53 protein-coding genes and 2 pseudogenes (1 of these 55 only partly in view) are annotated in these 56,463 nt (G+C 63.7%); 23 read left to right on the top strand and 32 right to left on the bottom strand.

From position 1 onward, the window contains the following. Positions 1–958: the 5' portion of a bile acid:sodium symporter family protein gene (locus CKW22_RS15920; protein WP_033698311.1), read on the bottom strand. The gene continues 35 nt to the left of window position 1, outside the view; only the first 958 of its 993 coding nucleotides appear in the window; it begins with the start codon at positions 956–958; its stop codon lies beyond the left edge, outside the window. 109 nt (positions 959–1,067) lie between these two features. Between CKW22_RS15920 and ampC the strand changes: the two genes are divergently transcribed. Together ampC and CKW22_RS15910 are read left to right on the top strand one after the other, a co-directional pair. Next, positions 1,068–2,216, top strand: coding sequence for a class C beta-lactamase (ampC, locus tag CKW22_RS15915; protein ID WP_033698312.1), 1,149 nt, complete (start codon positions 1,068–1,070; stop codon positions 2,214–2,216). A 297-nt stretch (positions 2,217–2,513) separates the two neighbouring features. Further along, positions 2,514–2,846: a hypothetical protein gene (locus CKW22_RS15910; protein ID WP_033698313.1), complete on the top strand. Its 333-nt coding sequence runs from the start codon at positions 2,514–2,516 to the stop codon at positions 2,844–2,846. A 46-nt stretch (positions 2,847–2,892) separates the two neighbouring features. Here the strand turns inward: CKW22_RS15910 and CKW22_RS15905 are convergent, their stop codons facing one another. The 6 genes from CKW22_RS15905 to CKW22_RS15880 form a co-directional block, all read right to left on the bottom strand. Beyond that, positions 2,893–3,204, bottom strand: a complete 312-nt coding sequence (locus CKW22_RS15905) for a hypothetical protein (RefSeq protein WP_047583027.1) — start codon at positions 3,202–3,204, stop codon at positions 2,893–2,895. Between the two features lie 138 nt (positions 3,205–3,342). Beyond that, positions 3,343–3,531, bottom strand: coding sequence for a hypothetical protein (locus CKW22_RS15900; RefSeq protein ID WP_033698317.1), 189 nt, complete (start codon positions 3,529–3,531; stop codon positions 3,343–3,345). A gap of 138 nt (positions 3,532–3,669) precedes the next feature. Continuing rightward, entirely contained in the window at positions 3,670–3,990 is a 321-nt protein-coding gene (locus CKW22_RS15895) for a YbjQ family protein (protein WP_008098148.1), read from the bottom strand. 55 nt (positions 3,991–4,045) lie between these two features. Beyond that, the gene (locus CKW22_RS15890) at positions 4,046–4,933 is read right to left on the bottom strand and encodes an EamA family transporter (protein ID WP_047583026.1); all 888 of its coding nucleotides are present in this window, start codon (positions 4,931–4,933) and stop codon (positions 4,046–4,048) included. Positions 4,934–5,118: 185 nt separating this feature from the next. Then, the gene (locus CKW22_RS15885; protein ID WP_033698323.1) at positions 5,119–5,874 is read right to left on the bottom strand and encodes a class II aldolase/adducin family protein; all 756 of its coding nucleotides are present in this window, start codon (positions 5,872–5,874) and stop codon (positions 5,119–5,121) included. A gap of 39 nt (positions 5,875–5,913) precedes the next feature. Then, on the bottom strand, positions 5,914–6,957 hold the full coding sequence (locus CKW22_RS15880) for an ABC transporter substrate-binding protein (protein WP_095064408.1): 1,044 nt from the start codon (positions 6,955–6,957) through the stop codon (positions 5,914–5,916). Positions 6,958–7,133: 176 nt separating this feature from the next. Here CKW22_RS15880 and CKW22_RS15875 point away from each other — a divergent pair, with 176 nt between their 5' ends. The 4 genes from CKW22_RS15875 (at position 7,134) to CKW22_RS15860 (ending at position 12,111) form a co-directional block, all read left to right on the top strand. Further along, on the top strand, positions 7,134–9,086 hold the full coding sequence (locus CKW22_RS15875; protein WP_033698327.1) for an FAD-dependent oxidoreductase: 1,953 nt from the start codon (positions 7,134–7,136) through the stop codon (positions 9,084–9,086). A 39-nt stretch (positions 9,087–9,125) separates the two neighbouring features. Then, a complete protein-coding gene (locus CKW22_RS15870; protein WP_033698328.1) occupies positions 9,126–9,728 on the top strand; it encodes a helix-turn-helix domain-containing protein in 603 nt (200 codons plus the stop codon). Between the two features lie 38 nt (positions 9,729–9,766). After that, complete coding sequence (locus CKW22_RS15865; RefSeq protein ID WP_033698330.1) at positions 9,767–10,822, top strand: GlxA family transcriptional regulator; 1,056 nt, start codon at positions 9,767–9,769, stop codon at positions 10,820–10,822. A gap of 83 nt (positions 10,823–10,905) precedes the next feature. Then, positions 10,906–12,111: an NAD(P)/FAD-dependent oxidoreductase gene (locus CKW22_RS15860; protein ID WP_095064407.1), complete on the top strand. Its 1,206-nt coding sequence runs from the start codon at positions 10,906–10,908 to the stop codon at positions 12,109–12,111. A 44-nt stretch (positions 12,112–12,155) separates the two neighbouring features. On the opposite strand, the gene CKW22_RS15855 is transcribed toward CKW22_RS15860, so the two are convergent. Next, positions 12,156–12,767, bottom strand: a complete 612-nt coding sequence (locus CKW22_RS15855; RefSeq protein WP_033698333.1) for an FMN-dependent NADH-azoreductase — start codon at positions 12,765–12,767, stop codon at positions 12,156–12,158. A 131-nt stretch (positions 12,768–12,898) separates the two neighbouring features. Here CKW22_RS15855 and CKW22_RS15850 point away from each other — a divergent pair, with 131 nt between their 5' ends. Continuing rightward, positions 12,899–13,801: a LysR substrate-binding domain-containing protein gene (locus CKW22_RS15850; RefSeq protein ID WP_033698334.1), complete on the top strand. Its 903-nt coding sequence runs from the start codon at positions 12,899–12,901 to the stop codon at positions 13,799–13,801. Continuing rightward, entirely contained in the window at positions 13,794–14,153 is a 360-nt protein-coding gene (locus tag CKW22_RS15845; protein WP_033698336.1) for an MmcQ/YjbR family DNA-binding protein, read from the top strand. Before CKW22_RS15850 ends, CKW22_RS15845 begins: the two co-directional genes overlap by 8 nt. 8 nt (positions 14,154–14,161) lie before the next feature. On the opposite strand, the gene CKW22_RS15840 is transcribed toward CKW22_RS15845, so the two are convergent. Beyond that, entirely contained in the window at positions 14,162–14,566 is a 405-nt protein-coding gene (locus CKW22_RS15840; protein WP_033698338.1) for a DUF1294 domain-containing protein, read from the bottom strand. A gap of 1 nt (position 14,567) precedes the next feature. Further along, the gene (locus tag CKW22_RS15835; protein ID WP_033700098.1) at positions 14,568–15,398 is read right to left on the bottom strand and encodes an undecaprenyl-diphosphate phosphatase; all 831 of its coding nucleotides are present in this window, start codon (positions 15,396–15,398) and stop codon (positions 14,568–14,570) included. 298 nt (positions 15,399–15,696) lie between these two features. On the opposite strand from CKW22_RS15835, the gene mcpP reads away from it, so the two are divergent. The 11 genes from mcpP (at position 15,697) to CKW22_RS15780 (ending at position 27,455) form a co-directional block, all read left to right on the top strand. Beyond that, positions 15,697–17,331: a methyl-accepting chemotaxis protein McpP gene (gene mcpP, locus CKW22_RS15830; RefSeq protein WP_095064406.1), complete on the top strand. Its 1,635-nt coding sequence runs from the start codon at positions 15,697–15,699 to the stop codon at positions 17,329–17,331. A gap of 108 nt (positions 17,332–17,439) precedes the next feature. Beyond that, on the top strand, positions 17,440–18,006 hold the full coding sequence (pnuC, locus tag CKW22_RS15825) for a nicotinamide riboside transporter PnuC (protein WP_033698341.1): 567 nt from the start codon (positions 17,440–17,442) through the stop codon (positions 18,004–18,006). After that, on the top strand, positions 18,003–18,554 hold the full coding sequence (locus CKW22_RS15820; protein WP_033698344.1) for an AAA family ATPase: 552 nt from the start codon (positions 18,003–18,005) through the stop codon (positions 18,552–18,554). The genes pnuC and CKW22_RS15820 overlap by 4 nt, the downstream gene beginning before the upstream one ends. 298 nt (positions 18,555–18,852) lie before the next feature. Continuing rightward, entirely contained in the window at positions 18,853–19,290 is a 438-nt protein-coding gene (locus tag CKW22_RS15815) for a hypothetical protein (RefSeq protein ID WP_033698346.1), read from the top strand. A gap of 1 nt (position 19,291) precedes the next feature. After that, a complete protein-coding gene (locus CKW22_RS15810; RefSeq protein ID WP_033698348.1) occupies positions 19,292–19,864 on the top strand; it encodes a hypothetical protein in 573 nt (190 codons plus the stop codon). Between the two features lie 51 nt (positions 19,865–19,915). Continuing rightward, positions 19,916–21,415 carry a hypothetical protein gene (locus tag CKW22_RS15805; protein ID WP_033698350.1) on the top strand — a complete coding sequence of 500 codons (1,500 nt, stop codon included), beginning with the start codon at positions 19,916–19,918 and terminating at the stop codon, positions 21,413–21,415. Positions 21,416–21,479: 64 nt separating this feature from the next. Beyond that, the gene (locus tag CKW22_RS15800; protein ID WP_033698351.1) at positions 21,480–22,160 is read left to right on the top strand and encodes a C39 family peptidase; all 681 of its coding nucleotides are present in this window, start codon (positions 21,480–21,482) and stop codon (positions 22,158–22,160) included. A 45-nt stretch (positions 22,161–22,205) separates the two neighbouring features. Next, positions 22,206–22,964 (top strand): hypothetical protein, encoded by a 759-nt coding sequence (locus CKW22_RS15795; RefSeq protein ID WP_033698352.1) that lies wholly within the window; start codon positions 22,206–22,208, stop codon positions 22,962–22,964. Between the two features lie 46 nt (positions 22,965–23,010). Continuing rightward, positions 23,011–24,291: a hypothetical protein gene (locus tag CKW22_RS15790; protein WP_033698353.1), complete on the top strand. Its 1,281-nt coding sequence runs from the start codon at positions 23,011–23,013 to the stop codon at positions 24,289–24,291. A gap of 137 nt (positions 24,292–24,428) precedes the next feature. Continuing rightward, a complete protein-coding gene (locus CKW22_RS15785; RefSeq protein WP_095064405.1) occupies positions 24,429–26,630 on the top strand; it encodes an LTA synthase family protein in 2,202 nt (733 codons plus the stop codon). Positions 26,631–26,726: 96 nt separating this feature from the next. Then, positions 26,727–27,455 carry a thioredoxin family protein gene (locus CKW22_RS15780; protein ID WP_095064404.1) on the top strand — a complete coding sequence of 243 codons (729 nt, stop codon included), beginning with the start codon at positions 26,727–26,729 and terminating at the stop codon, positions 27,453–27,455. Between the two features lie 32 nt (positions 27,456–27,487). Here the strand turns inward: CKW22_RS15780 and ureG are convergent, their stop codons facing one another. The 18 genes from ureG to CKW22_RS15690 form a co-directional block, all read right to left on the bottom strand. After that, positions 27,488–28,111, bottom strand: a complete 624-nt coding sequence (ureG, locus tag CKW22_RS15775; protein WP_095064403.1) for an urease accessory protein UreG — start codon at positions 28,109–28,111, stop codon at positions 27,488–27,490. Positions 28,112–28,122: 11 nt separating this feature from the next. Beyond that, the gene (locus CKW22_RS15770; RefSeq protein ID WP_095064402.1) at positions 28,123–28,797 is read right to left on the bottom strand and encodes an urease accessory protein UreF; all 675 of its coding nucleotides are present in this window, start codon (positions 28,795–28,797) and stop codon (positions 28,123–28,125) included. Continuing rightward, the gene (locus tag CKW22_RS15765) at positions 28,797–29,342 is read right to left on the bottom strand and encodes a HupE/UreJ family protein (protein WP_033698361.1); all 546 of its coding nucleotides are present in this window, start codon (positions 29,340–29,342) and stop codon (positions 28,797–28,799) included. The genes CKW22_RS15770 and CKW22_RS15765 overlap by 1 nt, the downstream gene beginning before the upstream one ends. Before the next feature lie 18 nt (positions 29,343–29,360). Beyond that, a complete protein-coding gene (gene ureE, locus CKW22_RS15760; protein WP_095064401.1) occupies positions 29,361–29,858 on the bottom strand; it encodes an urease accessory protein UreE in 498 nt (165 codons plus the stop codon). A 10-nt stretch (positions 29,859–29,868) separates the two neighbouring features. Continuing rightward, positions 29,869–31,572, bottom strand: a complete 1,704-nt coding sequence (gene ureC / locus CKW22_RS15755) for an urease subunit alpha (protein WP_033698365.1) — start codon at positions 31,570–31,572, stop codon at positions 29,869–29,871. Next, positions 31,569–31,886, bottom strand: a complete 318-nt coding sequence (locus CKW22_RS15750) for an urease subunit beta (RefSeq protein ID WP_033698367.1) — start codon at positions 31,884–31,886, stop codon at positions 31,569–31,571. Before CKW22_RS15750 ends, ureC begins: the two co-directional genes overlap by 4 nt. Before the next feature lie 19 nt (positions 31,887–31,905). After that, positions 31,906–32,208 carry an urease subunit gamma gene (locus CKW22_RS15745; protein ID WP_033698369.1) on the bottom strand — a complete coding sequence of 101 codons (303 nt, stop codon included), beginning with the start codon at positions 32,206–32,208 and terminating at the stop codon, positions 31,906–31,908. 10 nt (positions 32,209–32,218) lie between these two features. Next, positions 32,219–33,052, bottom strand: a complete 834-nt coding sequence (locus CKW22_RS15740; protein WP_095064400.1) for an urease accessory protein UreD — start codon at positions 33,050–33,052, stop codon at positions 32,219–32,221. A 242-nt stretch (positions 33,053–33,294) separates the two neighbouring features. Beyond that, complete coding sequence (xerC, locus tag CKW22_RS15735) at positions 33,295–34,209, bottom strand: tyrosine recombinase XerC (RefSeq protein WP_033698373.1); 915 nt, start codon at positions 34,207–34,209, stop codon at positions 33,295–33,297. Positions 34,210–34,407: 198 nt separating this feature from the next. Beyond that, a complete protein-coding gene (locus tag CKW22_RS15730) occupies positions 34,408–36,669 on the bottom strand; it encodes an ATP-dependent DNA helicase (protein ID WP_095064399.1) in 2,262 nt (753 codons plus the stop codon). Beyond that, positions 36,666–38,315 (bottom strand): VRR-NUC domain-containing protein, encoded by a 1,650-nt coding sequence (locus tag CKW22_RS15725; RefSeq protein WP_033698377.1) that lies wholly within the window; start codon positions 38,313–38,315, stop codon positions 36,666–36,668. Before CKW22_RS15725 ends, CKW22_RS15730 begins: the two co-directional genes overlap by 4 nt. 143 nt (positions 38,316–38,458) lie before the next feature. Next, the gene (locus CKW22_RS15720) at positions 38,459–39,766 is read right to left on the bottom strand and encodes an MFS transporter (protein ID WP_050506068.1); all 1,308 of its coding nucleotides are present in this window, start codon (positions 39,764–39,766) and stop codon (positions 38,459–38,461) included. A 99-nt stretch (positions 39,767–39,865) separates the two neighbouring features. Continuing rightward, on the bottom strand, positions 39,866–41,083 hold the full coding sequence (locus tag CKW22_RS15715) for a fumarylacetoacetate hydrolase family protein (protein ID WP_033700101.1): 1,218 nt from the start codon (positions 41,081–41,083) through the stop codon (positions 39,866–39,868). Positions 41,084–41,109: 26 nt separating this feature from the next. Beyond that, complete coding sequence (locus CKW22_RS15710; protein ID WP_033698379.1) at positions 41,110–42,180, bottom strand: Ldh family oxidoreductase; 1,071 nt, start codon at positions 42,178–42,180, stop codon at positions 41,110–41,112. A gap of 16 nt (positions 42,181–42,196) precedes the next feature. Continuing rightward, positions 42,197–43,777, bottom strand: coding sequence for an aldehyde dehydrogenase (NADP(+)) (locus CKW22_RS15705; RefSeq protein WP_095064398.1), 1,581 nt, complete (start codon positions 43,775–43,777; stop codon positions 42,197–42,199). Between the two features lie 35 nt (positions 43,778–43,812). Then, entirely contained in the window at positions 43,813–45,354 is a 1,542-nt protein-coding gene (locus CKW22_RS15700) for a UxaA family hydrolase (RefSeq protein ID WP_033698382.1), read from the bottom strand. Between the two features lie 164 nt (positions 45,355–45,518). Further along, on the bottom strand, positions 45,519–46,484 hold the full coding sequence (locus CKW22_RS15695) for a LysR family transcriptional regulator (RefSeq protein WP_095064397.1): 966 nt from the start codon (positions 46,482–46,484) through the stop codon (positions 45,519–45,521). 34 nt (positions 46,485–46,518) lie between these two features. Beyond that, entirely contained in the window at positions 46,519–47,466 is a 948-nt protein-coding gene (locus tag CKW22_RS15690) for a LysR family transcriptional regulator (protein WP_095064396.1), read from the bottom strand. A 101-nt stretch (positions 47,467–47,567) separates the two neighbouring features. Here CKW22_RS15690 and CKW22_RS15685 point away from each other — a divergent pair, with 101 nt between their 5' ends. Beyond that, a complete protein-coding gene (locus tag CKW22_RS15685) occupies positions 47,568–48,881 on the top strand; it encodes an L-fuconate dehydratase (protein WP_033698389.1) in 1,314 nt (437 codons plus the stop codon). A 66-nt stretch (positions 48,882–48,947) separates the two neighbouring features. Further along, entirely contained in the window at positions 48,948–50,249 is a 1,302-nt protein-coding gene (locus CKW22_RS15680) for an MFS transporter (RefSeq protein WP_095064395.1), read from the top strand. 61 nt (positions 50,250–50,310) lie between these two features. Here CKW22_RS15680 and CKW22_RS15675 read toward each other — a convergent pair whose 3' ends face one another. The 3 genes from CKW22_RS15675 to CKW22_RS15665 form a co-directional block, all read right to left on the bottom strand. Further along, positions 50,311–51,666, bottom strand: a complete 1,356-nt coding sequence (locus CKW22_RS15675; protein ID WP_095064394.1) for an aminotransferase class I/II-fold pyridoxal phosphate-dependent enzyme — start codon at positions 51,664–51,666, stop codon at positions 50,311–50,313. Beyond that, a complete protein-coding gene (locus CKW22_RS15670) occupies positions 51,666–53,048 on the bottom strand; it encodes a hypothetical protein (protein ID WP_095064393.1) in 1,383 nt (460 codons plus the stop codon). The genes CKW22_RS15675 and CKW22_RS15670 overlap by 1 nt, the downstream gene beginning before the upstream one ends. 513 nt (positions 53,049–53,561) lie before the next feature. Then, entirely contained in the window at positions 53,562–54,587 is a 1,026-nt protein-coding gene (locus CKW22_RS15665; RefSeq protein ID WP_033698394.1) for a zinc-dependent alcohol dehydrogenase family protein, read from the bottom strand. A gap of 204 nt (positions 54,588–54,791) precedes the next feature. On the opposite strand from CKW22_RS15665, the gene CKW22_RS15660 reads away from it, so the two are divergent. Beyond that, a complete protein-coding gene (locus CKW22_RS15660) occupies positions 54,792–55,706 on the top strand; it encodes a LysR family transcriptional regulator (RefSeq protein WP_033698396.1) in 915 nt (304 codons plus the stop codon). Between the two features lie 338 nt (positions 55,707–56,044). Next, positions 56,045–56,259 (top strand): annotated as a pseudogene (locus CKW22_RS15655) (transposase); the annotation flags it as partial. 28 nt (positions 56,260–56,287) lie between these two features. Here CKW22_RS15655 and CKW22_RS15650 read toward each other — a convergent pair. Beyond that, a pseudogene (locus CKW22_RS15650) lies at positions 56,288–56,463 on the bottom strand (IS630 family transposase); the annotation flags it as partial.

Here is a 56,463-nt window from a genome sequence, read left to right as displayed (position 1 = left end):
CACGGCTGGCATAACGCTGCGCCAGCACCGCGCAGACCATCAGCTGGATCTGATGAAACAGCATCAGCGGCAGGATCATCGCGCCAATGCCACTGCCCACGAACAGCACCTGAGCCATCGGCACCCCAGTGGCCAGGCTCTTCTTCGAGCCGGCGAACAGGATGGTGATGCGGTCCTCCAGGTCGAAGCCAAGCAGTTTGCCAAGCAAGCGGGTACCGTACAGCACCACCGCCAACAAGATCCCGCACACCACAAACAGCCCCGCCAAGTGTTGTGGCGACACCGTGTGCCACAGGCCGGTAACCACCGCCTCACTGAAGGCGGTGTAGACCACCAGCAGGATCGAGCCCTGGTCCACGACCTTGAGCCAGCGCGCGTTGCGCTTGACCCACGCGCCAATCCAGCGGCGGGCGATCTGCCCGGCTACGAAGGGCACCAGCAGCTGCAGGGTAATCTTCAGCACCGCATCCAGCCCCGAGCCGGTATCACCGCTGGCGCCCAGCAGCATCATCACCAGCAGTGGCGTGAGGAAGATACCCAGCAGGCTGGAAGCCGCCGCGCTGCAAATGGCTGCCGGCACGTTACCGCGGGCCAGCGAGGTGAAGGCAATGGCCGACTGTACCGTGGCTGGCAACGCACACAGATACAGCACGCCCAGGTACAGCTCGTTGCCCACCAGCGGCACGAACAACGGCTTGAACGCCAGCCCCAGCAAGGGGAACAGCACGAACGTGCAGGAGAACACCAGCAAGTGCAGGCGCCAGTGCCCGGCGCCGGCGATGATCGCTTCGCGCGACAGCTTGGCACCGTGCAGGAAGAACAGCAGGCCGATAGCCAGGTTGGTCAGCCAGCCGAAATACACCGCCCCGTCGCCCGAGCAGGGCAGCACAGTGGCGATGAGCACCACCCCGAGCAAGGCCAGGGTGAAGTTGTCGAATAACATGCGCAAATACTTCATAACAGTTTCCGTCTTGTCGTTATGCAACGGCAGACGATAAGGTCTCGGTTTATTTTTCGCTAACGCCGGAACCCCCACCGGTATCGCTCAACGGACAAAGGACTACTTGATGCCACGCTATCGCCTTGCGCCCTTCCCTCTCGCGGCTGCACTGGCCATGGGTGCAATCACCGCGCAGGCGGCCGATCCGCTGCAGGCCCAGGTAGACGAGATCATCCAGCCGCTCATGCAGGAACACCAAATCGCCGGTATGGCGGTAGCGCTGTACGCCGATGGCCAGGCGCACTACTTCAACTATGGCGTGGCCAATAAGGCGGATAACTCGCCGGTTAGCGCCGATACCCTGTTTGAGGTCGGCTCGCTGAGCAAGACTTACACCGCTACGCTTGCGGCGCTGGCCAGCGCCGAAGGCAAGCTTGACCTACAGGCCCCTGCCCAGCGCTACCAGCCCGCCCTCGCCGGCACACCGCTGGGCGAAGCCAGCGTGCTGGAATTCGGTGCCTACAGCGCCGACTGCCTGCCATTGCAGTTCCCCGACGCGGTGCACACAGACCAACAGGTGCTGGCCTTCTTCCGCCACTGGCAACCCGTTGCCAAACACGGCACCCAGCGCTGCTACTCGAACCCCAGCCTGGGGTTGTTCGGTGACCTGGCGGCGCGCGCGCAGCAGCGCCCATTCGCCGAGCTGATGACCGAGGGGCTTCTCCCGCAAATGGGCCTCAAGCACACCTACCTGCACGTACCGGCCGATGCACAGCGGCTTTATGCGCAAGGGTACGACGCGCATGACCAGCCGGTACGCGTCAGCTCGGGGCCCTTTGCCGATGCGGCCTATGGCATCAAGACCAACGCCACCGACTTGCTGCGCTACGTGCGCCTGCACATGCAGCCGGCCGAGCTTGCGCCAACCCTGCAAAAGGCTGCCGCCATTACCCAGGCCGGCTACTTCCAGGTCGGTAGCATGACCCAAGGCCTGGGCTGGGAGCGTTACCCCTACCCGGCGTCACTCGACACCCTGGTCAATGGCAACAGCTCCAAGTTCGCCCTTGCGCCACAGGCCACCCGCCGCCTCAACCCCGAGCTCCCGGCCGTGCCTGACGCCTGGTACAACAAGACCGGCGCCACCAACGGTTTCGGTGCCTATGTGGCGTTCATTCCGGCGCAAGGCAAAGCCATCGTACTGCTTGCCAACCGCAACTATCCCAACGAGGCACGCGTGCGCGCCGCGTACCGGATTCTCTCGTCCCTCGACCACTGACAGGCCCTTCCGGCAGGATTGTCGGACAAGATGTAGTGAGAAAAAATATTCACTACAAAACGGTTGACGCCGTTCATCGCCCTTGGGCATGATGAGGCTGTCTCCCCGATCGGGAGCGGTGGCAAGGGTGTTCCAGACGGCCTGCGCGGTAACGCAGGCCGTCCGTGGAGAGGGAACTGTCCAAAAGGCAGCGTGTGAAAGCCCCTGTTGCGATGCTGCTGTAGCAGCGTTGGTAGTGCGCTACACCGTGGTAGCGCCAACTGTGAAAATCACCTACGAATGGGTAATGGGGGCTTTATGATGAACTTGAACAACAATCCCACAATCGACCAATTGGCCCAGCTGTTCGCCGTGCGCAAAGACAGCCTCGACGACCATCTGCTGTGGGTCAGCCAGACCGGTGAGGTGCGTCTCGACCGCCTGCCGCCGAACACCATCGAAGATGAATTCGAAGAGCACCTGCCAAGCATGCGTGCACGCTTCAAGGTCTACCGGCGTGGCCAGGGCTACGTCGGCAAGAAGGCCGCCGCCGACACCGAGTTCGTTGGCCGCGTCCTGCAGACCCTGCAACAAGAATGGCCCGCCGCCCGTGAGCGGGGGGCAGTCAAGGTGATCGAACCGCTCAACTGAGTGGCCTCACCCGCCATGGAGCCCGGCCCGCAAAGGCCGGGCTTTTTCATGCCCGCCGACGCGTGCGCGCCATCGCTGGCAAGGGCAATGCGCCGGTGGCCAGCGCGCGGGCCCGCTCGACGCCCCAGACCAACGCCCGGGTCATGGTCTCACCCGGGCGCGCTGGGTAATACTCTTCCAGCAATGCCCGGCCATTCCCAGCGTAGATACCGAGAAACAGCTGGGTAGCGCCCAGGCGCGACAGGCGCACCTGCACGTCGAGCGTGGTGCCGTCACTGAGCGCTTCATCGTGGCTGCGGCTGTGCAGCTGAGCGTCCGCCCACTGCCAATAGGTCTCTTCCCTGACTCGCATGAGCATTCAATCTCCCTTTGCTGAAATGCCGCGCCAGAAAACCACATCCACGGCTATCCGGCGAGTGCAACCCGGCGATGCCATGAGCAGCGTCAACGAATATCAACAAAAACCCCGCCGTTCGGCGGGGTTGCTGGAGCGGGATCACTTTTTCAGCGGAACCCGCGGCATGAAGCGGCCCTTTTTGCTGCGCTGCAGATGTGCAGGCTGAAGCTGTTCCGAATCATCCAGCGTCATGTGGGCGAAACCCAGGCGGAATGCCGACTGGCCGCAACGCACCTGGCTGTTGATCGGGAATGCGTCGTTCAGGTCTTCGAAAAAGGATTCGCTCATGCCCTGTCTCCCTCCAGTGAGGTCGCGTCGGCAAGCAGATACGTTGCCTAGGTGAACGCGCCCGGTAAAAGTGAGACTAGCTGGTCATTTGCGGACCGCCCAGACTAAAACCCTGGAACCGACCAGTGGCACAATGCCTTATTTCAACCTGACGGCCGTGCCGGTGGCGAATACCACGACCATGCCACCCTGCACCGACGGCATGCTGATTTCGAAGTCCACGCCCACCACTGCATCGGCGTGCAACTGCCGTGCCCGCGCCTTCAACTCCTCGGTGGCCTGCTCGCGGGCCTCGCGCAGGGCGCTTTCCAGGGTTTGCGAACGGCCACCGAAGAAGTCGCGAAAACGGGCAAAGAAATCGCGCACGAAGTTGATGCCCTGCACCGATTCGGAGCTGACGACGCCCAGGTACTCGGCAATAGGACGGCCTTCGAGCTGGCTGGTGGTAGAGATGATCATGACGGTGCTCCGTTGGCCTGGCGAAAAGGGCCGATTCTAACAGAGCACCCGGCCCTCAGTGCGCACTAGCCGCCCGCAACCGTTGGCCGATCTTGGCGCCAAACACGTTCACCAGCAGCCCAAGCATCACCAGCAGCGCCCCCCAGCCCTGCAGCTCGGTCAGGCGCTCGCCGAGCAACCACGCCGAAGCACTCAGGCCGATAACCGGCACCAGCAACGAGAACGGTGCCACTTTGCCGGCCGGGTGGCGCGACAACAATGTGCTCCACAGGCTATAGCCGAGCATGGTGGCGACAAATGCCAGGTACGCCAACGCCAGTACCGAGCTCCAGCCAATGTTGGCCAGCGCATGGCCGATGCGCTCAGGCCCTTCCAGCCACCACGACAACGCCAGAAACGGCAGCGGTGGAATCAACCCACCCCAGATCACCAGCGCCACCAGGTCGACCGAGCCGAAACGCCGCGTGATGATGTTGCCCACGCCCCACATCGCGCCCGCGCAGAGGGTCAGCACCAGCGCCAGCATCGGCACATGGCCACCATCCTCGCTGCCGATCAGCGCCAAGCCGCTGGCGGCCACCAGCAGCCCCAGCAGGCTGGCGAGGCGCAGTCGCTCGCCCAGAAACAGCGCGGCAAACCCTAGCGTGAAGAATGCCTGGGATTGCAGGATCAACGACGCCAACCCAGGCGGCATGCCGCTGTACATGGCCTGGAAAAGGAAGGCGAACTGCCCCAGGGAAATCGTCACGCCATAAGCGATCAGCCAGCGCCACGGCAGCTTCGGCCGCTTGACCAGCAACACTGCCGGGAAGGCCACCAACAAGAAGCGCAATGCCCCCAGCAGCATCGGCGGCAGGCCATCCAGGCCTACCTTGATGACCACGAAGTTGACTCCCCACGCAACAATCACCACCAGGGCGATCAGCAGGTCCTTGAGCGGCATTGCGACATCCTTCTTCAGGCTTTCTAGACATATTTCGTTACAGCATAAGGCTATTCCTTTTCGAGGGACCAGCACAGTTGGGAAGCAGGGTTGCGCAACAGTGGGTAGCGCTTTGCGCACCGTTCCGACCGGTCCGGCGCCCCGGCAAGGCCGCGCCTACAGGAACCGCGCTGGCCCGCCAGGCCTCAGTCCCGGTAACCTGGCGCCACCCGCTCGAGCATCCGCAGCAATGCCCCCCATGCCAGCGCCACTGCATCCGGGTCCGACAACTCCCCCTGTTTCAGCCCCTGCATCGGTGCATTGAACTGCCGCTCGGTCCGTTCACACACGGCGGCAGGCGGCAGTATCAGCTGCCCGGCACTTTGCGCCGCCAACTGGATCTCGCAGGCCTTTTCCAGGTAGTACATGCGCAAGAACGCTTCGGCAACGCTGCGGCCGGTCGTCAGCAGCCCATGGTTACGCAGGATCATCACCGGCCTGTCCCCCAGGTCGGCGACCAACCGCTGCTGCTCATCCAGGTCCAGGGCAATACCTTCATAATCGTGGTAAGCCACCTTGCCATGGAACTCCATGGACATCTGGTTCACCGGCAGCAGGCCGCACGCCAGCGCCGCCACCGCGCAACCGGCACGCGTGTGGGTGTGCAGCACGCAGTGGGCGTCTTCACGGGCTGCGTGGATAGCACTGTGGATGACGAACCCGGCCGGGTTGACCGGGTGCGTGGTCGGCGCTACAGGCTGCCCATGCAGGTCGATTTTTACCAGGTTGGAGGCCGTGATCTCGTCGAACAGCAAACCGTACGGGTTGATCAGAAAGTGGTGCTCCGGCCCCGGCACACGCAGGGATATATGGGTGAAGATCAGGTCGCTCATGCGAAAGTGGGCGACCAGGCGATAACAGGCAGCCAGCTCCTGGCGCAGGGTCTGTTCGGTAAGAGTCATTTATCGTTGGTCCTGTAGAGGGGCCGCATTGAACGTCAGCTACTTGCTGGCCCAGGCATTGAATCGCTGTTCCAGTTCTTCACCATGGTCGACCCAGAATTCCACATTCATCGCCAAAGCCCCTTCCAGGTTTTGCGGCGACGTCGGCACCCAGCTGGCCAAGGACGGCGCGAGCTTGGCCGCTGCCTGAGTATTGGTCGGCCCGTAAGGGATCTGCTCGACGTAACGCACCTGGGTATCGGCTTGGTTGGCATAGGCGATCAGCCGTTTGGCCTGGTCGACATGCCGCGAACCCTTGATGATCGCCCAATAGTCCATACCATACAGGCTGCCCGGCCACACCAGTGCCAGCGGGCTGCCCTGCTGGGCCGCCACGGCGATGCGCCCGCTGTAGGTAGACGTCATCACCACGTCGCCGGCAGCCAGCCACTGCGCCGGCTGGGCACCGGCGTCCCACCACTGCACATAGGGCTTGAGCTCACTGAGCTTGGCAAAGGCGCGGTCGACACCGGCCGGCGTTGACAGCACCGTGTAGACATCCTCGACCTTGACCCCGTCGGCCAACAAGGCGAACTCCAGGTTGTACACCGCACGCTTGCGCAGGCCGCGCTTGCCCGGGTACTTCTGCACGTCCCAGAAGTCGGCCCACGAGGCCGGGGCCTGGGCCAGCTTGTTGCGATCATAGGCGATCGCCACGCTCCACACCAAAGCGGCAGACCCACAGTCCTGGGCGGCGTCCGGGATCAACTCGGCGGCATGGCCCAGGCGCTGCCAGTCGAGGTGCTCGTAGATGCCCTCATCGCAACCGCGCATCAGGTCGGGCCCTTCGATCTGCACCACGTCCCAGTCGACGTTGCCGGTATCGGCCATCACTTGGATGCGGGCCATTTCGCCGTTGTACTCGCTCTGGATCAACTGGCTGCCGTCCTTGGCGCTGAACGGTTTGAAGATCGCCTCATCCTGGGCTTTCTGACCGGCGCCGCCATAGCCGACTACAACCATTTGCGGCGCCGCTTGCGCACTGCCTAGCCCCAAGGCCAGAAGCGCTGCGCAAAGGCCGGTACTGCGAGGGAATGCATGCATCGAGGTTTCCTCCTGCCGGTGCCCGTGGGGCCCGATTTCTTGTTGTTGTGAGGTCACGCCCTCCTCGGAGGGTGATGAAAACCTAGCTGCGCCCAAGTAAAAAAACAAGTTGATTTTTTACTGTCGCTACACTTTCATAACCAAAACAAGAACAACACCACACCGGAGCCGCCTGTATGCAAACCGCCTTCCCCCACCTGTTCGAAGCCTTGCAGATTCGCGGCAAACGCCTGAAAAACCGCATCATGTCCACGGGACATGACACCTGCCTGCCCACCGACAACCTGGTCAACGACAAACTCATCGCCTACCAGCGTGCCCGGGCTGCAGGCGGCGTCGGCCTGATCGTGCTGCAGGTGGCCGGTGTGCACGACAGCGCCCGCTACACCTCGCACGTGCTGATGGCCACCGACGATACCTGCATCGAAGGCTACCGGCGCCTGGCAGAAGCCTGCCATGAGCACGGTACGGTGGTGCTCTCGCAGCTGTTCCACCCTGGGCGGGAGATCATGGAGTCTGCCGATGGCTTGCTGGCGGTCGCCTACTCAGCCTCGTCGGTGCCCAATGAACGCTTCCGGGTGATGCCGCGCGCGCTGGACCAGGCGATGATCGATGAAATCGTCCAGGGCTATGCCAGCGCGGCGCGGCGCCTGTACCAGGCGGGGCTGGATGGCGTCGAGGTAGTGGCCAGCCATGGCTACCTGCCCGCGCAGTTTCTCAACCCGCGGGTCAACCTGCGTACCGATGGCTACAACGGCGACCTGGCGCAGCGCCTGAGGTTTTTGCGCGAAGTGCTGGCGGCCGTGCGTGCTGCCACCGACGAGCAGTTCATCGTCGGCCTGCGCATCAGCGCCGACGAACGTGACAGCGAAGGCCTGAGCGAGGACGAGTCGCTGGCCGCCGCCGAGGCGCTGCAAGGCCAGCTCGACTACCTGCACATCGTCGCCGGTACCTCAGCGTCGCTGGGCGGTGCGGTGCATATCGTCCCCCCCATGGCCATCGAGCCTGCGTACCTGGCACGCGAGGCCGGCACGTTCAAACAGCGCCTGGACATTCCGCTGTTCGTCACCGGGCGCATCAACCAGCCGCAGGAGGCAGAGCTGATCCTGGCGCGTGGCCAGGCCGACGTGTGTGGCATGACCCGTGCGCTGATCTGCGACCCGCTGATGCCGACCAAGACCGAGCACGGCCAGGTCGAAGACGTGCGCGCCTGCATTGCCTGCAACCAGGCCTGCATCGGTCACTTCCATCGCGGCCTAGCGATCTCGTGTATCCAGCACCCGGAAACCGGCCGCGAACTGCAATACGGCCACCTGACGCCAACCCCTTCGCCCAAACGGATCCTGGTGGCAGGCGGCGGCCCGGCCGGCATGAAGGCAGCAGCCGTCGCCGCCGCGCGCGGGCACCACGTCACACTCTTTGAAGCCGGCCCGCAACTGGGCGGCCAGGTGTTGCTGGCACAACTGCTGCCCCGGCGCAGCGAGTTCGGCGGCGCCAGCACCAACCTGCAACGGGAAATGGCCTTGGCAGGCGTGGAGGTGGTGCGCAACACGCGAGTCGACCGCGCACTGGTCGAGCGCGAGCGCCCTGACCTGGTGATCGCCGCCACCGGCGCCACGCCCTACTGGCCGGCGTTCGAGCGCGCCGGTGACCTGCAGGTGGTGGATGCTTGGCAAGTGTTGCGCAACGAGGTCAAACCCGGGCGCTCGGTATTGGTCATCGACTGGCGTTGCGACTGGATAGGCCCTGGCATCGCCGAGCGCCTGGTGCGCGAGGGGCATCAGGTGCAACTGGCGGTCAACGGCACCCATTGTGGCGAGAACCTGCCCTTGTACGTACGCGATCAACTGGCCGGCGAACTGCATCGCCTGAGCATCCCCATCACCCCCTACGCCCGCCTCTACGGCTGCGACGACAACACCGTGTACCTGCAGCACACGGCCAGCGGCGAACCGATGATCTTTGAAGGCATCGACACCCTGGTGCTGTGCCTGGGCCACCAGCCCAATGACACCTTGGCGGCGGAACTGGACGGCCTGGTGGAAGTGCGGCGCATCGGCGACTGTCTGGCGCCGCGTACTGCAGAAGAGGCGATTCACGATGGCCTGACGGTTGCCTGGGCGCTCTGAGGCTGTACATACTGCCGCTTTCCAGATGGACCGATGCGCATGAGCCAACCCTCGCAGCCCCCCTGCGCCACCGAAGACGGCGGCGCCGCCCCGCAGTTCCTGGGCACCCGCATCCGCGGCCTGCGCAAGCGCCGCGGCATGACCCTGGCGGAACTGGCCGCACAGAGCGAACTGACGGCTGGCTACATCAGCCAGCTGGAGCGCAACCTGTCTTACCCGTCGATCCCGGCACTGTTCAACATCGCCCGTAGCCTGGGGGTGACGATCCAGTGGTTTTTTGCCAGCGAGGCCAGTACCGCACCCGAGGACCAGGGCTACGTGGTACGCCGTAACAGCCGCCTCAGCGTGCACTACGAAGACGGCATCGTCGACCAACTGCTCACGCCGCAACCCAACCGCCAGTTGGAAATCCTTCATTCGCGCTTTCCACCGGGCACCTATAGCCAGCAGAGTTACAGCCATGACGGTGAAGAGGCTGGCTATCTGCTCAGCGGCAGTTTTGAATTGTGGGTAGGCGAGCGGCACTTTCAGCTGGGTGAAGGCGACAGTTTCAGCTTCTCCAGCCAGGAACCCCATCGTTATGGCAACCCCGGTGACGTCGATGCCGTGGTGATCTGGGTCATCACCCCGCCGACGTTCTGAAGCCGCCACGCGGCCCCTTTCGATCAGGTCATCTGCCTATGACTGAACACGCCCAGCAGCTCGAGCCTGCGTTGCAACCGGTCGACCACCCGCGCGCCGTGGTCTTCGTCGCCTACCCGCAAATGGGCCTGCTCGACCTCACGGGTGCCCAGACGGTGTTCTGGGCTGCTACCAAAGCCATGGCTGCACAGGGCCGGCCGGGCTATCGACTGCACACTGCCAGCCTCGACGGCGGCCTGCAGCCAACCGCCGAAGGCCTGGTGGTGGCGACTGAAACACTGGACGACGTGATGGCGCAGGCCGTCGACACCCTGGTAGTACCGGGCGCACCGGATATCATCCGCACCCTCCCCGACCACGCCGCATTGGTCGCCTGGCTGCGCCGCGTCGCGGTAAAGGCCAGGCGCACGGCCTCGGTGTGCAGCGGTACCTTTCTGCTGGCAAGCGCAGGCTTGCTCGACGGGCGCCGCGCCGCCACCCACTGGGCGATGTGCGAGGTGCTGCGCCGCGACTTCCCTGCGGTGCAGGTGGACCATGAATCGATCTTCGTTCAGCAAGGCACGGTGTGGACCTCTGCCGGCGTCAGCGCCGGCATCGACCTGGCCCTGGCTCTGGTCGAGCAGGACTGCGGCCGCGAAGTCGCGATGCAAGTGGCCCGCGAGCTGGTGGTATTTCTCAAGCGGCCCGGCGGCCAGGCGCAGTTCAGTGAACTGCTCAAGCTGCAGGGGCGCGATTGCAGCGAATTCGAAGCACTGCACCTGTGGCTGAACGCGCACCTCGGCGACCCACGCCTGACCGTCGAGCACCTGGCCGAGCAGGCGCACATGAGCGTGCGCAACTTCACCCGGGTGTACAAGCTCAAGACCGGCCGCACCCCGGCCAAGGCCATTGAAGTGTTCCGCCTGGAAGCCGCCCGCCGCCTGCTGGAAAGCGCCGACAGCCACATCGAGCAGATTGCCCGGCAATGCGGCTTTGGCAGCGAAGAGCGCATGCGCCTGGCGTTCCAGCGCCACCTTGCAGTCACCCCGCGGGACTACCGCGCGCGCTTTGCGCGCAACCTGTCGTTGGCCGAAATCCAGGGTTCTTTGGCCTAGGGTGTAGCGCTTCGTCACTCGTAACATCGTTGTCCACAAAGACGGGCTACTTTTGTTTACCCGGACATTCCAGGAGCACAACGATGAAAAATATCCTGATCATTGGCGCGGGCTTTGCTGGCCTGTGGAGCGCCCTCAGCGCCGTACGCCAGCTGGAGCTTAACGCGCGCAAGGATGTCGAGGTAACGCTGCTGGCGCCGCAGGCCGAACTGCATGTGCGCCCGCGCTTCTACGAACCTGACGTGCACACCATGGCCGCTCCACTGCAGGCGCTGTTCGAAGCGGTCAACGTGCGTTTCGTGCAAGGCACCGCCTTTCACATCGACGAAGCAGCCCGGCGCGTGCGCTATCGCACGCAAAGCGGTACCGAGTGCGAACTGGGCTATGACCGCCTGATCATGGCCTGCGGCAGTGTGCTCAACCGGCCAGACATGGTCGGCATCGAGCATGTTTTCGATGTCGACAAGATTGACAGCGCCGCACGGCTGGAGACGCACCTCAAGTCCCTGGCCAACCTGCCAGACACGCCTGCCCGCAACACCGTGGTGGTCGCCGGTGGTGGCTTCACCGGTATCGAGACTGCCACCGAGCTGCCGGCGCGCTTGCGCAGCATTCTCGGTGAACAGGCAACACTGCGGGTGGTGGTGATCGACCGTGGCGCCAGGGTCGGCGCAGCCCTGGGTGACGGCATCCGCCCTGCGATCGAGCAGGCCTGCGAGGCATTGGGGGTGGAATGGATCTGTGGCGCCACGGTGGCCTCGGTGGACCCCGACGGCGTTCTGCTGGACAACGGGCAACGCATCGATGCCAGCACAGTGATCTGGACCGTCGGCTTCAAGGCCAACCCGTTGACCGAGCAGATCAGCGGCGAACGTGACCGCCAAGGCCGGTTGCACGTGGACGGCAACCTCAAGGTAAAGGGCAACGACGCGGTCTATGCGGCGGGCGACGTGGCCTACGCAGCTTGCGACGAGGTGGGCAACCATGCGGTGATGTCGTGCCAGCATGCCATCCCACTGGGCCGCTACGCCGGAAACAATGCGGTTGCCGAGTTGATTGGCGTGGCACCGATGACCTACAGCCAACCCAAGTACGTCACCTGCCTCGACCTGGGCGCCTGGGGCGCGGTGTACACCGAAGGGTGGGACCGCCAGGTATCGCCCCCGGAAGACAAGGCCGAGGCCAAGCTGCTGAAGTCGCAGATCAACACGGTCTGGATCTACCCGCCCGCTGCCAATGATCGTGCGGCAGCCTTGGCGGCGGCTGACCCGACGATACCGGTAGCCTGATGGCCTCAAATCGCCGGCAAGCCGGCGATTTGAGGCTGGTGCAATCAAGCGGCGGCAAACAGCTCGTTGGCAATCTGCGCCTGTGCCGCGTCGATGGCCTGGCTGCGGTGCTCTGGGCCGTAGGCCAGGCCGTGGGCGCGAACGATCTCCAGGTCGGTGACGCCGATGAAGCCCAGGAACACTTTGAGGAAGTCCTCATGGCCAGCACCGGTCGGCTGGCCAGCGTGCAGGCCACCGGCGGTGGACACCAGCACCACCTTCTTGTCACCGCACAGGCCTTCAGGGCCAGCTTCGGTGTAACGGAAGGTCTTGCCGGCGACGGCAACCCGGTCAATCCAGGCCTTGAGCTGGGTCGGCACGGTGAAGTTGTACATCGGCGCACCGATCACCACGGCGTCGGCGGCGAGGAATTCTTCCAGGGTTTCAGCGCTCAGCTTGGCTTCGAAGGCCTGGGCCGCATCGCGCATGTCTTCGGGGGTGCCCGCGGCTACCAGGGTTGCGGCGGAGAAATGGGCGATGGCATCGGCAGCCAGGTCACGGTAGACCACTTCCAGGCTCGGGTTGCTGGCCTTCCAGGCTTCGACTACTTCGCGGCTCAGCTGGCGGGAGGCGGAATTGTCGCCCAGGATGCTCGAATCGATGTGCAACAGTTTCATGGGACTCTCCTGTAATGAAGACCGCGGCGTGGGCGATCATGATGGGGAGAATCCTACCGGGATGACTAATAGCTGATAAGCAGGCAAAAATGCGTTAGTTTGTCCCACTGATGGAACAGTGAGAGATTCCCATGCAAGACCTCAATGACCTCTTCTATTTCGCCCGCGTCGTCGAGGCCGGTGGCTTTGCGGCGGCCGGGCGCCAGCTGGGCATCCCCAAGTCGCGCCTGTCGCGGCGTATCGCCGAACTTGAAGAACGCCTGGGTACACGCCTGCTGCAGCGCACCACGCGGCAACTGAAACTGACCGCCGTCGGCGAGCGCTACCTGCACCATTGCCAGGCCATGCTGTTGGAAGCCGAAGCTGCCGACGAGGCCGTGGCCAGCATGAGCAGCGAGCCGCGCGGGCGCTTGCGAGTCTCCTGCCCGGTGGCACTGGCCCACGCCTTTTTGCCAGACGTGATCAGCCGCTTTCTCGAACAGTACCCGCTGGTGCAACTGGACATGGTGCTGCTCAACCGCCGAGTCGATCTGATTTCCGAGGGTATCGACGTCGCCCTGCGTGTGCGCGACCTGGGCGATGAGGACCCGGCCCTGGTCACGCGCCGGCTACGCCAGGCCCAGATGCAACTGGTCGCCGCGCCGGGCTTTGCCGATCACATTCGCGAGCCTGGCGAGCTGGCCTCGTTGCCAGTGCTGGGTGCTGCCGAGGCCGACCGGCTGGTGCACTTCCGCCTGTTCGGGCCCAATGGCCGCCAACAGGAAATCGCCCTGGAACCGCGCCTGGCCATCGACGACTTCGTGGTGCGCAACGCCGCGGTACGCGCCGGGCTGGGCTTCACTGCGCTGCCCAGCATGTTCTGCGAAGAGGAACTGGAACGTGGCGAGCTGGTGCGCTTGCTGCCGGACTGGCAACTGCCGGGTGGCTATCTGCAGGCGGTGTACCCACACCGGCGCGGTGTATTGCCCGCAGTGCGCGTGTGGATCGATCATCTGGCGGCGTCGTTCGAGGCCTGTGGAGAGCGTTATGTCTGAGCGAAAAATGACTGAAGCGCAGGTGGCAGCCTTCTGCCTGAGCCTGCCGGGTGCTCGAGAAGACTATAAATGGGGCGGTATCCGGGTGTTTTCGGTGGCAGGCAACAAGATGTTCGCCGTGCTCGACCTGGCGGGTGCAGGGTTGTCGTTCAAGGTCGCCGATGAGCTGTTTCTAGGCTATTGCGACCGCCCTGGCGTGCGACCCGCGCCGTATCTGGCGCGGGCGCGATGGATCAGCATGGCGCCCCCTTACCCCATGGGGCGCGACGAGCTGTGCGACCTGCTGCAGCGCTCGCACCAGTTGGTGGTGCGGCGGCTGGCGAAGCGCCTGCAGGTGGGGCTGCTGCTCTGATCGAGGCGTCAGAGCCAAGATGACAGGTGGCGCCCGAGGAACAGGTAATCGAGCCAGAACACCTGATGCAGCAGCACAATCCCCCAGAACATCAACTGATACGACACTTTGCGCGTCTTGTGCCGAAACAGCTGCTGGGCAACCAGTGCGCCGGGCCAGCCACCGCACAGTTCGCTGGCATGCAGCACGTTCTCTGGCGTGCGCCACGTTTGGGTGCGGGCCTGCTGCTTGTCCTGCCAGTACAGCAGCAGGCTGATCAGGCTCACCGCCGGGTACAGCGCCAAGGGCAGCCAGGACTGATCGTTCCAGGCCATCTGCGCCGCACCCAGGCCCGGTAGCAGGCACAGCACGCCCAACACCAGCAACTTCAGGCGCACGTTGCGTACGCCCTCCTCGTTTTGCGCCCTGGCCATGTCAGCTGTGCGCCGTCGACCAGTCGACCCAGCCAAACTGCCAGGTCGCCAGAATCAGCAGGCCAAAGGCAATGCGGTACCAGGCGAACGCCGCATAGCTGTGGTTGGCGATGAACTTGAGCAGCGCACGCACGGCGATCATGGCGAAGATGAACGAGGTCACGAAACCGATGGCGAACACCGGCAAATCACTTGGCTGGAACAGGTCGCGGTACTTGTAGCCCGAGTACACCGCCGCGCCGACCATGGTCGGCATCGCCAGAAAGAATGAGAACTCGGTAGCCGCCTTGCGCGACAGCCCGAACAGCAAACCACCGATGATGGTCGAACCGGAGCGCGAGGTGCCGGGGATCATGGCCAGGCATTGGACAAAGCCAATCTTCAAGGCATGGCTCCAGCGCATTTCGTCAACGTGGTCAACCTCCACGCGGTGCGCGCGGCGCTCGGCCCAGAGCATGATCACACCGCCCACTACCAAGGCCGCTGCCACCGTGATCGGGTTGAACAGGTATTCGTGGATCAGGTCGGCGAACAGCACGCCCAATACCACCGCCGGCATGAACGCCAGCAGCAGGTTGCCGGTGAAGCGCCGGGCCGAGGGCTGGCTGGTGAGGCCGAACACCACGTCCAGAATCTTGCGGCGAAACTCCCACACCACGGCCAGGATCGCGGCAAGCTGGATGATGATGTTGAAGGCGATGGCACGTTCGCCATCAAAGCCGATCAGGTCGGCGACAATGATCTGGTGCCCGGTACTGGAGATCGGCAAGAACTCCGTCAACCCTTCGACCACGCCTAAGATGATTGCCTGTATGGCAGTCCAAAAATCCATCATTCCCCCGATGGAGCGCTGCTGCTTGCAGGCCCCTTGTTCTTGATTTGCTTGAAGTTGCCGCACGCGGCCCGGCTGTTTTACAGCGACTGTTGGGCGCAATGCCAGTGGAAAAGTTCACGCTGCCTAAAGGTTTCATCTTGCGCGGCCGAAATCCTATCAGAGCGGCTTTGCAATGGCTTGCGCCGCCTGTTGCAGAGTACGCCTAGACTAGCACTTAGCCATTAGTCGGGTGGGGGCCTGCCGCAAAGCATGCTTGGATGCACCTGAAGAACAAGAACAAGGCGGGAGTGCCTGGATGAAAACCCTGAGATCGATGTCGATCAGCCGTCGTCTATGGCTGATCCTGCTGGTGGCGGTTGCCATGCTGGTGGTACTGGGCCTGCTGATGCTGCGCCAGATCCACGGCGACCTGTACCAGGCCAAGGCGGAAAAGACCCGCCATGTGGTGCAGACTGCAGCCGGTGTACTGGCCTACTACCAGGGCCTGGAAGCGGCCGGCAGCTTGAGCCGCGATGCTGCCCAGCAACAGGCGTTGCAGGTGGTGCGCGCGCTGCGTTACGACCACGACGACTATTTCTGGATCAACGACCTGGGCCCGAAGATGATCATGCATCCGGCCAACCCCAAGCTCGACGGCCAGGACCTGTCTGCCATTCGCGACCCCGACGGCTTTGCCGTGTTCAACGAAATGGTCAGCCTGGCCCGCAGCCAGGGCGCCGGCCCGGTCAATTATCGCTGGCCCAAACCCGGCGCCAGCGAGCCGGTAGCGAAAACCTCTTATATCCAGTTGTTCAAGCCGTGGGGCTGGGTCATCGGCTCGGGTGTGTACATCGATGACGTGCAGGCCGAATTTGCCCGGCAATTGCGCGATGCCTCACTGGCGGGCCTGGGCATCGCCATGCTGATGGCACTGCTGGTCATGCTGATTGCCCGCAGTATCGCCCGCCCGTTGCAAGAGGCCGTGCAGGCCATGGGCAACATCGCCAGCGGCGAAAGCGACCTGACCCGGCGCCTGGACACCCACGGTCGCGATGAAATCACCCACCTGGGCGAGCACTTCAACCGCTTCAACGGCAAGCTGCAGGGCGTGGTCGGTCAATTGCAGGGCGCCGCCCACGACCTGGCCCGGTCCGCCGGCCACGTCGGTGACAACGCCGGCGCCGCGCAGCAGCACAGTGCCCAGCAGTCACAACAGATGGACCAGGTTGCCACGGCCGTCAACGAAGTGACCTATGCCGTGCAAGACGTGGCCAAGACGGCCGAGCAGGCTGCGGGCGAAATGCGCGCGGCGCAGCAACAGGTGGAGCATGGCCAGCAGGCCATTCACGGCAGCCTCGAACAGATCGATCGCCTGTCGCTGACCATCGATCAGGCAGTCCAGGTGATTCGTGACCTGGCCGGGCACAGCACGCGCATTGGTGGCGTGCTCGACGTGATCCGCTCGATTGCCGAACAGACCAATCTGCTGGCCCTGAACGCGGCCATCGAAGCAGCCCGCGCCGGCGAGCAAGGCCGAGGTTTTGCCGTGGTCGCCGACGAGGTGCGCCTGCTGGCCCAGCGCACGGCCCAGTCCACGGCTGAAATCCACACCATGATCGAGCACCTGCAAGGCCAGTCGGACGCTGCGGTCAGGGCGATCGACACCAGCAGCGAGGCCTCGCGCCAGACTGTCGAGCAGGCCCGTGAGGCCGGTGCCAGCCTGGATGCCATCAGCCAGGCGCTGCATAACCTGACTGCGCTCAATGCGTCCATTGCCAGTGCAACCTTGCAACAGTCGCATGTGGTCGAAGAGATCAACCGCAATGTGCTGGACACTGCGGGCTTGTCCCAGCAGACCGCCGAAGCGGCGCGCCAGTCGAGTGATGCCGGGGCGGCGCTGGGGCGGTTGAGCGAGGAGTTGGAGCAACTGTTGCGGCAGTTCCGCGTATAGAGAGGCCTTGCCCTTGAGGGTGCCGCGTTGTAAGTGCGCTGCACCTACTCCTGGGACAATCGACAAGCTACAATCGCGCCCCTCTTCTCGCCTCGCCAAGGATCGCCGATGTCCGGCCTTGAACTCATCGCCGCCGTACTCGGCGTTACCGCCGTCTGGCTCACCGTCAAGCAGAACGCCTGGTGCTGGCCAATCGGCCTGGTCATGGTACTGATCTATGGCTGGCTGTTCTTCGAGGTAAAACTGTATTCGGGGATGTTGCTGCAGGTGGCCTACGCCATATTGCAGCTGTACGGCTGGTGGCAGTGGAAGCGCCCAGGCCGCTCGCAGGACGCCCGCCAGGTCTCGCGCCTGCAAACCCAGGCGCTCTTCACGGGCCTGGCGGTCGGCGCGCTGCTCAGCGCCGCCCTGGGTGCCGCCATGGCTAACTGGACCGACGCCGCCCTGCCCTGGCTGGACGCCACGCTGACCGGTTTCAGCCTGGTCGCGCAGCTATGGATGGCCCAGAAGCGCCTGCAGTGCTGGGCTTTGTGGGTGGTGGTGGACATCGTCTATGTCGGCCAGTACCTGCATCAGCAGCTGTACTTCACCGCTGGCTTCTTCGCGGTGCTTACCCTGATCGCCGTGCGTGGCTGGCTGGAATGGCGGCGTGACCCGGCACTGGTGCAAGCATGAAGGTGCTGGTGCTGTGCGGGCCGGAATCCAGTGGCAAGAGCTGGCTCAGTGGTGTGCTCCAGGCGCATTTCGGTGGGCGGGTGGTGGCCGAATACGTGCGCCATTTCATCGATCAGGAAGGCCGTGATACCTGTTACGCCGACATCCCCGCCATCGCCCGCGGCCAGCTTGAATGGGAAGACCGCGCCCGCGCGCAAGCCCCAGAGCTGTTGATCCTCGACACCCACCTGCTCAGCAACATGCTCTGGAGCCGCGCCCTGTTCGACGACTGCCCGGCCTGGCTGGAACAGGCCTTGCTTGCTAGGCATTACGATCTGCACCTGTTACTGAGCCCGCAAGGGGTGGACTGGGTTGCCGATGGCCAGCGTTGTCACCCTGACCTGGCCGATCGCCAGCGCTTTTTCGACGACAGCCTGCACTGGCTGCAGCGCCACCGGCACACTTTTCAGGTGATTGATGGCAATTGGCCGCAACGCCAGTTGCAGGCGCTGCAAACGGTGGCTACGCTGCTTGATAGCGATACGCCAGCCTGCCCGACCGAGTGTTAAGCCCCTGACACACCCAGGTGGGTGATAGTCCCCGCAAATGCGGGGGTTTCCCCCGTTTCGGGGGCAGTGTCAAGTCCGTGAAACACCCTTGCAAAAATCCCTCCAAGCCATGCCCATGCTGGCTCCAGCCCCTTCGGCCTGAATAATCTGTATCAGCCCTGATACAGAAAATGCGAAACACTCCCAGCGTGTTGAGCTAACTCATTGATTCAAAATCAAATTCAAAACACGGCACAGCTTCTGCTCTCTTCTTCGCATCGCTGAATCGGACCAGCACGCCAAAGAAGGAATTGCCGTCGTGGGGATACTTGATAAAGGCGTCCATCGCCTCCTGCTAATCGCATGCGTTGTGGGGTCAGGGCTGACCCAGCCTGCCCAGGCTGAAAACGGGATCATCATCATTACCCGCGATGTGCAGACGCGCAACGCAGTCATCCCACCGATGATTCCCGACCCCACCCCGACCACCGTCAATGCCAACCCCTCCGCGCAGATCCTCAGACAGACCCACGAACTGAGCGACGGTGACTTCGCCAGCATCAGCAGCGGTGCTGGCATCAGTGCCCTGGTCAATCAACAGACCAACAACCTGGGCGGCAATCTTACCAACCAGACACAACTGCCCAACCTCGCTGGGGGGCGTGGCTCAGGTTCCGGCAACGGCATCTCGAACATGGTCAATTCAAGCGTCCAGCGCGGCCTGGCCCCGCTGCAAATCTTGACCGGAGGCAAATGAGATGAGGCCTACGCTGCTGCTTCTGGCCACGCTCTGCAGTGCGCCAGCCTTCGCTCAGTCCCCCGTGATCAACAACGCCAGCATCGACAGCTCGGGCAGCCAATACCAGGGCAACCTCACGGTCAACCAGGCGGCCGGCGACCTGCAGCAGCAGGCCAACGCCCGCGCCATCGCTGTGGGGCACGAGGCCAGCGCCACCACCCAGATAAGGCAAAGGCTCGGCAGCCCTGTCGACCGCGCCATGGATGCCAGCTCAAGCATCCAGGGCGATGCTTTCAGCCAAGGCAGCGGCGCGCTGGGGGTCAACCAGAGCGCCGGGGCCGGCACCCAGCAAGCCAACGCACTGCGCATCAGCCTCAGTACTCAACCGCAAAGCATCGACGACAGCGTCCTCATGCAACAGAACGTGGCGCTGCTCAACAACTCCGATCCAACTGACGCCGCATCCGGCCATCGCCAGGTCACCACCAGTGACCAGGCATTCACCGGTAGCCGTGGGGTGATTCAGGTGAATCAGAGTGCCGGGGTGGGAAACCGAATGGCCAACACCCTGAGCATACGGGTCGCGGATTGACCCAATCAGTTAAGAACAACACTTAACCTAAATAAAGTACGGAGAATCACCATGAAACCCTCGATGGCAATCAAGCCTCTGGTTTTCGCAATTGCTGCGGTCATGGCTGTTGCTGTACAAGCTGATCAGAACGACCGGCGTGGCGGGCACCACAATGGTCACCATAACAACGGGCAACACACTCCCCCTCCTACGAGGATCCCTGTGTACGCCACCGCCAATGCCCTCGATAGCCAGAGCAGCACCGACAACAGGGTCACTAACCAAGGCACCATCAACGAAGCCGAAATGAGCAGCTCGGCCACCGGCGCCAGCGGCAACGTCGGGGTCAACGTGGCAGCCGGTAACGGCAACCAGCAAGACAACGCCGCTGCCATCGCCAACGCAGCGTCCGACTCGAGCCTGGACAACAGCTTCGTGTTCGGCACCGCTGAAGCCACTGCCGACGTCCGTCAGCACAGCGACAACAACCGTGTCGACAACTGGTCTACCCAAAACTCCGCAGTGATGAGCGGATCGGGTGATGGCGCCTCCGGCAACGTCGGCGTCAACATTGCGGGCGGCGACCTCAACCAACAGAAAAACACCATGGCGATCGCCAACACCAATGCGCCATTGGGTAATGCCACCGCCACCGCTTCTGCCGACCAGAACGGCCCTGGCCTGACCGTGAACAACAGCGCCGACCGCACCTACCGTGTGGATACGCTGAGCTTCACCACGTCAGCCAGCGGTTCGAGCTCGCGCGACGGTACGTTCACTTCGAGCGATGACCGAAGCTCGTCCTCAAGCTTCAGTGTGGCGGGCGCCCAAAGCGCAAGCTCCAGCGGCTCCAGTGGCTGGAACTCCAGTGGCTCGAGCAGCTCGAACGCCAGCGGCTCCAATAGCTCCAGTGCAAGCGGGTCCAACAACTCGAATGCCAGCGGCTCCGTTGGCTGGAATGCGAGCGGGTCCAACAGCGGCAGTGCTAGCTCGTCCAGCAGTGCCAGCCTGAACGCTACGCTTGCTGCCGCCGCCGATGCCACTCGCACCGTGGCCACCGACGATGGCCGTCGTGAACGTACGCGTACCGACAGCTTCGATGGTTCGCTCAATGCATCGGTCGATGCCTCGATCGACAAGTCGCATGAAAGCGCCTACGACTCCTCGTTCGAGAAAGCGTTCGACTCTTCCTACGACAAAACCAGCAGCTCTTCTTACGACAAGTCTCGCGACTCTTCGTACGAGAAGTCGCGCGACCGTTCGTATGAGAAGGCCCACGATTCTTCCTACGCAAACGCTTCGGAGTCTGCGTACGAAAAATCCGGCGAAAAAACCAAGCAAACCTCGAACGACGTGGCCAAGGCCTACAGCGAAAGCAGCTCGTACGACCTGAGCAATACCGTCTCGTTCCAGGTGCTGACCCCAACTGGCTGGGCTAACCCTGTGACCAACACTGCAACCCTGAGCGGTTCGGTGAATGGTGGCAGCGGCAACCTCGGCGTCAACGTGGCCGCAGGTGTGGGCAACCAGCAAAGCAACTCGCTGGCCATCTCCAACACCTCGTTCTGACGGCTGTGCACGCAAGGCCCCCCTCGGGGGGCCTTTCTTCAACAGAACAAGAAGGCATCCGATCATGCGCATTATTGCCCTGGCGTTGCTGCTGTGCCTGGCCAGCGTGAGCGAAGCTGCACAAATGCCACTGTCCGTGCTGCCGGGCGGCGCGGTGGTATTCAAGCCGATCCAGAGCATTCGCGAGCGCAAGTTCGCCGACCTGGTGCAACAGAAAACCGACTTCAGTTGTGGCGCCGCCGCGCTGGCGACCATCTTGCGCCAGGCCTACTGGCTGGACGTGGACGAACAACACATCATCGAAGGCATGCTGGCGCACGCGGACCAGGACCTGGTGCGTACCCAGGGCTTCTCGATGCTGGACATGAAACGCTACGTGGAAAGCCTGGGCATGCGCGCCCGCGGTTACCGGGTGGCACCCGAAACCCTGACCAGCATACGTATCCCGGTCGTGGTCCTGATGGACATCCGCGGCTACAAGCACTTCGTGGTCATGCAAAAGGTCGACAAGGGCTGGGTGTACATCGGCGACCCGGTACTGGGCCACAAGCGCTTCAAGGTCGACGATTTCGTCAAAGGCTGGAACGGCATCATCTTCGCCGTGATCGGCCAGGGCTATGACAAGAACAATGTCTTGCTCGACCCGCCTCTGCCACTGACCGCCAAGGGCCGCGTCAACAATTTCGCCCCGGTGCAGGACGCAGAGCTGATGGACTTCGGCTTCATCAAAAGCGACTTCTTCTAACGACTCTTCTAACGATAAGGGAGCATGACGCTCCGGGAGCAATCAATGAAGACTCCACTCTGGCTAGTCGTGGCATGCCTGGCCGCCAGCCTGCCGACCCATGCCGAGACGTTCAAACCCATCGAGCTGAAGGACCATGAACTGGCCAACCTGCGCGGTCGTTATGTGATGCCGGGGCGGATCGTCAGCTTTGGTATTGTCATGACCAGCACCTGGCAAAATGCCAAGGGCGACGTGATCGGCGCATCGTCCACCCTGCAAGTGCAGCAAAACACCATCAAGCCGCAGTTCTACGTGTCGATGATTGACGAAAAAGGCACCGGCGCGGCGCACTCGCAAAGCGCCAGCAGCGCCGCTGGCACCGGCACGGTCACCGGCGGTGGCGGGCTCAACACTACCGAAGGCGTGACCCAGGTCGTGCGCGCAGCGGGCGACAACAACACCGCCTACAACAACGTCGACATCAACGTCACCAAGGCCAACCAGGCGCCCGTGGCGCAGCCACAGGGCCAGGCCCTGGCCGCCGGCTCGACCTTGGTCGGCGAAAACGGCGCAGGGGCATTGAGCGTTTCCTCGACCGGCGTGGGTGTGCAACTCAACATCAATGCCGCCAACAACCAGGGCACTAGCGTGCAGCGCCTGGCCCAAGGTGGCCTGATGCAGAACTCGACGTTGCTCGGCAACGGCAACCAGGTCAGCAACCTCACATCGCTCAATGTCGTCATGCGCGAGAACGTACCCACCGCCGCTTCACTGAACGGTAGCCTCGACCAGCTCAAAGGTCTTCGCACTCTCGGATACTGATCTACGCTCAGTCTCATCAAAAGTAGTCGGAAGGGACGGCAAATCCATGCACCGATCGTTAACGTTCAGAGCTTTTGTCTGTTTGGCTACCTTGGCCCCGGCCACCTCCCTTTATGCAGCAGCAGACCCACAGGTCGAAGCGCTGAAACAAGAACTGATGGCTTTGAAACAGCGCTACGAAGCACAGCAGCAAGCGTTGATGGTGCTTGAACAGCGCGTTCGCCAGGTCGAGGAAGCGCCTGCGGCGCCGCCCCCCAAACGCCTGACCCGCTCCCCGGCCGAAACGGTCAAAGGTGGCCAGACCGTCGCTGCAGGGGCGCCGGGCACCACCGGTAGCTCCTACGGCCAATCACTCAAGGAAGACGCCGAGCCCGCACAGAGTGTGTCCAACCTGTACGACGAGGCCAGCGGCTTCTTCGGTGGCGGCAAGTTCAGCTTCGAAACCGGCGTTACCTACACCCATTACGATACCCGCGCACTGGTGCTCAATGGCTTTCTGGCACTGGATTCGATTTTCCTCGGCAACATCAACCTCGACCGTATCAAGGCCGACAACTGGACCCTGGACATGACCGCCCGCTATAACCTGGCGCAGCGTTGGCAGTTCGACATCAACGTCCCGGTGGTCTACCGCGAATCGACCTACTCATCAGGCGGTGCAGGCGGTGCGGCCCCGGTTACCAGCGACGAAACCGTCACCCGTGACCCGGAAATCGGCGATATCAACGTGGGCGTTGCCTACAAATTCATGGACGAATCAGAAAACTGGCCCGATGCGGTGGCGACACTGCGGATCAAGGCGCCAACCGGCAAGGACCCCTACGGCATCAAGCTGCGCGAGGTGCCAGGCAACGACAACTTGTCGGTACCGGAAAGCCTGCCCACAGGCAACGGCGTCTGGGCGATCACGCCAGGCATCTCGCTGGTCAAGACCTTCGACCCCGCCGTACTTTTCGGCAGCCTGTCCTACACCTACAACATGGAGGACTCGTTCAGCGACATCAGCCCCCAGGTCAACAGCAAGGTGCCGGGTGACGTGAAGCTCGGTGACTCCTGGCAGATCGGCGCCGGTATCGCCTTTGCCTTGAACGAGAAGATGAGCATGTCGTTCTCCTTCTCCGACCAGTTTGCCCGCAAGAGCAAGATCAAGCCAGATGGCGGCGACTGGCAGTCGATCAGCAACAGTGACTACAACGCGGCCAACTTCAACATCGGCATGACCTTTGCTGCCAGTGACAACCTGACCATCGTCCCCAACCTATCCATTGGCCTGACCGACGATGCCCCAGACTTCTCCTTCAGCCTCAAATTCCCCTACTACTTCTGACCTGAACCCACCAGCCGGGCCTGCGCAAGCGCGCCCGCTTTTGGTTACCAGCCTTGTAGTGGCCCGCCTTCCCTGGCCCAGCCTGTTATCATTCAGCACAGATGTATGACGATTTAATGGCTAAAGGGAAGTTTTCTGTGAAGAACCTGTTCGACCACCCACGCACCCGGCTTGTCGCTTTGACGGGCCTGGTGCTGGTGATCCCACTGGGTACGCGCGCCATGCTGGGTTGGTCCAACCCGCTCGGCTATCTGTCCGACCTCGCCCTCGGCAGCCTGCTGGTCTTGCTGCTGCACCGCCGGCCGTGGTGGCTGGCCTTACCGGTGTTGCTGGCCTGGGCCGCACTCTGGGTGGCTTCGGCCGAGCTGGTAAGCGCGGTGGGCAGGTTGCCCACCAGCGCCGACCTCGGTTACCTCGCCGACCCACAATTCATGGAGAATTCCACCGGCGGCGGCCTCGCCCACGGCTGGTTGCCGGGCGTGTTGGCGGTCGGCCTGCTGGCCTGGCTGCTCAGTGTCTGGGGCAGCCGCAGCCAACCTGCCCCTGCCCTGCCGCGCAAGGCCTGGGCAGTCCCGCTGCTGCTGTTTGGTGCGCACTGGGGCAGCCAGCACCTGCTGCCCTCCGACGCCGACCAATGGCGGCAGTACAACCTCTCCCATCAGTTGCTGTCTGCCGGCGTCGGTAACCTGCAGCGCCAGGTACAGGGCTGGATGGGCCACGAACAGGTGATCACGCCGTTGGCCAGCAGCGGCCTGACCCAGTCCGACCTGCACGGCCAGAAGCTGCTCAAGGTGCCGGGCAGCGCCCGCAACCTGCTGGTGATCACCGTCGAAGGCATCCCCGGGGCCTACATTCGCCCAAACCGCCAGGCACTGCACAGCCGTTTCAACGAAGACCTGATGCCAAAGCTCAGCCGCTGGGCCGAGCGTGGCATGAACACCCCGGACTACGTGTTGCATACCCACCAGACCATCCGTGGCCTCTACGCGATGCTCTGCGGTGACTACGACAAACTGGCCAACGGTACACCCAAGGGTGTCGAACTGCTGACCCAGAACGAACGTAACCAGGCCTGCCTGCCGGCGCAATTGCGCCAGGCCGGGTTCACCACCCACTACCTGCAGGGTGCCGGCCTGCGCTTCATGGCCAAGGACCGCATCATGCCGCACATCGGCTTCGACTCGGTGCATGGCCTGGAATGGTTCCGTAACAAGAACTACCTGGACTTCCCGTGGGGCAAAGACGACCGTGCCTTCTTCGAAGGCGCCCTGGACTACGTCGGCCAGCTTCGAAAACAGGACAAACCCTGGATGCTGACCTTGCTCACCGTCGGCACCCACCAGCCCTATTCGGCACCGGCCGACTACCTTGAGCGCTACGACACGCCCAAGCAGGCTGCGGTCGCCTACCTGGACGACGCGATCGGCGCGTTTCTCGACAACCTCGAACGCCAGGGTGTGCTCAAGGACACCTTGGTGGTGGTGACCTCCGACGAGTCCCACGGCATCGACGGTGTGCGCCTGGCGTCGTCCTGGGGCTTCAACCTCACCCTGGCACCGGAGCAGGCGCAACTGCCGCACATCAAGCGTGGCACCTATGGCCATATCGACCTGACCACCTCCCTGCTCGACTACTTCGCCTTGCCGATCCCGGTCGCGCTGGGCGGGCGCTCGCTGTACCGCGACTACGACACGGGCCGCGAAATGATCTCCTACACCAACGGCATGCTGCGCTACCACAACGGCCAGGGGGTGTTCACCGAGTGCGACTTCCAGCAGCGTTGCCGGCGCTATGCCAGTGAAGGCTTCATCGCCGACCAGGCGCGCTACCTCGGCCCTGGTGACAACATGCTCGGCCAGCAAATCGTAAGCCTGGCCGGGGTACTCGACCAGTCGCTGCTGCAAACGCCGCTCAACCTGCGCTACCAGTTTGGCGGCCCTTCGCCGATCCAGCTGCGCAAGCGCATTCACGATGACTGGGCCGACAACCTGATCGGTGCCCAGTACCTGGAGATGCCCGAGGGCTCGCATACCCGTGTACGGGTCAAGGTACGTTCACTGGACCCGCGACGTGCGGCCTACATCAAGCTCAAGGCCAAGCAACTGGAACAGGACGTGCCATTGGGGCTGCCCGAAGAGATTCGGGTGACGGCGGACCAGCCGCTGGAAATGGAGTTCGGCTTCGACAATCCGACCGAGCGCAAGGCGTTTTCCTTCCATTTGCTGGGCTACGGCGGCGGTGCGGTCGAGGTCAGTGACTTCAGCGTGATTACCGCATTGCCCGGGGAAGACAACGTGCAGGACGAACTGGCCGAAGGGCATATCGCGCATTCGGGCTGACGGCAAGCCCACCGTTCATCGCTCGGCCATCGCTGCCTGTCGATCCGGCCGAGCGCTGCTCGACTAGTGCTGAAACCCTTTCGCGGAGTCAGCGCCATGAGCACGCATGAAAACAGGCATGAGGTGGTATCCCGCAGCCAGTGGCTGGCCGCACGCCGGCAACTGTGGCTGCACGAAAAAGCCTTCACCCATCAACGCGACGCGTTGGCCGCAGCCCGTCGCGCCCTGCCCTGGGTCAAGGTCGAACAACCCTATCGCTTCCAAGGCCCCGAGGGCGAGCTGAGCCTGACTCAGCTGTTCGCTGGCCGCAGCCAACTGCTGCTCTATCACTTCATGTTTGTCGAGGGTTGGGATGAAGGTTGCCCAGGCTGCTCGTTCCTGGCCGACCATTTTGACGGCGCCAACCTGCACCTGGCGCATCACGACGTGTCACTGGTGGCCGTGTCGCGGGCACCCTACGCTGAATTCCAGTCCTTCCGCCAACGCATGGGCTGGCAGTTTCCCTGGTATTCGTCGGCGGGCAGCGGCTTCAACGAGGACTTTGGGGTCAGCGTTGGCAGCGAAGGCCCTCGGCAATACAACTATGAGCCCTACGCCGGCAGTGAAAGCGAGCTGCCAGGGCTGAGCGCGTTTTATCGGGACGATGACGGCAGCGTTTACCACACCTACTCGACCTATGCCCGTGGGTTGGACATTCTGGTTAATACCTACAACTTTCTCGACATCGCGCCATTGGGGCGCAATGAAGCCGGGACCATGGACTGGGTACGGCACCATGATCGCTATGAAGGGCAGCCTGGCACGGCGCATTGCTGTCACGATTGAGTGTTGGGGCCGCAAAGCGACCCCCTGTATTTTCAGCCCCGCACGCCAAGCATGCCGCGTTCGATGATGAAATCGATCACCGCCTGCAAGCCCTCACCCTTCTTGAGGTTACTGAAGGTCCAGGGCCGCTGCGGGCGCATGCGCCGGGTATCGCGCTCCATCACTTCCAGCGAAGCGCCGACATACGGCGCGAGGTCAGTCTTGTTGATCACCAGAAAGTCGGACTTGGTTATGCCAGGCCCGCCCTTGCGCGGGATCTTTTCACCCTCGGCAACATCGATCACGTAGATGGTCAGGTCAGCCAGCTCCGGGCTGAACGTGGCACTTAGGTTGTCGCCACCGCTCTCCACGAAGATCACTTCAAGGTTACCGAACTTGCGTGCCAGGGCTTCCACCGCCGCCAGGTTCATCGAGGCATCTTCGCGTATCGCCGTGTGCGGGCAACCGCCGGTTTCCACGCCAACAATGCGCTCGGGCTCAAGGGCGCCGGCTTCGGTGAGGATGCGCTGGTCTTCCTTGGTGTAGATATCGTTGGTCACTACGGCGATCTGGTAATGATCGCGCATGGCCTTGCACAGGGCTTCGAGCAGCGCGGTCTTGCCAGAGCCGACCGGGCCGCCGACACCGACGCGCAGGGGTTGTTGATAGCTTTGCATGAAGGCAGTCCTCAGGAGCGGAACAAACGGGTGTATTGGGTTTCATGACGCGATGAAGCGATTGCCAACAATGGCAGGCCGCCACCGAGCTGGTCATCGCTCAGGGCCAGGGCATGGTCGAGCACAGCAGGCAGCGCTTGGCCAAGGTCGCGGAGCAAGGTTTGCGCCGCCTGCTGGCCGAACGGCACCAGCTTGACCCCGGCCATGACCGCGCCCTCCAGCCAGGCAAAACCAAGGCCCAACGCCAACTGGCGCAGCGGGATCGACCAGTGCGCGCCAAGCCAGGCCATGCCGCCCAGTTGTGTGAGTTCAAGGCTGGCCCGCCAGGCCGGCGCCTGCCCCAGTTGCCAGCCATCGAGCAGGCGCGCCAGCGCCGAACCGCGTTGCTGTTCTTCCAGGCGCAGCTCGGCGGTTTCGCGGTTGGCCAGCAGAAAGCGGCTCCAGTGGCTGAACGCATCGGCATCTGCGCCCTGGCAGGCCTGATACAGGCGCGCCAGCACGGGCCAGTCGATGCAGCCCAGGGTGTCGTGCAGTTGCTCGCGTTGCCAGGCGCTGAAGCTGCCGATATCCCGTACCCAGCCCGCTTCGACCGCCCACTCAAGGCCTTGCGAGTAGGTGAACCCACCCACTGGCAAACCTGGGCTGGCCAGTTGCAGCAGGCGCAGCAGCGCCAGGTCGCCGTCCATCAACCGGCCAGTACCAGTGCGGCGCCGGCCAGCAGGCCACCACCAAAGGCTTTTTGCAGGCCGCTGTGGCGGCGCAACAGGCAACCGACCGCGAACCCGGCCGCCAGCAGTAGGCCACTGACCGCCACAAAGCCCGCACTGAACTGCCAGAACGCGCTGGGCGTGGCCTCTACGCCATGCGCCCAACCGTGGAACAAGGCGAACACCGGCATGGCCAGCGCCAGCAACAGCTGGCGGCTGGGCAGCAACAGGGCGCCTGCAGCCACCAGCAACGACACGCTGATCATTGCCTCCATGCCCAGCACATCGCCAAACAGATGGCCGCACACCGCACCCGCGAACATCGCCGCCAGGGTTGCCAAAGGCAACGCCAGGTTGCGTCGGGTCAGCGCGGCGAGCACGCCGGTGCCCAGCAGCATCAGCAGGTGATCGAGGCCGGTCAGCGGGTGCAACAGGCCATCCTGCAAGGGGTTGTTGTCGTGGCCCGGGTGGGCGAAGGCCGGCAGGGCCAGCATCAGCAGAAACAGGGCGAAAGTCTTTTTCATCGGTTGCTCCAGGGCAGTTCAGGAATGGGCAGGCAGGCGCACGAACGGGTGATCGTGGCCATGGCTGTGGCTATGCGGTGCGCTCTGGTAGGCGCCGGCCTCGGGCTCGAACGGCGCCTGCTCGGTGACCACCGTCAGGCCCAGGCCACACAGCATGTCGTCGAGCACATAGTCGTGCTGGTAGCGCAACAGGCCGGGCTCGATCTGCAGCGGTACATGGCGATTGCCCAGGTGGTAGGCCGCGCGCGCAAGCAAGTGCGGGTCGGCGCAACGCACCGTCGAGACCGTCTCGGGCGCGGCCAGCACCCGGATAACCTGGCCACCGTCGGCATCGGCCAACAGTTCACCGCCGCGCAGCAAGTGACCGCGCGCGAGCATCAGCCCGGCGTCGCGGCCATCGTCCAGGGTCACCCGCAAACGGCTCTTGATGCGGCTGTCCACATCCAGGGTGACGGTGCCGGTAACGGTTTCGGGAAGCGCGCCAAGCGCGGTGATCCGGCGATTAAGGACTATCATCTGTGCTCCTTCAGAACAGGAAGTAACGCTGGGCCAGCGGCAGTTCGCGGGCCGGTTCGCAGACCAGCAGTTCGCCATCGGCACGCACCTGGTAGGTTTGCGCATCGACTTCGATGACCGGCTGCAAGGTGTTGTGGACCATGTCGGCCTTGCGCACGCGCCTGCAGCCATGGGCCACGCCAATCAGGCTGCGCAGGTTCAGCGCCTGGGCCAGGCCGCGGTCCATGGCGGTCTGGGGCAAAAACGTCATGCGCGTGGCATGGCGCGCCGCCCCCAGCGCGCCGAACATCGGCCGGTAATGCACCGGCTGCGGCGTAGGGATCGAGCCATTGATATCGCCCATGGGCGCGGTGACGATCATCCCGCCCTTGATCACCAACGCGGGCTTGACCGCGAAAAAGGCCGGCGCCCACAGCACCAGGTCGGCCAGCTTGCCCACCTCCACCGACCCCACCTCATGGGCAATGCCGTGGGTCAGCGCCGGGTTGAGGGTGTATTTGGCGATGTAGCGCTTGACCCGGAAGTTGTCGCTGTAGCTGCTGTCGGGGGCCAGTGGCCCACGGCGCAGTTTCATCTGGTGGGCTACCTGCCAGGTACGCAGCACCACCTCGCCGACCCGGCCCATGGCCTGCGAGTCGGACGAGGTCATGGCGAAGGCGCCCATGTCGTGGAGGATGTCTTCGGCAGCGATGGTTTCGCGGCGGATGCGCGACTCGGCGAACGCCACGTCCTCGGCGATGCTCGGGTCCAGGTGGTGGCAGACCATGAGCATGTCCAGGTGTTCGTCGACCGTGTTGATGGTGTACGGCAAGGTCGGGTTGGTAGAGGACGGCAGCACGTTGGCCTGCCCTGCAGCGCGGATGATGTCCGGCGCATGGCCGCCGCCAGCGCCCTCGGTGTGGAAGGTATGGATGGTGCGGTCACCGATGGCCGCCAGGGTGTCTTCGATGCAACCGGACTCGTTGAGGGTGTCGGTGTGGATCGCCACCTGGATGTCCATCTCCTCGGCCACGCCCAGGCAACAGTCGATGGCCGCCGGGGTCGAGCCCCAGTCCTCGTGCAGCTTCAGGCCCACGGCACCGGCGGCGATCTGCTCGCGCAACGCCTCGGGGCGCGACGCATTGCCTTTGCCCAACAAGCCGATGTTGATCGGCAGGCTGTCGGCCGCCTGGAGCATGCGCGCCAGGTACCACGGCCCGGGCGTGCAGGTGGTGGCATTGGTGCCGGTGGCCGGCCCCGTGCCGCCGCCAATGAAGGTGGTTACGCCGCTGGTGAGTGCCTCCTCCACCTGCTGCGGGCAGATGAAATGGATGTGCGAATCGATACCGCCGGCCGTGACGATCTTGCCTTCAGCAGCAATCACTTCGGTACCCGGGCCAACCGGTACAGTGACACCCGGTTGCACATCGGGGTTGCCGGCCTTGCCAATCGCGGCAATGCGCCCGTGCTTGACGCCGATGTCGGCCTTGACGATCCCCCAGTGGTCGATGATCAACGCGTTGGTCAGCACCAGGTCCATGGCCTCAGCCGCCAGCATCTGGCCCTGCCCCATGCCGTCACGGATGACCTTGCCACCGCCAAACTTGACCTCTTCGCCATACACCGTGAAGTCTTTCTCGACCTCGACCCACAGCGCGGTATCGGCCAGGCGCACGCGGTCGCCGACGGTAGGGCCGAACATGTCGGCATAGGCGCGACGGGAAATACGGCTCATACCCTGCCCTCCAGTGCGCCCATCACCTTGCCCTGGAAGCCATACACCTCACGTTTGCCGGCATAGGCCACCAGTTGCACGGTGCGGGCCTGGCCCGGTTCGAAGCGCACGGCGGTGCCGGCCGGGATGTCCAGGCGAAAGCCTAGGGTGGGCGCACGTTCGAACACCAGTGCGTCGTTGACTTCGTAGAAGTGATAGTGCGAGCCGACCTGCACCGGTCGGTCGCCATGGTTGGCCACACGGACGCTCACCGTCGCGCGGCCGTTGTTGAGTTCGATGTCGCCGGCGGCGACCTGGATTTCACCTGGGATCATGCGGGGCTCCTGGCCGGGTTCAGACGATGGGGTCATGCACGGTCACCAGCTTGGTGCCATCCGGGAAGGTCGCCTCGACCTGCACGTCGTGGATCATTTCGGCGATGCCTGGCATGACCTGCTCACGGTTCAGCACTTCGCGGCCCAGGCTCATCAGCTCGGCCACCGTGCGGCCATCACGGGCGCCTTCGAGCACGGCGGCACTGATCAGCGCCACCGCTTCCGGGTAGTTGAGTTTCAGGCCGCGGGCCAGGCGCCGCTCCGCCAGCAGCGCGGCGGTGAACAGCAGCAGTTTGTCTTTCTCTCTCGGGGTCAGCTCCATGGCGCTTCTCTCAGGTAGCCCAGATACGCGGCGGGCAAGCAGGCAGGCCGATAACGGCCGGGCGCAGTACATGCCACAGGCGTTGCAAGGTGTGTTGCAGGTGTTGGTTGTCGTGGTCGAGCAGGCGGATCACCAGCAGCGACCCAAGCAAGGTCGCCCCAGCGGGGTTGTCCAGTTCGTCGAGCAAGGCCCGGACGTGCTCCAGCAGTGCGGGGTCGGCCGAGGTGGCGCAGAAGGTGGCCAGCAGCGGATGGCCGGCGAGCTTGTCCAGTTGCCCGCCTTCGATGCGCAGCCGTTCGTACAGGCCGGGGTCGTCGGGCATTTCGATGTGCAAGCGGCTGTCGAGGGCGCCGTGATCGAAGCGTTCGTTCATGACCGGGCGGCCCAGGCACAAGGTTTCCCAGGCCAGCAACCGGGCGCCCGGCGCCAGGGTGAAACGGCTGTCGAGGCTGGCGCGGGCACCGGCGAAGAAGATGCTGTCCTGGGGCAACCATTCCAGAGTGCTGTCGGCGCCCAGGTGAAAGCGCTGGGCCAAGCGCGCGGTCGGGCCGATGCTGCGGTAGAACTTGCTGGCGCCAGGCATGGTCAGCAACGCATGGCTGCCAGGCTCAAGGTGGATATCCAACTCCAGCCGGTCGCCGGCGACGATGCCACCAGGCGGGTGCAGCACATACACATGGCACGGCGCCCCCTCAGGATAGAAAGGCCGCTGCACCAAAAGAGGTCCGAAATGCCGCCGCGCACCAAGGCGGGTCACATCGTCGCGTCGGCTAAAACGCAACTGCAGGTAGGCGCTCCAGCCCGCATCGTCTTGCTGTTGTTCGATCTGCTCCGCGAGCGACATCCTGCGGCCCCTGAAATCCGTGACCTGACGGCCGTTTAGAGGGTCAGGCAGGCGGCACTGAAGCGCTGCCAGCCTGACCACTCGATCAAATTCTCAGGCTGGATATAGCAGGTTGCGGGCCAACTACGCAGGTGAACCAAGATGAAACCGTCAGCGCAGCCGCTCTGGCATCGGGCACACGGGGCTACGGCGCACAAAGCGGGGGCGCGCGCAGGCCCTGTTTCGGTGCCGGGCCAGCGGTTTCAGTAGTCGAAGCGGTCTACGGCCCGCCGGCGTTCGTTGTCATCGCGGCGGTCGTAACTGGCAGTGGTCTGGATATTGGCATGGTGCGCGAGCTTCTGGGCAATCGACAGGTCGTGCTCTTCGATCACCCGGGTGATGAACGCACGGCGAAAATCATGAGGCATGATCTTCACGCCAACCTGCGCACCCCGCTGGCGGGCAATGTAATAGATCGCATGCTTGGTGATGCGTGCGCGGGTAATGTGATTGCCGCGGCGAATGCGGTTGAACAGAAATGGGTCGTCGGATGCGCCCTCCGGCAAGTCATCGCGGCGCAGGTCCAGCCACGCCTGCAGCTTTTCGAACGCCCAAGGTGGCGCGTACTTGATCAGCTGCCGGTTGCCCTTGCCCAGCACCTGCAGGCTGCGGGCTTCGAAGTCTACCTGGCTCAGGTCGATGTCCACCGACTCCGACTTGCGCATACCGGTGCCATACAGCAAGGCGATGATCGCCGCGTCGCGCACGCCTTGCGGCCGGGGATCGGCGGCGCACACCTCCATCAACTCGCGGATCAAGCTGCGGCGCAGGTTGCGCCCCGGTGGCAGGCGGCTGCCGGTGGCGGGCTTGACCTCGCGAATCCTCAGCAACTGTTCGTGGTCGATCAGGCCCTGGCGCCACGCCTCGTTCATCACCCCGCGTATTGCATTCACATACAGCGACGAACTGTTAGGGGCATAGCCATCTTCACGCAACGCAGCCACCAGGGCGATCACATGGCCAGGGTCGAGCCGGTGCCACGGCACATCGACGATATTGCAGTCGGCAAAGCCCAGCCGGTCAGCGGCGTCCTGAAGGATGTAGCGCATGGTTTGCTGGCTGGAGGGGGCCAGGCGGGCCATGTACTGCAGCAGGGGGTTTTTCGAGAAATCGGTCACAACGTGAATCCTGTAGCGACGCTTGGACCGGTACGGGGACAGGCACAGCGCTAAGCGAGTCGGTGCATGGCCATCAACTTGATATTCAAGGAGATGTGCGAAGGTTGGGGGCGTGATCTTACCCCAATTGACAGCCGCTGAATGAAAGAAGGACTGCCGGCTAGTGTGGTGTTTCATTGGCACTTCTGAAACACCACACTAGTTAATAGCCGTCTGCCACCATCCGGGAAACATCTGCTGCACCCGCGCCTCGGCGAAGCGTTCGTCGATCAGCACCAGCACGCCTTGGTCCTGATCCCCGCGTATGACCCTGCCCGCCGCCTGAATGACCTTGCGCACGCCTGGGTACAGATAGGCATAGTCAAAACCGGCGCCAAACTGGCGCCCCAGGCGCTGCTTGAACTGTTCGTTGACGGGGTTGACCTGGGGCAGGCCGAGCGTGGCGACAAACGCCCCGATCAACCGCGTGCCGGGTAAATCCACCCCTTCCCCAAACGCTCCGCCCAGCACCGCAAAGCCAACGCCGCAGCCGTCCAGCACAAAACGATCGAGAAATGCCTGACGCGCCGCTTCGTCCATGCCCGCCGCTTGGGCCCAGTGGGGAATGTGGCCGTAACGCTCAGCCAACAAAGCGGCCACTTGCTGCAAGTATTCGAAGCTGCTGAAAAACGCCAGGTAGTTGCCGGGCTTGCGCTGATACTGCTCGGCGATCAGTTCGACAATCGGTGCCAGCGAGGCGTGGCGCTCACGATAACGGGTCGACACCTGGCTGGCGATGCGCACTTCGAGCTGCTCGGCGCGGAACGGCGCCGCCACTTCCAGCCAGGCCGTGTTGGCCGGCATGCCGAGCAGGTCACTGTAGAAATGCCGTGGGCTCAGCGTGGCGGAAAACAGCGTTACGCTGCGCGCCGCCTGTATGCGAGGCGCCAACAGCCGCGCCGGGGTGATATTGCGCAGGCACAGGGTCGCCAGCCGCCGCTTGCGCAGGCTGTCGCGCACGGTAATGTCGAAGATGAAATGCTCGTCGAACAGTTCAGCGACCCGACTGAATTGCAACGCCAGGTAGAAAAACTGCAGCACCTGCGCATCCACCTCGGCAGGTGCCTGATTCAAGCGCTCCTGAATCAGCCCGATGCATTGCTGCAAGGCACGCAAGAAGGCATCCGGCAACTGCTCGCTGGCCTGATACGGCGCCCGCTGCTCTTTGTACAACGCGTTCCACTGCCGGTTGAGGCGGTCCAGCGCACTGCTCAACCCTTGTGGCTTGCTCTGGCGCAAGGCAAGTAACTGGCCTTGATCCAGGCTGGCGCTGTACATGCCGCGACCGCGCTCGACCAGGTTGTGCGCTTCGTCCACCAGCACCGCCACCCGCCATTGGTTGGCCTGGGCCAGGCTGAACAGCAAGGCATGGGCATCGAAGTAATAGTTGTAATCGGCCACCACCAGGTCCACCCAGCGGGCCATTTCCTGGCCTAAGTAGTACGGACATACCTGATGCGCCAAGGCCACTTCGCGCAGCTGGGCACGGTCCAGCAAGGGCAACCCTGCCGCCGCCTCGCGGGCAGCGGGCAGGCGGTCGTAGAAACCCTGCGCCAAGGGGCAGGACTCGCCATGGCAGGCCTTGTCGGGGTGCTCGCAGGCCTTGTCACGGGCAATCAGCTCCAGGGTGCGCAAGGCCGGTTGCGGTGTGGCATCGGTAATCTGGCGCATGGCATCGAGGGCCAGCGCCCGGCCCGGTGTCTTGGCGGTGAGGAAGAACACTTTGTCGAGTTGCTGCGGCACCATCGCCTTGAGCAACGGAAACAAGGTACCCAGCGTCTTGCCGATGCCGGTACTGGCCTGCGCCATCAGGCAGCGGCCTGTGCTCACCGCCTTGTACAGGGTCTCGGCCAACTGGCGCTGGCCCTGGCGGAACTGTGCATAGGGGAAGCCCAGGGCCTGCAGACCGCGGTCGCGCTCGGCCAGGCGCTGTTGCTGATGCTCGGCCCAGCGCAGAAAGCGCCGGCACTGGGTCTCGAAGAAGGCTTGCAGCTCGGCAGCACTGTGGTGCTCGCTGATCAGCGTCTGGCCGTCACTGTCCACGTCCAGGTACACCAAAGCCACATCGATGGCCGGCAATTGCCGCGCCTGGCACATCAGCCAGGCATAAACCTTGGCCTGCGCCCAGTGCAGCTGACGATGGTTGGCCGGCTGGCGCGCGAGGTCGCCGCGGTAGGTCTTGATCTCTTCCAGGCGATTGCAGCTGGGGTCGTAACCGTCGGCGCGGCCTCGCACCCTGAGGCTTTCGAACTGGCCTTCGAGGGCAACTTCCGACTCATAGTCGGCGGCGCGCCGCGCCACCACCCGCCGATGCCCTTCCATGCCCTCCTGGGCGGTGGGCGATGGGGTAAAGCGCAGGTCCAGGTCGCCGACCTTGGCACTGAACTCGCACAAGGCGCGCACGGCTACGCTGTAGCTCACGCCGCCTCGCTCCAGCGCACATGGCACACCGCAACGGGCAGGCCCTGCGCACGGCAGAACTCCAGCCAGCGCAACTGGTTGTCTTGCAGGCGGTCGCCCGGCCCCTTGACCTCGACCATGCGATAACCACCCTGGTCGGGCCAGAACTGGATCAGGTCGGGCATGCCGGCGCGGTTGTTGCGGATGTCCTGCAACAGCCGCAGGAAGCATTGCTTCAGATGGGCGGGCGGCAGGCAGGCCAGCGCCTGTTCAAGCAAGGTTTCGCTGAGCATGGGCCAGAACACGAACGGCGACTGCAGGCCTTGCTTGGCGGCATAGCAGTCGAGAATAGCCTGGCGATGGCTGCCATCGTCCAACCGCCCCAGGCAGCGCTCGAACTGGGCACTGCGCCGTTGCTGGAAGTCGCTGTCGTGCAAGTCCTGGGGGGCGGCCTGAAACGGGTTGAAGAACGCGCCCGGTACCGGCGCGAAAATCGCTTCCCAGCACAACAGGCCGAACAGGCTGTTGAACAACGTGTTTTCCACGTAATGAACCTGCCCTCCGGCCTCGGCCAAGTGTTGGCGCACGGCCTCCTCGACGCCCAAGGCGGCGTGCTCACGGGGCAGCTCCAATTCGATCAGTTGCAGTTGCGCTGCGCGCTGGCGCCGTTGCGGCGGCCCGCCGAGCTTGCGCGCCAGGCGCGGCAGCATGCGTTCGAGCGCCTGCACCTCCAGCGCGTTGGCCGGGGCCGCAGCCAGTTGCAGGGCAAGCGCATGTGCCTGTGGCCACTGTTCGCTGCGCTCCAGCACGCGTACCTGGCGGATACGCGCCTGGGCATGGCTGCACTGGCCATATACGGCCATGGCTTGGTCCCAGTCACCCTGGCGTTCGCATTGCTGGCCCAGGGCGAACAGCAGGCGGGCATGGCGCCGGGCCAACCAGGGGTTGTCACTGTGCAGCCCTGTCATCGCGCCGAGGATCGACAGCGGCTCGTCACCTTGCTCCAGCCGCTCGGCGCACTGGTGCAAGGCCATGGCCAGGTCGACCTCGGCGCGATGGCGCAGGGCCCGCGAATCGCTGCTGAAAGGCACGCGCTCGTAGCGCAACAAGCCAAGGTCGGCGAGTACGAAGTCCGACCAGTCCTGGTACAGGTTGCCGAAGAACAACAGGCGCATGCGGTCACACAACGGTTGCAGGCACCACTGGAAGATGCGCACGTCGCTGTCGGCAAACCACTGCGTCAACGGCCGGGGCGCGAGCCCCAGGGGTTGCAGCTGTGCGAGCAGGTCGTGCTTGGCGGCCCGTGGGCGGCTCAACTGCCCGGCGAAGCACTGCGCCAGCTCGTCCTTGCGCAGCATGGTGAACAGCTGTTCCAGCGCCAATTGTGCAGGCTCCCGCACCCATCCCAAGGCCTGCAGCGGCTGCAAGGCCTGCTCGGTATCGCCGACTTCGGCGTACACAAGCTTGTCACTGCGAAACAGCTCGCCCTTGCGCATGACCATACGCACCATCAGGGCCTGGGCGCGGCTGTCCAATTGGGCAAAGGCCTGGATGAACGCCAGCTCCTGCTCGTCGAGCAGGTCGTCATAGCGCTGTTCGACCCATGACAGCACCTGGCGAAAGTTGTGCAGGTAATAGAACGGGTCGTCGACGGAATGGGCAATCACGGGGCAAGGTCGGGCAGTGGAGAATGGATACTGGTTATACATACAGATCGACGGACCTGGCAATAGCCGTAGGTCCGTTCTGTTGTATGGGGGGCGGGCTTGCGTCGCGAAAGGCCGCCCCACAGGGATCTGCGCCCGATCGATTACTCGGTCACACCTGCCAGTGTCCCCGACTCGACCTTGGCACTGCCGATCGGCGCCTTCAGCAGCAGGAAGTAGGCCACCGCCGAGCACAGCGCCACGATCGCGCTGATCATGAACGCCGTGTTGAACGAGCCCGAGTACTGAATGCTGAAGCCGGTGACGATCGGTGCTACGGAGCCTGCAATGTAGCCGCCGAAGTTCTGGATCGAGCCGAATGACGCCACCCGCGGGCTGTCGACGATGGTGTTGACGATCATCCAGGCGGTGGCACTGGCCATGTTGATGCTGAACAGCGCCAGGCACAGCAGGATCACGCAGCCGGTCAGGCCGCTGACGTAGGACAACGGCAGAGTGAACAGCGCGGCCAGCACCAGGCCGGTGATGACGCTGAACTTGCGGCTGCCAAGGATGCTCATGCCCCGCTTGACCAGCAGGTCGCAGAAGCGCCCGGCTACGATCGTGCCCGCCGCGCCGAAGCCATAGGCCAGCGACACCACCCAGGCAGTCTTGTACAGGTCCAGCCCGTGCTCACGTTCGAAGTAACCGGGCAACCAGGTCAGGTGCAGCCAGAGCATGTAGATCACGCCCATGAAGCCCAGTACCGCTCCCCAGGTGCTGCGGTGCTTGAACAGGTCGAGCCAGCCCGCGAAGTACGAAGGCTTCGCCGCCTGCGGGATGGCCGTGGCTGGCGATTGCTTGTGCGCGTTCGGCAGCGGTTTGCCTTCGGCGGCGAGCTCGGCCAGGTACTGCGCCTTGCTCTTGTAGAAGGTCAGCCAGCACAGCGCCAGCACCACGCCGATCAGGCCGGTAATGATGAACATGCCACGCCAGCCGAAATTGACCATGAACAGGGTCAGCAAGGGCGGCGCCAGGCATGGGCCCAGGCAGGTCGAGGACCAGACGATGCCAGTCGGGGTACCGCGTTCATTGGCATCGAACCATTCGGACAAGGCCTTGGCCGCCGACGGGAACATCGGCGCCTCGCCAATCCCCAGTAACACACGCAGGCCCATGAAGCCGGCAAAGCTGTTGACCATGCCGAAAGTGGCCTGGGCCACCGACCAGGCCAGCAACGAGGCGCCCAGGGCGATCTTGCTGCCCAGGCGGTCGATGATCATGCCCATCGGCAACTGGGCAAAGGCGTAGGCGATGGAAAACGCCGACAACAGAATGCCCATCTGCGAGGGGCTGATCATCATGTCTTTCTGGATCGAGGTGTTGGCGATCGACAGCGCGCTGCGGTCCAGGTAGTTGACGATGCCGATCAACAGCAGGAACACGACGGTGAGGCGCTGATACTTCTTCATAGGGTTCATTGGGTGGCCTTTATTATTATTGTTGCAGCGCCTTCAGCGCCTTGGCGGTCCATCTATCCTGTTGCGTTCATCCCTGGGGCACGGCAGCCGTCAAGGCTGGCGTGCCTTCACCGCTGCTTCGAGCAGGCCGCGCCGGCTCAGGCTGTCGATCAGCGCGCGCAGGCCGAAGCCCCATTGCGGCGCCTGGTCGCTGGTGGTCACACGGTTGCACAAGGTACCCAGTTGCGCGTTGCTGATGGCGACCAGGTCGCCTGGCTTGTGGGTGAAGCCGTTGCCGGGCTGGTCGCGGTCCTGCTTGGGGGCGAACAGAGTACCGAGAAACAGCACCAGCCCGTCGGGGTACTGGTGGTTTTCGTTGAGGGTCTGCTGCACCAGGTCTTGCGGGTCACGGCTGATCTGGCGCATGGAGCTGCGGCCAGAAAGGATGAAGCCGTCCTGGCCTTCGACACGCAAGTCCACTTCGGCGTTACGCACATCGTCCAGGCCAAAGCTTTCATCGAACAGGCGCAGCAATGGCCCCAGCGCGGTGGAGGCGTTGTTGTCCTTGGCCTTGGACAGCAGCAAGGCACTGCGCCCCTCGAAGTCGCGCAGGTTGACATCGTTACCCAGCATGGCGCCCTTGATGCTGCCGTCGCTCGATACCGCCAGCACCACTTCCGGTTCCGGGTTGTTCCAGCTGGAATTGGGGTGGATGCCGATGTCGGCGCCATGCCCGACCGCCGACAGCGGCTGCGCCTTGGTGAACACTTCGGCGTCTGGGCCAATGCCCACTTCCAGGTATTGCGACCAAAGGCCCTGCTCCACCAGCACCTTGCGCAGCGCTTCGGCCTGGGCAGAACCCGGGATGATCTGCGAGAGGTCCGCACCGATGCGGCTGGCCAGGGTGTCGCGGATGGCATCGGCCTTGGCCGGGTCGCCCTTGGCCTGCTCTTCCACAACCCGCTCCAGCAGGCTGGCGGCAAAGGTCACACCGGCGGCCTTGACCGCTTGCAGGTCGATCGGCGCCAGCAGCCAGGGCAAACGTGCGTCACGCTGGCTGGGGTCGCTGTTGCGCAGCAACGCCGGCAGAGCGATCAACGCCTCGGGCAACGGCAGCGCGCGCAGATAAGCAACCGGGTCGGCCACTTCGAGCAAGGCCGAAACGGTCGCTACATGGGCGCTGATATCGTGCACGGCGCCCGCCTTGACCAGCACCACGGCGGGGCCCTGATCGGGCAGCCAGACCCGGCCGACCCAGGTGCCGCTGTCGAACACGGCGATGTCGTGGCTTAGTTGCAGCGGGGGCGTGGCATTCGATTGGTCGGTCATGTGGGTACCCTTGTTGTCATTGTCATTCATTGAGCCAGCGCCTGTGAAAGTGGCGCCAGTTGCAACTGCCCAGCCAACTGGTCGAGGTCATCGAGCACGTGCGCCGACAGGTTCATCCCCTCCTCCAGCGCGTGTCGGCGCAAGGCCAGGCCGGCCTGGCCTGGCAGGCGTACCGGGCGTTCGGGGTCTACCGGGCGGCTGGCGAGGACCAATTGGCCGAGGAAGCTGGTTTCGTCGGTGAATGCTTGCAGGCCGCCGAAAAAGCGCGGGTCGATGACCACGGCGGTGGCCGACGCGCCCCACTGGTCCGGGGCGTCCTTGCGGCCATGGCCGGCCAGCCCCGAGGTCAGCGCCTCGACCAGAATCGCCAAGGCAAAGCCCTTGTGACCAAAGGCCTGGCCGCCCAGCGGCAGGATGCTGCCCTGCGGCTGGCTGAAGAAGTCGCGCGGGTCATCGCTCAGTTGGCCGTCGTTGCTCATCAGCACCGGGTGCGGCAGCTTGCTGCCGGCATCACGGCACTGGCCGACCAGGCCCAGGGTCACGGTGGACATGCTCACATCCAGCAGGATCGGCTCGCCCTGGGTCGGTATGCCGGCGGCAATCGGGTTGGGCGTGAACACCGGGTCGACCCCGCCATGGGCACAGACCAGCCCCACCGACGGGTCCGACGAATACACCAGGGCCACCAGGCCACGGTCGGTGTAGGGTTTCAGGTACGCTGCCAGGCAGCCGATGTGCGCGGCCCGGCGCACCACAGCAATGCCGATGCCCTGTGCACTGGCCCCTGTGGCCGCGCAGTCGAGGGCGCGGCTGACGCAGTACGGGCCGAGCAGGTAATGGCCGTCGAACAGGCTGGAGACCCCGCTGTCCGACACCTGCTCCAGCACCTGGGCTTGCGCCTTGACCTGCCCGCTGAGCATACCGCCGATATAGCGGCTGACCAGGTTCAGGCCATGGGTGCGATGGCCCAGCAATTCGCCTTCGAGCAGCACCTGGGTCACCACTTGGGCGACCTCGGCATCGGCACCTGCCTTTTCGAACAGTTGCTCGACGAAAGCAGTGATTACCTGCACGTCGTAGCGTCTGGTTTGAGTCATGCCTGGCACTCCACGATCAGTTCAGGGCCGCGCGGCTTGGCTTGCCATCGACCAGGCGCTGGATGCCCAGCGGGTTGGCGTTCTGCAAGGCGGCGGGCAGCAAGGCATCCGGCACGTTCTGGTAGCACACCGGGCGCAGGAAGCGGTCGATGGCCAGGGTGCCGACCGAGGTGCCACGGGCGTCCGAAGTGGCCGGATACGGGCCACCGTGCACCATCGCATCGCACACCTCGACCCCGGTGGGGTAGCCGTTGAGCAGAACGCGACCGACTTTCTCTTCCAACGCACCGAGCAGATGGCCGTAGCCCGCGAGGTCCGCATCGTCCGCCAGCAGCGTGGCGGTCAATTGCCCGCGCAAGGCTGCGACCGCACGCAGCAGCTCGGCGTCGTCGGCTACCTGAACCACTACCGTGCAAGGGCCGAACACTTCTTCCTGAAGCAGCTCGTCCTGCTCCAGCAGCAGGCTGACATCGGCCTCGAACAGGTGCGGCTGGGCCTGATTACCCTGTTGCGCCAGGCCACTCAACCGCTTCACCCCCGGGTGGGCAGCCAAGGCCTGCAGGCCTTTGCCGTAGCTGTTCAAGGTGCCGGCGTTGAGCATGGTCTGTGGCGCTTGGTCAGCCATGTGCCCGGCCAATTGCTCGATGAAAGCATTGAACGCCGGTGAGCGAATGCCCAGGACCAAGCCCGGGTTGGTGCAGAACTGGCCACAGCCCTGCACCACCGAAGCGGTGAGTTCCTTGGCCAGTTGCGCGCCGCGGTTGGCCAAGGCCTGAGGCAGTAGCAGCACCGGGTTGATACTCGACATTTCGGCGAATACCGGGATCGGCTGTGGCCTTGCCGCCGCCATGTCGCACAGCGCACGCCCGCCCTTGAGCGAACCGGTGAAGCCCACTGCCTGGATGCCAGGGTGCTTGACCAATGCCTCGCCAACGCCGCCACCGAAGATCATGTTGAACACACCGGCCGGCATGCCGGTGCGTTCAGCGGCCCGGATCACGGCCTCGGCGACCCGCTCGGCGGTGGCCATATGGCCGCTGTGGGCCTTGAAAACGACCGGGCAACCGGCCGCCAGGGCCGCTGCGGTGTCACCCCCCGCCGTGGAGAACGCCAAGGGGAAGTTGCTAGCCCCAAATACCGCCACCGGGCCTACGCCAATGCGGTACTGGCGCAAATCAGGCCGTGGCAGAGGCGTACGGGCAGGCAGTGCCTGGTCGATGCGGGCGCCATAGAAGTCACCCCGGCGCAGCACCTGGGCGAACAGGCGCATCTGCCCGCTGGTACGGCCGCGCTCGCCGAGGATACGGGCCGTTGGCAGGGCCGTTTCCTGGCAGGTCAAGGCGATGAAGTCTTCACCGAGGGCGTCGAGCTCGTCGGCAATGGCCTCCAGGAACTCGGCGCGGCGCACGGATGCCAGGTTGCGAAACAGCGGGAAGGCCGCAGAGGCAGCATTTACGGCGTTGTCGACCTCGGCCAGGGTAGCCTGGTGGAAAGCGACCGGCAGGCGTTCACCGGTGTGGGCATCGACGCTGTAGACCAGGGTCTGGCCCTGAGCGCTGCGCTGGCCGGCAATGAAGTTGTATCCGCTAACGTGCATAGGGGTTGCCTCAAAAATCAGGAATGGGCTGTCGATCAGGTCACGGCGCCGATCTGCCAGGGCACGAACTCGTTCTGCCCGTAGCCGTGCTGTTCGCTTTTGCTGCGCGCGCCGGACGCGATGCGCAGCATCTGTTCGAAGATGTACGCGCCGCGCTCTTCGATGCTGGTGGAGCCATCGGCGATGCCACCGCAGTTGACGTCCATGTCTTCTTCCTGGTGCTCGAACACCCGGTTGTTGGTCGCCAGCTTGATGGACGGTGCCGGCGCGCAGCCGTAGGCCGAGCCGCGGCCGGTGGTGAAGGCGATCAGGTTGGCGCCGCCGGCGACTTGGCCAGTGGCCGAGACCGGGTCGTAGCCCGGCGTGTCCATGAACACCAGGCCCTGGGCCCGCACCGCTTCTGCGTACTGGTAGACATCGACCAGGTTACTGGAACCGGCCTTGGCCACCGCGCCCAGCGACTTCTCGAGGATGGTGGTGAGGCCACCGGCCTTGTTGCCGGCCGAAGGGTTGTTGTTCAGTTCGGCATTCATGCGCTGGCAGTAGTCTTCCCACCAGTGGATGCGGGCGACCAGCTTCTCGCCCACCTCACGGCTGACCGCGCGACGGGTCAGCAGGTGCTCCGCGCCATAGATTTCAGGTGTTTCGGAAAGGATCGCCGTACCACCGGCGGCCACCAGTCGGTCAACGGCATTGCCCAACGCCGGGTTGGCGGTGATCCCCGAGTAGCCATCGGACCCACCACATTGCAGGCCAACGATCAGGTGGCGCGCACTGACCGGCTCGCGCTGCACCTGGTTGGCCTCGGCCAGCAGCCCCTTGACCTGCTCGATGCCGGCGGCGATGGTCTTCGAGGTGCCACCGATGCCTTGGATGGTAAAGGCGCGCAACTGGGTGCTGGTGGTCAGCCCCTGGGTTTCGAGCAGGCTTTCGATCTGGTTGGTTTCACAGCCAAGGCCGATGATCAGCACGGCAGCGAAATTGGCGTGTACGGCGTAACCCGCCAGGGTGCGACGCAACAAGCCCAGCGCCTCGCCAGAGGGGTCGACCGCGCAACCGGCGCCGTGGGTCAATGCCACCACGCCATCGATATTGGGGTAGTCGGCCAAGGCTGCGGGGTGAATGTCGCGGCGAAAGTGGTCGGCCACGGCCCGGGCCACGGTCGCCGAGCAGTTCACCGAGGTGAGAATGCCAATGTAGTTGCGGGTGGCCACCCGCCCATCGGCACGCACGATGCCCTCGAACACCGCCTCGCGGCTCGGCGTGCTGCGGGCATCGACGCCAAAGGCGTAGTCACGGGCGAAATCGCCCATCTGCACGTTGTGGACGTGTACATGGTCGCCAGCGTCGATGGGCTGGGACGCAAAACCGATGATCTGGCCATAGCGGCGCAGGGGCTGGCCCTGTTCCACACGCTGCGTGGCCACTTTGTGCCCCGAGGGGATCGCCTGGCGCACGGTGATCGCCTCGGCGTCCAGGTGCAGGCCTTCAGGCAAGGCCTGGCGGGCGATAAGGACATTGTCCAGCGGGTTGAGGCGGATGACGGCAAGGTCACCGGATCGGGCAATCAGTTGCATGGGACCTCTCAGGGCGGTGCTGCTGACTTCTTGTTATGGCGACGCCCGTTCGATGCCGGGCGAATCTGCGACCACTGTAAGAAGCCTTGCGCAACATTCCCAATGAGATGATCCGATCACGCGATAACTCTGGGTTATCGATACCGCCTGTCAGGGGTGATTTATCAATCGCTTGGCGCCCCTGGCGCGTCACGCCGTTGCTGCGCGAAGTCGAGCAGAATGTCGACGAACTCCCGGGCCGACGGGGTCAGCGGCTCGTCCTTGCGGGTGACGATGCCGTATTCCAGTGCCGGTAAGTGCAAGGGGCTTTGCAACTCCTTGAACTGGCCGCTGTTCAGTTGCGCGGCGACCATTGACCTGGGCAGCATGGCGATCATCGGGCCGGACTGCAGCAACTGCAGGAACATCGGCATCGAAATGGTCTCGACGCTGTCCACCGGCGTGGCAATGCCGGCAACCCTGAACGCCTGCTCCAGGCGGTTGCGGATCGGCGTACCCACGGGGTACAGCACCCATGGCCAGTCACCCAGGGCCTCCAACGGGGTGCTGGCAAGGGCATTGAGCGGGTGGCGGCTGTTGACCACCAGGCTGAAGGGCTCGGGCTCCAGGGGCTGATAATCGAACAACTGGCTGAAGCGCTCTTCGGTGAAGCGGCCGATCATGATATCGAGCTTGTTCTGCTCCAGCATGGCCAGCAGATGGTCACTGGAGTGCTCCACCACCTCGATCGACAGCAACGGGCTGCGCGCCTTGATGGCGGCAATCGCCTGGGGCAGCACCACGGGGGTAGCCGCGAAGATACCGCCAACCCGGATAAACCCATGCCCGCCTTTGCGCAGCCGGTTGACCTGGTCGACGAACTGCTGCGAGTCGGCCAGCACCCCCTGGGCGTAGCGCACCACGTACTCGCCAAGCTCGGTAGGCGGCATGCTGCGTGGCAGGCGCTCGAACAAAGCAAAGCCGAACTGCTCTTCCAGGTCCCGCAGCATCTTGCTCAGGGCAGGTTGGCTGAGGTTCATGCGGGTGGCGGTGGCGTGCATGTTGCGAGTACGTGCCAGGGTGTCGATCAGCACCAGGTGCTTGAAGCGGACCCAGTTGCAGAAGCTGGAATGGGTAATGTCCGACGGCATCAGAGGGCAACCTCGAAAAGGTGTGAAGGCATGGCTATTGCGCCCGCAGGTACTGCAGCAAGCGGTCCAGAGCCACGGAATTGGGCCGCGAGCGCAGGGTCAGCAAGCCCAGGTTGGCCATGGTGATCGGCAGCTCCACCGGCAGGATGGCGACCATGCCGTAGAGCGCATAGTGCTGGGCCACATCGTTGGGCACCACGGCAATCATTTCGGAGGCTTCGAGCATGGCGGTGGTGGCCAGGATCGAGGCGGTTTCGACGATGTCCAGCGACTGCACCATGCCGCCCGCCTGCAAGGCGCTCTCGACCCGCCGGCGCATGGGGCTGCCGATGGGGTGCAGGATCCAGGTCAGGGCCACCAGGTCTGCCAGCTGCAATGCCTTGGCGTTGGCCAACGGGTGCCCGGCGCGGGCGATCACGCGCATCTGCTCACCCCCTTCGAACAGTTCGATGTTCAGGTCCTGGCTGTCGCTCTGGTCTGGCAGGCGCCCGACCACCATGTCGAAATCACCGCGCAACAGCGCCGGCAGCAAGGTGTCGCTGGTCCCGACTTCAAGGGAGATCCGCACCTTGGGGTGGTCGCGCTTGTAGGCCAGCACCGCCTTGGTCAGCAGGCCGGGCACCGGCCCCATGACACTGCCCACCCGGACCAGGCCCGAGGCACCGCGGGCCAGCTCGGCGATCTGTGCCTGGGCATGCTCGAACTCGTGCAGCGCGTTCTGCGCATAGCGAATCATCACCTCGCCATACAGCGTCGGCTGCATGCCGCGCGGCAGGCGCTCGAACAAGCGCACGCCCAGGCGTTCTTCCAGTTGCTGCAACAGCAGGCTGGCCGCCGGTTGCGTGGTGTGCATGGCCGCAGCGGCGCGGCGCAGGTTGCCAAATTCGCCCAGCGCGTTGAGCAAGGTGATCTGGCGGCTGGAAATCTTCAATGTGCCGAGAGATGGCGTCAGCGGCGGCGTGTCCGGGGGCATCTGAGACATATCAATTTCGATATCCCTACTTAGGAATTGGCGATTATGCCTGTATCGCTCGACAACCTACAGTCAGGTCTCCCACTGCCCGACCAGAACAAGAGTCCGCCATGAGCATACGCATTACCCACCTGAGCGTTCGTGACATCCGCTTCCCGACGTCGCTGTCGCTGGACGGCTCCGACGCCATGAACAGCGCCCCTGACTACTCGGCCGCCTACGTCGTGCTGCACACCGATGCCGCTGCCCTGGAAGGCCACGGCCTGACCTTCACCATCGGCCGCGGCAACGAGATCTGCGCGGCAGCGGTGCAGTCGCTGGCACCGATGATCGTTGGCCAGACCCTGGAAGACATCACTGCCGACATGGGCGCGTTCTGGCACCGCTTCACCGTCGGCGACAGCCAGCTGCGCTGGCTGGGCCCGGAAAAAGGCGTGATCCACCTGGCCACGGCGGCCATCGTCAACGCCGTTTGGGACCTGTGGGCCAAGCACGAAGGCAAACCGGTGTGGAAACTGCTGGCCGACATGACCCCTGAGCAACTGGTACGTTGCCTGGATTTCAGCTACGTGACCGACGTGCTGACCCCCGAAGAGGCCATCGCCCTGCTCCGCCGCCAGGCGCCAGGCAAGGCCCAGCGCGAAGCGCAGATGCTGCGCGAAGGCTACCCCGGCTACACCACCGCACCCGGCTGGCTCGGCTACAGCGAAGAGAAGATGCGCCAACTGGCACGTGAGGCGGTGGCGGACGGCTGGACCCACATCAAGCAAAAAATCGGCGCTGACCTTGAAGAAGACATCCGCCGCGCCAGCATCCTGCGCGACGAAATTGGCTGGGAACGCACCCTGATGATGGACGCCAACCAGGTCTGGAGCGTCGATGAGTCGGTGGCCAACATGCGCCGTCTGGCGGCGTTCGAGCCACTGTGGATCGAAGAACCCACCAGCCCGGATGACATCCTCGGCCACGCCGCCATCCGCCAGCGCATCGCACCCATTGGCGTGGCCACCGGTGAGCACTGCCACAACCGGGTGATGTTCAAGCAGATGTTCCAGGCCGGCGCGCTGGACTTCTGCCAGCTGGACGCAGCCCGCCTGGGTGGCCTCAACGAGGTGCTGATCGTGCTGCTGATGGCCGCCAAGTACGATGTGCCGGTCTGCCCGCATGGCGGCGGGGTCGGGCTGTGCGAATATGTGCAGAACATTGCCTTGTTCGACTACATCGCCGTGTCGGCCTCGCTGCACAATCGGGTGCTGGAATACGTCGATCACCTGCACGAACACTTCCTCGACCCGGTGGTGATCCGTCGCGGTCGCTACATGCCACCGCAGCGCCCGGGCTACAGCATCGAAATGCACGCTGACACCCTGGAGCGCTACCAGTACCCCAATGGCGCGGTGTGGCTCGACATCAACCGTTCCTGACCTACCCACCTCGGTGTGCCGCCATTGGCGCGGCACACCACCAGCACTTTTCACGGGGAAAAAACAATGACAATCCTCACTGGCACGACAGCGGCCGCCGCGCCTGCCGTCGCTACCGAACAGCGCCTTAACGGCCTGTTGCTGCGCAAATTGATGCCGCTGCTTATCGTCGTCTACGTGATGAGCTTTCTCGACCGCACCAACATCGCCCTGGCCAAGGCAAGCATGGGCATCGACCTGGGCCTGTCGGCGGCGGCCTATGGGCTGGGCGCGGGCTTGTTCTTCCTGACCTATGCCTTAGCCGAAGTGCCGAGCAACCTGATCATGCACCGGGTCGGCGCGCGCTTCTGGATCACCCGCATCATGATCACCTGGGGCCTGCTCTCGGCGGGCATGGCGTTCGTCCAGGGCGAAACCTCGTTCTACATCATGCGCCTGCTGCTGGGGGTGGCCGAAGCCGGCCTGTTCCCTGGCGTCATGCTGTACCTGACGTACTGGTTTGACCGCGAACAGCGTGCCCGTGCCACCGGCTACTTCCTGCTGGGGGTATGCGTGGCCAACATCCTCAGCGGGCCGCTGGGCGGCGCCCTGCTGGAAATGGACGGCGTGCTGGGCTGGCACGGCTGGCAATGGCTGTTCGTGCTCGAAGGCCTGCCTGCGGTGGCCCTGGCCTACGTGGTGTGGAAAAAACTGCCCGATGGCCCGGCATCGGCGCCCTGGCTGTCAGCCGCCGATGCCCAGGACATCGAGCGCCGCCTGAACGCCGAACGGGCTGCGGCGCCGCAACAAAGCAAGCTGGGGCAGATGTTTCGCGACAAGCAGATCTGGTTGGCGATCGCGGTGTACTTCGTGCACCAGATCACCATCTACACGGTGATCTTCTTCTTGCCTGGCATCATCGGCACCTATGCCGCGCTGTCGCCCTTCCAGGTCGGGTTGCTGACCTCGGTGCCGTGGATTGCCGCCGCCATTGGCGCTGCGACATTGCCCCGCCTGGCGACTTCGCCCAATCGTTGCCGCACCCTGCTGTTCTTCGGGTTGCTGACCATGTCGGCCGGGCTGCTGCTCGCCTCGCTGTCCAGTTCGTTCATCGGGCTGATCGGGTTTTCGCTGACCGCGCTGATGCTGTTCGTGGTGCAGTCGATCATCTTCGTCTTCCCCTCCAGCCGCTTGAGCGGCAACGCGCTGGCGGCGGGCCTGGCCTTCGTCACCACGTGCGGCCTGTTTGGCGGCTTCGTCGGGCCGTCGGTGATGGGCCTGATCGAGCAGGCAACCGGCAGCACCCGCAACGGCTTGTGGATCATCGCCTCGATGCTGGTACTGGCGGCATTGATCAGCACCCGCTTGCGCCAGGGGCAGGAACAGTAGGCAGACGGGCACCCGCAACAGGGGCCGTAAAGTGGCCCCTGTTACCATTCACCCTCGACTGCTACCCCACTGGCCGGCCGCAACGCAGCTCCAGCGCCTGCGCCAGCTTCTCCAGAGCCTGTTGCAGCGCATCGAGCCCTTCCCCCACCCACCGCAGCGCCAGGTATTGCTGATGACGCACCTGCAGGCTGTGTTGCCCGCCCGGGACCACACGCAAGACGGTGCCTGACAGCGCCGCCACGATGCCATCCAACGGCACTGGCCGGCGTAACCGCAGCCACAGGGTCCAGCCACCCTCGGGCATCTGGAAGGAGACTTGCTCACCCAGTTGCAACCTGAGTTGTTGGCCTAGGCACTCCATGCGCCATTGCAGTTCTGCGCGCAGCTTTTCTGACTGGCGTTCGATTTCGCCTTTGCCAAGCATCAGCGCCAGCGCCTGCAGCCGCAAGGGCGCGAGCTGAAACGCACGCTGGGCGAAGGCCTCGGTCAGCGTTGCATGCCGCCCCAGCACATAGGCGTAGGGCGCTTCGCCGCCCACCGCAGCTTCGAACGAGCCCATCATCAACAGCCAGCGCGGGTCGACCCAATCGCGCAAGCGCGCAGCCGGCGGCCCGCTGAAGCACAACTCGCTGTCCAGGTCGTTCTCCAGCAACCACACCGAGTACTCGCCCAGCAGTTGGCCTATCTGCTGCTGGTCGTGCTGCGACATCAGCCGGCCCTGGGGCATGCTCAGGCAGGACGGCATGATCAGCATGCCCACCGGCTCCGCGCTGAGCAAACCCGCCAACGCCTGCAGGTCTGCAGCGCCGTATGCGTTCAGTGGCACCTCAAGCACGCGCATGCCGCAACGCTGCAACGCGCGCAGCACTTGCCAGCAGCACGGCGAGCACACCAGCACGGTGCCCCCGCGCAGGGCCAGCGCCGCCAGCACAACCTCAAGCAACGCCTGTACATCGGGGGCAAGATGCACCTCTTCGGCACGCCAGTAATGGCTGGATGAGCGGGTATAGCGTTCGGCCAGCGCATTACGCAGCCGCGCGCTGCCGACCTCCTCCAGCGGGGCAGCCGCCCAAGCCCGCTGGCGTGCCAGGCGCCGCTCGTGGGTAAACAATGAACGTTCCAGCATGGGCTGCGTCGGTACGTTGCTTAGCCCGCTCGGTGCTGGCAACGGCGGGCCACCCGGCTGCCCATCCACGCGCACGAAGTAGCCCGACCTCGGCACGCAATGCACCCGGCCCTCCTCTTCAAGCAGGCTGTAGGCGCTCTGCACAGTGGCCAGCGATACGCGCAAGCGCCGGGACAGCGTGCGCAACGAGGGCAGGCGCCATGGCTCAAGCCCCTGGGCCTCGTCGATCAGCGATTCGAGGTAGTGATACACCTTGCGATAGGCGTAGTCGCCCGGCAGCGATCGCCCCATCAGGGCAAGCCCTCTAGGCCAGGTCGTCCCGCTACGAACGGCGCCGGCAACAATTTCAGGTGCACATCACGCCGGGCCAGGTTCGCCATCAAGCGCCTGGACGCGGGTTGCAGACGCCCCTCATAAATCGCGCGCAGTTGCACAAGTGCCAAGCCACTGGTATTCACCAACCAGTCCTTCACCGCATCGGGGCACGGTTTACCTTGCAAGGCCCGATGCAGGTAGGGCAACGCCACCTGCATGTCGGGATGACGGCATTGCAGAAAACGTTCAAGGCCCTTGCCCTGCCTGGCAAAGGGGCTGAACAACAGGCATATCAGCTGGGTCTGGCTGATGCCGTAGGCTTTGCCCGGATGCCCCGAAGCTGGCTCGCGCTGCCCATCGAAAGCGCAAGGGCCGGCCAGCCGCAACGCCTGTCGATGGCCCATTGGCTCGCTGCAACGAGCGCGCAGTTCGTGCAGCTGTGCCAGGGCCTTAGGGTCGATGAATGCCGCCAGCGGCCAGGCGTCCTGGTCAGGGTCAAGGCGGCAGCCGAGCATGAGGTCGAGCTGCTCTTGTTCAAGCAGATGCGGCAGCAAGTCATCGATAGCGATCACCCGCAACGTGGCATCCTCCGCGACCACGCGGCTGGGGTCGCCCACAGGCTCCAGGGGTGACCCGGCAACCCCCTGCAACCTGCCCAGCCCGCTGGCCAATGTCGCCAGGCACTGATGCAGCAGATGAGGCCCGCGCTCCCCTGCCTGGCACAGGCTACGCCGGGCCCAGGCCAGGTAACGGCGTCGCTGCCGGGCAGGTACGGCGGTAATCAGCACATCCGCACGCGACTGCGCCTGCAGCGCGACACCCACGGCACCCGCCAGCTCCAGATGCAGCCGGCTGCCCAGCAGGGCTTCGGGCCGGGCATCGACCCCGTGCCCGAACATCAGCATGGCATTGCGTGCCAGGGCCCAGCGCTCGGTCGACGCCGAGGGCCGACGATTGAACGGCACCACCTCGCAGCCTTCGGTCATCTGCAGTTGTACCCGCGGGTCGTCCTGCATGAACAAGGCGTTGAAGCTGCGCTCATGGTTGTCCAGCGCGGCATTGCCGGCAGTCGGCAGGTTGACCACCAGTACCCGCAACTGGAAGGTCACCGGGGCGCGCAAGGCAATACTCAACTGGGCGGCGCGCAGAATGGCCAACAGGTGGGCACTTCGGCGGTCATTGCCCTGCAGTACCAGCAAACGGAATGTGCCGATGTATTCGGGGCCACCGGCAGCCACCAGCAGCCGCTGTATCAGCAACTGCACGGACGCGCGCTGCGCCTGGGACATATGGTTCAACAAGCGTTCCAGCACTTGCTGGTAGATATAGTGCATAGCCTGTTCGTGAATAGCGCTCACGTAATCACCTCATCAACTTCATGCATTCATTACACGGTCAACTGCACACCGTGTAGTGCATCGATCCTGAAGAATTTTCCTACAAGTCTTGGGAAGTAACGATGTGACATGCTCTGTCGCCAAGCCATCGAAAAAAATGCCCCACACTGATGACAGGCTGCCGCCATACACTGCCCTGGCTCGGGCATAGCCATGCTCATTCCACGCTCCTTGCGCAAACTATCACTAGGCCATTATCGAGAGTTGTACATCGAATAGAAGATACAGATAAGGGTAAAAAAACCATTCAGCCAGTGCGTCAATACACAATGAATGGAACACTGCAAGCGTTCAACTTCAAATCTCTTCCAGGATATTACCGCAATAAACGGTAACCCCTTGAAGTATGTAGTCCACGTATTATTAATTTGTAGGATGCATCTGATTATCTACAAGTATCACGCTGAAAATGTGCAGCCGCAAAACACAAAAACCCGGGACTGTGCCCGGGTTCCTGTTGTCGTCAATGTCAGATCACGCAGGCTGCGCCATATCCAGCACCACCCGCCCCCCGCAAGGGCATTCATCCATATACCGATGTGCCTCGACCACCTGATCGAACGGATACACCTTGATGATCTGCGGCGTCAGCAGTTGGTCGGCGGTGAACTGGTTGATATCGCGCAAGGCACGCTGCAGCGCGACCTGGTCCTGGCTGATGCCCAATTCCGGTTTGCCGGTAAAGTTACCGATGCAGTGCACATAGAACTGAATGTTCTTCTGGAACGCCGCACAAGCCGGGAATGGCGTCTGGTTGCCACCTTGCAGGCCATACAACACCAGGCTGCCTCGGGGTGCCAGGACATCGCCGAGCAGCGACATCTGCGGCCCACCCATGCCATCGAGGACCATGTCCACGCCGCGACCGTCGGTGTACTTGCCGATCTGCAGCAGCAGGTCCTGCTCCTCGGTGACGATCACTTTGTCCGCCCCCAGCCCCAGCAAGTACTCGCGTTGCTCGGGCGCCTTGGTGGCGGCAAACACTTTCAGCCCCAGGGCCTTGCCCAGTTGCACGAACGCAGGCCCTGCGCAGTGGCTGGCATCGGTGACCAGCGCCGTTTGCCCGGCCTTGGCGCGGGCCAGGTCGACATAGGCAAAGTAGGCGATCAGCAGCGGCGTGTAGTGCACGCTGGCTTCGATAGGCGTGAGGATATCCGGATACCGGGTGATTGCCGTGCGTGGCAGCACGATCACGTCGCCGTATACCGGGTGATCATTGGCGCTGGTGGCCGGGAAGCTGGCGACCCGGTCGCCCACCGCAATGTCCTCGACCCCTTCGCCGACAGCCGTCACCACCCCGGCCATTTCATGACCGATCCCCGCCGGCAGGCGGGCCTGGGAGGGGGCCAGGTTCTGACGCCAGAGCACGTCATACCAGCTGACGCCGATTGCCTGGACGCGGATCTGCACCTCGTCGGCGGCGGGCGACGGTTCGGCCTGCTCCTCGCAACGGAGCACATCGGCAGCGCCGAACTTGTGGAATCGGATCATGCGGGACATCGCATACCTCGCCTTGTGAACCTCTAATACCACGGACTTTATCCGGGCTTTGGCCGTTAGACCATCAGTGGTCATTAATAGTCGACATGCTTGTCATCGATTGGGCACCTGACATTCCTATGAATTGGCACCCGGAAATCGGTGCAGGGTAACAGCCTTTGGCCTTAAGATTCACCCCTGCCCCACTTTAGGCGAAGCGCACCGATGAATCGAAACGACCTGCGTCGTGTAGACCTCAACCTGCTGATCGTGTTCGAAACGCTGATGCACGAGCGCAGCGTGACCCGTGCTGCCGAGAAGCTATTCCTCGGCCAGCCGGCCATCAGCGCGGCCCTGTCGCGCTTGCGCAACCTCTTCGACGACCCGTTGTTCGTGCGCACCGGCCGCAGCATGGAACCTTCGGCACGGGCACATGAGATCTTCGCCCTGCTCTCCCCGGCGCTGGACTCCATCTCCACCGCCGTCAGCCGCGCCGCCGAGTTCAACCCGGCCACCAGCAATGCGGTGTTCCGCATCGGCCTGTCGGACGACGCCGAATTCGCCCTGCTGCCGCAACTGCTCAAGCGTATCCGCGCCGAAGCGCCGGGTATCGTGTTGGTGGTGCGCCGGGTCAATTACCTGCTGATGCCTACCTTGCTGGCCTCGGGCGAAATCTCGGTGGGGGTCAGCTACACCAGTGAACTGCCCGCCAACGCCAAGCGCAAGGTGCTGCGCCGCAGCAAGCCGAAACTGCTGCGTGCCGACAGCGTGCCGGGCAGCATCACCCTGGATGACTTCTGCGCCCGGCCGCATGCGTTGGTGTCGTTCGCCGGCGACCTGTCCGGGTTCATCGATGAAGCGCTCGAAGAAATTGACCGCAAGCGCCACGTGGTGCTTGCGGTGCCGCAGTTCAACGGGCTGGGGAGTTTGCTGGCGGGGACCGATATCGTTGCCACGGTACCGGACTACACGGCGGATGCACTGACGGCTGCGGGGGGCTTGCGGGCGGAAGATCTGCCGATTGAAGTGCGCAGTTTCGAGCTGCACATGGCTTGGCGCGGGGCGCAGGATAACGACCCGGCGGAGCGATGGTTGCGGTCGCGGATACAGATGTTCTTTGGCGACCCTGACAGTCTTTAGAGGCTTCGCGCATGCTTGATTAGCTAATCATTTCTGCCTTTTTCTAGCCTCGAATAGCCATTTACTTCCAGTTAATTGCTAAATTTTGGGCATATTTGAGGGCACGCTTTGGATGGTTTGAAAAGGATGCCCCAACCGAAGATGCTCAGCGCTTTCGGTAATCTGCCGACCACGCTGTTCATCTTGGGGTGCCAAAACTGTCTTCGCGGTGATTTTTCGCTTTCTAGAGTGCTCTTGAGAGTAAGACCGCCGCTTAAGCTCACCACCTTCGAAAACCAAGCTGCTCCAACAGACGTGGCGCGGAGGATTATCGGCACTGACCAACGGCCAGAGGTTACCGAGCCATGAAACGCAAGCCGAAGCCCGACCTCCCACGGCTATTCGACAAACCAAGTACCGGGAGCGGGATGTCATCGAACGTCTATTTGGCTGACTGAAAGAGCGCCGCCGGCTGGCCACGCGTTACTGCAAGCTCGCAATAAGTCATCTCACCATGTTCACATTGGCCTGCTGCCGACGATGTTTACGACATCTCTCTTCGTACAGTGCCTAGTGTGGAGTTTCAGAAATACCGCTGAAAATCATTTGCCCAGCGCTCGCGCCGCGCGAGCGACTGAGGCAAGGATGTCCTCGGCCTTCTTGTGCCACCGAAATGGCTTCGGGTTCTGGTTGTAGGTTTCCAGGTAGTACTCGATCGACGCCTCCAGATCTTTAACGCTGACATGTGCCTGCCGCTTGATCCACTTCTCGCTCAGCG

Origin of the sequence: Pseudomonas sp. Irchel s3f19 (assembly GCF_900187555.1) — a bacterium.
Classification (GTDB): Bacteria; Pseudomonadota; Gammaproteobacteria; order Pseudomonadales; family Pseudomonadaceae; genus Aquipseudomonas; species Aquipseudomonas capeferrum.
Note: the sequence above shows the minus strand (reverse complement) of the source record. Positions and strands in the feature narration are given on the sequence as shown.

Bases quoted from the DNA above. Each gene is read 5' to 3' on its own strand.
- CKW22_RS15700 (WP_033698382.1), bottom strand. From the start codon at position 45,354: ATGCAACTGATTGCCCGATCCGGTGACCTTGCCGTCATCCGCCTCAAC.
- CKW22_RS15890 (WP_047583026.1), bottom strand. From the start codon at position 4,933: ATGCCGCTCAAGGACCTGCTGATCGCCCTGGTGGTGATTGTTGCGTGG.
- CKW22_RS15675 (WP_095064394.1), bottom strand. From the start codon at position 51,666: ATGGGGCGATCGCTGCCGGGCGACTACGCCTATCGCAAGGTGTATCAC.
- CKW22_RS15880 (WP_095064408.1), bottom strand. From the start codon at position 6,957: ATGCATGCATTCCCTCGCAGTACCGGCCTTTGCGCAGCGCTTCTGGCC.
- CKW22_RS15805 (WP_033698350.1), top strand. From the start codon at position 19,916: ATGAAACCCTCGATGGCAATCAAGCCTCTGGTTTTCGCAATTGCTGCG.
- CKW22_RS15885 (WP_033698323.1), bottom strand. From the start codon at position 5,874: ATGACTCTTACCGAACAGACCCTGCGCCAGGAGCTGGCTGCCTGTTAT.
- pnuC (WP_033698341.1), top strand. From the start codon at position 17,440: ATGTCCGGCCTTGAACTCATCGCCGCCGTACTCGGCGTTACCGCCGTC.
- CKW22_RS15695 (WP_095064397.1), bottom strand. From the start codon at position 46,484: ATGCCGTCGGACATTACCCATTCCAGCTTCTGCAACTGGGTCCGCTTC.
- CKW22_RS15750 (WP_033698367.1), bottom strand. From the start codon at position 31,886: ATGATCCCAGGTGAAATCCAGGTCGCCGCCGGCGACATCGAACTCAAC.
- CKW22_RS15765 (WP_033698361.1), bottom strand. From the start codon at position 29,342: ATGAAAAAGACTTTCGCCCTGTTTCTGCTGATGCTGGCCCTGCCGGCC.
- CKW22_RS15710 (WP_033698379.1), bottom strand. From the start codon at position 42,180: ATGACTCAAACCAGACGCTACGACGTGCAGGTAATCACTGCTTTCGTC.
- CKW22_RS15835 (WP_033700098.1), bottom strand. From the start codon at position 15,398: ATGGATTTTTGGACTGCCATACAGGCAATCATCTTAGGCGTGGTCGAA.
- CKW22_RS15875 (WP_033698327.1), top strand. From the start codon at position 7,134: ATGCAAACCGCCTTCCCCCACCTGTTCGAAGCCTTGCAGATTCGCGGC.
- CKW22_RS15845 (WP_033698336.1), top strand. From the start codon at position 13,794: ATGTCTGAGCGAAAAATGACTGAAGCGCAGGTGGCAGCCTTCTGCCTG.
- CKW22_RS15790 (WP_033698353.1), top strand. From the start codon at position 23,011: ATGCACCGATCGTTAACGTTCAGAGCTTTTGTCTGTTTGGCTACCTTG.
- CKW22_RS15685 (WP_033698389.1), top strand. From the start codon at position 47,568: ATGAGCATACGCATTACCCACCTGAGCGTTCGTGACATCCGCTTCCCG.
- CKW22_RS15820 (WP_033698344.1), top strand. From the start codon at position 18,003: ATGAAGGTGCTGGTGCTGTGCGGGCCGGAATCCAGTGGCAAGAGCTGG.
- ureE (WP_095064401.1), bottom strand. From the start codon at position 29,858: ATGATAGTCCTTAATCGCCGGATCACCGCGCTTGGCGCGCTTCCCGAA.
- CKW22_RS15850 (WP_033698334.1), top strand. From the start codon at position 12,899: ATGCAAGACCTCAATGACCTCTTCTATTTCGCCCGCGTCGTCGAGGCC.
- CKW22_RS15905 (WP_047583027.1), bottom strand. From the start codon at position 3,204: ATGCTCATGCGAGTCAGGGAAGAGACCTATTGGCAGTGGGCGGACGCT.
- CKW22_RS15860 (WP_095064407.1), top strand. From the start codon at position 10,906: ATGAAAAATATCCTGATCATTGGCGCGGGCTTTGCTGGCCTGTGGAGC.
- CKW22_RS15870 (WP_033698328.1), top strand. From the start codon at position 9,126: ATGAGCCAACCCTCGCAGCCCCCCTGCGCCACCGAAGACGGCGGCGCC.
- CKW22_RS15780 (WP_095064404.1), top strand. From the start codon at position 26,727: ATGAGCACGCATGAAAACAGGCATGAGGTGGTATCCCGCAGCCAGTGG.
- CKW22_RS15705 (WP_095064398.1), bottom strand. From the start codon at position 43,777: ATGCACGTTAGCGGATACAACTTCATTGCCGGCCAGCGCAGCGCTCAG.
- ureC (WP_033698365.1), bottom strand. From the start codon at position 31,572: ATGAGCCGTATTTCCCGTCGCGCCTATGCCGACATGTTCGGCCCTACC.
- CKW22_RS15865 (WP_033698330.1), top strand. From the start codon at position 9,767: ATGACTGAACACGCCCAGCAGCTCGAGCCTGCGTTGCAACCGGTCGAC.
- CKW22_RS15660 (WP_033698396.1), top strand. From the start codon at position 54,792: ATGAATCGAAACGACCTGCGTCGTGTAGACCTCAACCTGCTGATCGTG.
- CKW22_RS15665 (WP_033698394.1), bottom strand. From the start codon at position 54,587: ATGTCCCGCATGATCCGATTCCACAAGTTCGGCGCTGCCGATGTGCTC.
- CKW22_RS15745 (WP_033698369.1), bottom strand. From the start codon at position 32,208: ATGGAGCTGACCCCGAGAGAGAAAGACAAACTGCTGCTGTTCACCGCC.
- CKW22_RS15840 (WP_033698338.1), bottom strand. From the start codon at position 14,566: ATGGCCAGGGCGCAAAACGAGGAGGGCGTACGCAACGTGCGCCTGAAG.
- CKW22_RS15900 (WP_033698317.1), bottom strand. From the start codon at position 3,531: ATGAGCGAATCCTTTTTCGAAGACCTGAACGACGCATTCCCGATCAAC.
- CKW22_RS15855 (WP_033698333.1), bottom strand. From the start codon at position 12,767: ATGAAACTGTTGCACATCGATTCGAGCATCCTGGGCGACAATTCCGCC.
- ampC (WP_033698312.1), top strand. From the start codon at position 1,068: ATGCCACGCTATCGCCTTGCGCCCTTCCCTCTCGCGGCTGCACTGGCC.
- CKW22_RS15770 (WP_095064402.1), bottom strand. From the start codon at position 28,797: ATGGACGGCGACCTGGCGCTGCTGCGCCTGCTGCAACTGGCCAGCCCA.
- CKW22_RS15810 (WP_033698348.1), top strand. From the start codon at position 19,292: ATGAGGCCTACGCTGCTGCTTCTGGCCACGCTCTGCAGTGCGCCAGCC.
- CKW22_RS15680 (WP_095064395.1), top strand. From the start codon at position 48,948: ATGACAATCCTCACTGGCACGACAGCGGCCGCCGCGCCTGCCGTCGCT.
- CKW22_RS15690 (WP_095064396.1), bottom strand. From the start codon at position 47,466: ATGTCTCAGATGCCCCCGGACACGCCGCCGCTGACGCCATCTCTCGGC.
- ureG (WP_095064403.1), bottom strand. From the start codon at position 28,111: ATGCAAAGCTATCAACAACCCCTGCGCGTCGGTGTCGGCGGCCCGGTC.
- mcpP (WP_095064406.1), top strand. From the start codon at position 15,697: ATGAAAACCCTGAGATCGATGTCGATCAGCCGTCGTCTATGGCTGATC.
- CKW22_RS15910 (WP_033698313.1), top strand. From the start codon at position 2,514: ATGATGAACTTGAACAACAATCCCACAATCGACCAATTGGCCCAGCTG.
- CKW22_RS15800 (WP_033698351.1), top strand. From the start codon at position 21,480: ATGCGCATTATTGCCCTGGCGTTGCTGCTGTGCCTGGCCAGCGTGAGC.
- CKW22_RS15720 (WP_050506068.1), bottom strand. From the start codon at position 39,766: ATGAAGAAGTATCAGCGCCTCACCGTCGTGTTCCTGCTGTTGATCGGC.
- CKW22_RS15895 (WP_008098148.1), bottom strand. From the start codon at position 3,990: ATGATCATCTCTACCACCAGCCAGCTCGAAGGCCGTCCTATTGCCGAG.
- CKW22_RS15795 (WP_033698352.1), top strand. From the start codon at position 22,206: ATGAAGACTCCACTCTGGCTAGTCGTGGCATGCCTGGCCGCCAGCCTG.
- CKW22_RS15715 (WP_033700101.1), bottom strand. From the start codon at position 41,083: ATGACCGACCAATCGAATGCCACGCCCCCGCTGCAACTAAGCCACGAC.
- CKW22_RS15740 (WP_095064400.1), bottom strand. From the start codon at position 33,052: ATGTCGCTCGCGGAGCAGATCGAACAACAGCAAGACGATGCGGGCTGG.